Raw genomic sequence first — 57,671 nt, forward strand, 5'->3', positions numbered from 1 at the left:
CCTTGCGACCATCGCTAAAGTACCACAACTCGCCATCGGTAGCCTGACTCGACCCTGATACCGGCGTAGCCTTAATAACAAAATCCACAGCACTGGCACTATCTATAGTTAGGTTGTAACGCTTATTAGATGACGTTTCAGATGCCGGAGACCACGTTGAAAATATCGTAGGGCTACCCGTGTCACCGCCGCCACTGCCAGCCCCCTTGTAGGAAAACGTGCCGGCATGATGTCGTTCCATGGCTGCCGCAAAGGCCATTAGATCCGACTGGGCGGTTTTGCGGTAGCTCCCCTGAATGACGTTTTGGTATGTCGGATAGCCTATTGCAACTAAAATGCCCGCAATAGCAACCGCGATCATCAGCTCAATAAGTGTAAAACCCTTGGTTTTTCTAGACATGTTCTCAATCATTCCCTTTCAGTATCAGTGGTCCAGCTGTTTTGCTTAACCCTTTCAAACTTACCAAATATATTTTGTGCTAAACAGGAAAATATCGATGTACAAGCTTCTTCATTACCATCTTCATCCACAGTGATCACCGTAGAGGCACATTCTGTACCCACGCAGATTACCGGCTCCACCACCTCCTCGATAAGGATCTTAGCTTCCGGTGCAATGCCTGTTTGTTCTAAATCGGCATAGCGATCTGTTTTGTCTGTATCACCGTCGTTATTTAAGTCATCTACCGCGTTGCCGTTATACAGGCTGACCAAGTACGCGCGACTGCTACCCGTAGGCGGTGCACAATCACTTTCAGAACTTGAAGAAGGTATATAGGTAGTAAAAAATATTTTGTAATCAATAATCAACGGCGAAGAGAGTACTTTTTCCCCTGCTACTTCCAAACTAATATACCAACCGGATTTACCGGCAAATAAGGACGAAGCCACCTTTTGGGTACTGGCATCTGTGCTGGTTAGCAACGACTCTGTGGCATCGTATAATGAGGATTCGGTGGCCACAGTGGGCAACACATAATTCCCATCGGTATCATGCTGGAAAACCCCCGTATCTTTTAAGAAATAGAACCGATCTTCAACCACGTCATCTAAGGGTGCCGCACGCCAGCCTGAACCAATCGCTACGCCATAATATAATTCATCACCGAGGGCGACTTCGGTTACGTCAGCGCCATAGAAGAAACGTCGATTATCCGCTTCGGTAGACCCACCAAAGTCAGCAATACGGGCTCCCTTAATAAAATCGCTACCGGAATTGCCGTTATAAATATCAAACCTAAACAACTGCCCACCCATATCGGACACATACATATGGTCAGCATAGCCATCGTTATCCCGATCAATCACCGAGATGCGGCTAGGAATACTGTATACCATTTCAGAAACGTTGAGATCTGCATCCTCATTACTCACATGCCACAGTAAATCGCCGGTATCTGCATCGAACATATACACGGCATTTCCCATACCATCAGCATCGCGGGTTGTTTTCGTATCTTGGGCATCGTCATATCCACCGCCCACAATCATCACATTTTTTACCGTTGAGCCCATTTTCACTTTGGTGATGGTAGGCCTAGACCATGTCTGACCTAGTTTCTCTAAACCTGACTCACCGCCACGAATAGCAAATTTCAATTTGGGCGCTGTTTTATTCGTCACATCGAATACATAATAATTACGGCCACCTCTACGCATTCCCACGTACAAATACATGTCGTCGCCATCGTTGCGCAATACCATATCCCCATCTAACCCGTATACATGGGCGTATGAGGATGTGTCTAAATAAAAATCATATAGGTTTGCTAATAACTCTTTGGGAATAATAGCGAAGTTTTCACTGCCCGTGTCAGGATCAATGGAATGTAAAAAGCCCTGATTAGTCGCCACAAATATAGCGGAATCCGTGTCACTGTAGTTCACGATCACCGGCTGAGAATGTATGGGATCCCCGATTTGTTGGCGCGCATCTGTTGAGCTACCATCACCATCTGAATCTTTAACGTCTATGCCTCTGGCCCACTTTAATAATTCAGTACGTAACGATGCCGAACTGCTAATGGCTAAATCCGTGTAGGAAATGTTTGAGTTGCTTTCATTCACCTCATTCGCGCTATTAATAATTGCACCGTCATCTTCAAAGAAATAAATATTTCGTGATGTGGTTAACTCACTGGCAGCCCCACCGGTGGGCACATCATTTCCATCTACGCTGGCAGACCAGTAACTATGAGCAGTATCACTGAAATAGCCGGTAGAAGAATCTACTGCGTTCGCCCCTTTCTGATCCACAATGGTGTCGCCACTTAATCTGTATTTTTTCAAGTTGCCGGGCCAAATAGTACTTTCTGACGGCTTAAACAGGGCGAAGTACAGTTCATCGTTATGGGTCAGTCGGTTTAACTGATTGACTGCAACACCTGGAGAAACAAAGGTCGCATTCACGTCTTTAACCGAGCGAAGTATTGTCTGAAATGCCGTCAATAGTTCTTCGCTGTCGTCGGCTTCGTAGAAACCACCACCACTATTTAACGCAATCTGATTCAAGAAGTTGTTAGCCGAGGCATTCGCGGCAAAGCCAATGGTATGAGTGATCACCCGTCTATCTATCACCGATGTATCACTGTCACTGATATTGGCAACCAAATCTAAACCACATTTTTCACCACCGCTGCCAGAGCAGCTTTCGCCCAACAGAGACTGAATTTTTGTCACACTGTGGTTGTAATTGGCCTCACCATCCGACAACAAGACAATATGGTTATTGGTTTGGCATTGCAGATCTACCACCGGCGAAATATAGGTGGCACCGCTGGGAATGTATTCATTGATACAATCGCTGTCACTGAGGTTATCCTCGTCACAACCGTAAGGGCGTACGGGATCGTCCCCCAAATATGAACTGCGATGGCTAACTCGGGTATTTTTACGCACCGTACTTGAGGTACTGGTGATCCCCCGCGCCAAACCATAGTCAACCGCCAAACCACCGTAGTATTGTGTCGCTTCATACAAGGTGTCCACGATAGGGGTAAAACCACTTGCTGAGAGTTCATCCACTTTGCTAATTAAATGCTCACGCACAGTGGCGGTGACCCCCGGCGTGGCAGACCCACTAAAACGAATATACAACTGAGGAGCTAAAGACTGACTACCACTATAGGAATACGCCCCTCTATCGCCACTAAAATCACTTAAAATCAACATAATGTCGTTTCCAGCAGACCATCCGCTTCGGCTGAAAACCTCTTGAAGCACGCCGCTTAAATCTGGGGTTTTCTGTTCAACTTTGTGACTAAAATTAGGCATAGACCAGTTGATACTGGAAGTTTTAGGCATATTTTTGAGTAAATATCGGGGGTAGGAAGAAAAGCTATCGGCATCGTCGGTGGCCGCCGCCTGAATATTTAAAGAGGCACTACCACTGTTTGTTCCGTAAGGGGTAAGCACCATGTAAGCTTCGGCTATAACCGCATCTTGAGGTATATTTACGTCGGTGAAACGCAAACCAATATAAGAATTACTGCTGGCATTCATGGTTAATTCAGTCCCCGTGGACTGCTTACCGTTGGTCTTTTCTTCAGCATTATTCGACGTAGAGGAAATTTGATAATTCCCTTCTCCGCTGATGCAACCAGTAGCGCTGGACTCATCATAGGTTACCACCAATTGTGGCGAGCCCGTAGAGCCATAATCAGCCGCCCTTACCTTTCGAGAGCTAGCCGGGTCCAAACTGCTTCCTTCGATAATAAGCGACAAAGCCTGGCCTCCACACCAACCCGGCTGGTCTACAATTTCTTGAATAACTTCAGAGAAATCAGGTGTCGTCACTATCTCATCAGAAACGGGAAAATCATTATCTGTATCCCAGAGTACTTCGCTGGATGTTTTAGTACGTAAAGAGATATTCGCCGTTGTACTTTCAAAGGCTTCACTATTTTCGGATAGCTCACCGGCAATCTTTAATGTCGATGCAGAAGAGTTTAGCTGTGCAGAGGTCAGTCGTAAGATAGCGCCGGTAATAGTCGCACCTTGCGGAATATTCATTTCAGTGAAACGCAAGCCCGATGTTACGGTAGTGATCCCATAAGTAAGGGTTAACGAGTTAGAAGTAACATTAACTGAACCGGCCACTTCGTAGGCATCATCCCCGCTATCCGCGGTAGAGGTGATCAACTCAGGATCCACAGAGTCATCAATAGCCCGCACCGGATACAAAATTGGCCCACCGTAATCGGAAAATCGCATCAAACCGGCATTAATATTGGTGGCCGATTGCAGGGCATCTTTCAACGCATCTTGTACCCGCAGCATACGGCTCTCACCCGTGCCATCTTTGGATGTCATACTACCGGAAGTATCCATAATAAATAGCACATTGGGGTTGTAGGTGACAGAAGAATCCGCCGTGCCTAGGTAGATATCCAAATCATCGCCCCATGCGGCAAACCCAATACAACTCCACATCACAATCGAAATTAGATAGCGGTATATTTTTTTCATTTTTTTTCTCTCCTACTGCGATGCTGGTGCGAGCACCGCTGCGGTTACCGTATTTGCTACAACAGTCGAACGTTCATCGACTTTTCCACATCCTTTAACCACAAATACGTGACAGTTTATATTACTGCCACCAATAACATTGCTTGACCCGTTACACGCCTGTTCACGAATAAAAGCCGTCCGCGACCAACTTGTGGTTTTCATATCTGTTTGGTATTCGCCCGTGCTGGTGTGCTCTATACCCACCGATAAACCGGCCGATGTCACCTGTCGTTCGGTCCAACCGTCATCGAAGCAACTTAACGTATCGGTATCTGGATCAAACTGAACCCCTTGGCGAGCTTCCGTTAAGGGATCGGTCTTTGTGTCATCGGTGAGTAACACTTCATCTTCTGCTTCAAAGAAAACTCCAGCCAGCGCAGCTTCCGCCGCATCAAACGCTTGCCCTGATCGCTGCATAGATACAGCCATTTTATTTTGACTTAGGCTAGAAGACACCGCACTCACCCCGAGTATGGTTAATGACAGCAAGACTAATAAGGCCAAGATTAGCACCACGCCATCCTGGCGTACCATGGATTTCATTCCAAGCTCCTTACAAAATTCTTCATATTTCTCAGTGCCAATGTTTGGGTAAAGACTTGAAAATAATGGCTACTATCCGTGGTCACCTTGGATTCATTAAGCACCGCGATGCTTCGCACTTCCATATTACTCACTAGCGCATCATCACTTTTGATTAGAACGCCGATGCGTATGGCCACAACTTGATGATCACTACTACGCAGTGCCGGCAGATCTGATGCGGTGACATAACGCACTGCCTGCCCCTCTGAACTGGCGACATCATCGGTAATGCCATATTGCACCTGGAAGCTTTCCACGTTATCCATGATGACAACTGACTTTGAACTCCCCACCGGGGAACGCAAACCACGCAGCACACGGCCATCAAACCCCGTGCAGTAGAGCTGTCCATCAGACACATAGTATTTATTAACCACATGAAACTCAGTGTCAGCGGCATAGCCAAAACGGTTACCTGTACAATCTTCGCTACCAAGAAAATTAATCACCAGTTCATCGTTTCCGCCGCTTCCCGCCTGTGACGCCCCTAATGTGGTATTGCCGATATAATCACCTGCTAAGCCTACAGGTTTATTTTGAATAAAAGCCGATTCCACCGAGCTATCATAAGTACTATCTACGTGGGCAATAATTTCGTCATATCGGCCCGCCTCCACCAAGTCCCGATTAAGCCGTCTCATCACGAAACGTCCGGATTCTTGTACCTGGGCCACTACCTGATTTAAAGAGTTAGTTACCCTGGAGCTGACCATGGTTTGGATAATCGCACCGCTAATCACTAGCCCCAACACCAGCGCAATCATCAGTTCAACAAGAGAAAATCCACGCTGGTTCATAGTGTGATGTCCTTAACCACACACGCATTGCTATCTTTGGCATCTGCATTACAGCGGGCATTTAATGTGTATTTTTGTTTGGTGGAATTAGAAACAGGCCAACTGAGAATGATGTGGATCCGAGAGCCACTGGAACAGGTATCAGTATCGCTGGCGATACTGTCTGTACAGGTTACCTGTAAAGTCACGGCTTGATTCGTTTGTACCGCTGCGCAGGACAACGCCCAGCTATCGTATTGCGCCATTTGTGCTTCGCTACAATTTCCCCCTTCGCAATCAGGAATACTTGCAGGGCGACTAAGGCAATGGCATGCATAAACATCATCGTCGGCACAGGACAATGTTGCGAAATTATAATTTTCGGCGGTAAAGTAAGCGTTATTCACGACCATGCTGTCGCTGGCCGTGGCAGGACGGGCAGCCGTGCGCAGTCGCTCAGCAACTTGCTCTGCCACTAATTCAGACTGTGTACGACTAATGGCGTCACGATTCGCAAAAGAACCGACAAACTGTAAAGAAGCCACACCAAGTAAGCCGATTGCCAAGACAAACAAAGTGATTAAAACTTCAATAAAGCCGACACCGGATTGATGCTGTTCCAACGCATATTGGCGCATAACCCAACTACCTATTTCAATGTAAACTTATCCCGCGATTATGTTAGTTTATCGGAAAAGAAAAATAAGTATTAGGATTTAATGCAGCGTATTGAATATGATAAGGCGAGGAAATGGAGCTAGCCGATAGACTAGCTCACTTGTTTGATACGTAGCTCTTTGGGCACAGCGAATTCCACATTTTCTTCTCTGCCTTCCCGTTCAGACGCTGATACAGCGCCCCAGTTCTTTAACTGCGAAATGACTCGCTGTACCAGAACCTCTGGCGCGGAAGCCCCCGCAGTGACACCAATGTGCTCCACCCCTTCTAACCAGTTTTTTTGGATGCAATTTTCATCTGCAATAAGAAAGGCTTTGGCCCCTACCTTTTCCGCTAATTCCCTTAACCGATTAGAGTTAGAGCTATTTTGTGCCCCTACAACAAACAAGATGTCGCAATCTGATGCGAGTTCCCGCACCGCATCCTGCCGGTTTTGGGTGGCATAGCAAATATCGTCTTTTCTTGGCCCATTGATGGCCGGAAATTTTGCTCGCAAAGCATCGATGACATCAGCGGTATCATCCACCGATAACGTTGTTTGGCTGCAAAAGTATAAGTGGTCGGGATCTTTTACCTCAAGCAATGCGACATCAGCACTTGATTCCACCAGATAAATGCCACCCTGCGGATTATCATATTGTCCCATGGTACCCTCTACTTCAGGGTGTCCGGCATGGCCGATCAAAATACACTCAGTACCCGTTTTACTGGCTCGCGTTACTTCCATATGTACTTTGGTGACCAAAGGGCAAGTGGCATCAAACACTTTAAGACCGCGGGCTGTGGCTTCTTTACGAACAGTTTGAGACACGCCGTGGGCAGAAAAAATCACGATACTGTCATCCGGCACCTCGTCGAGTTCATCAACGAATTTCGCACCGCGCTCTTTTAAGCCATCTACCACAAATTTGTTATGCACCACTTCATGGCGAACATAAATAGGTGGATTAAACATTTCTAATGCGCGCTCGACTATCGTAATGGCGCGGTCTACACCGGCACAAAAACCCCGAGGATTAGCAAGATGTATTTGCATGATTAATGATCCTGTTAGTCTTTCGCTTCAGTGGATAATACATCAATGATTTCCACATCAAAAATGACCGTTTGACCTGCCAATGGATGGTTAAAGTCCACGGTGACCGAATCCCCCGCCACACTTCTAACAATGCCTGGCACTTCACTGCCATCGGGTTGAGAAAATGCCACAATAGTGCCCTCAACCAATTCTAAGTCATGACTAAATCGACTGCGTTCCATGTGATGAACATTATCAGGATTGGGCTGACCAAACGCATCGTCAGCACAAAGGGTAAAGGCTTTTTTCTCACCTTTTTTTAACCCTAGCAAACAGGCTTCAAAATTAGGCGTTAAGCTACCATCACCCATGACCAACTTTGCGGGTTTGTTATTAATTCGCGTACTGTCAGCGGCCGAGCCATCTTCCAGTTTGAGGTCAAAATGCATAATCACTTCAGATTGCGCATCAATTATATTTTCGCTCATGTACCTGCTCCTACTTCACGCCGCTGTTATCGTCCAGTGACGATTTTTTTCCATTTTTCGACGTTAGCATATCGATAATCAATAAAGCTGCACCGATAAAGATAGCACTGTCGGCGATATTAAACGCTGGCCAATGCCACTGCCCCACGTAAAAATCAAGAAAATCGATTACATAACCGTGTACTAAGCGATCGTAAACATTACCGATGGCACCGCCAAGAATAAAGCAAAACGCTACGGGTAATAGGCGTTGTTGCTTTCCAGCTTGCTTCAGCCACCATAAAATCACTGCGCTTATACTCACCGCAATGGCAGTAAAGAACCATCGTTGCCAGCCAGAAGCATCATGCAAAAAGCTAAATGCGGCGCCATAATTGCGTACGTATGTAAGATTAAAAAACGGCAGCACTTCTATTGATTCGGACAAAGTCATGTTGCCGATCACTTCGTATTTGGTCCAAAGATCGACAACAATGACAACCATACTTATCCAGAGAAACCTTAAGCCGGTATCTGTCAATAATTTAGGCATACTGACGGGTTTCCCCTTCACCATCTACGTTAGTAACACAGCGTCCACATAACTCTGGATGCGCCTCGTGCGTGCCTACATCATCGCGATGGTGCCAGCAGCGAACACATTTACTTGCCGTGCTTTTCACCACATCGATGAACAAGCCATTTACGGCAGTGGCGCTAGCACTGTCAGGCTTGTCCTCAAGGGGGGCAAGCACCACAGAAGAAGTAATTAATACAAAGCGTAATTCATCTTCCAATTTTGCCAACACTGCGGACAACTTCTGATCAGCGTACAGGGTAATATTGGCTTCTAAGGAACCGCCCAATAAACCGTCTTTACGCGCCTGTTCCATTGCCTGGTTGGCGGCATCTTTTACTGCCATCACCTGGTGCCAGAACTCATCGTCAAAATCACCGGTATTGGCGAATCCTGCGAGCCCTTCATACCAAGACTCGGTAAACACAAATTCACTGCGTTCACCCGGCAGCGCTTCCCAGATTTCCTGCGCGGTAAAACTGGTAATGGGGGCCATCCAGCGCACCAAGGCTTCAATAATATGATAAAGCGCGGTCTGACAAGAACGACGGGCATTGCTGTCGCCCTTCGCCGTATACTGTCTGTCTTTGATAATATCCAGATAGAAGCTACCCAGTTCTATGGAACAAAAATGGGTCAATTTTTGTGAAACAACCAACATGTCATACTGGCTGTAAGCCTCTGTAATCTCTTGTTGTAGCTGTTCGGTTCGGGCCACCATCCAACGGTCTAAGGCAACCATGTTTTCAGGTTCTACCGCATCAACCTTTGGATCAAACCCGTTGAGGTTAGCCAATAAGAAACGTGCGGTGTTACGTATACGACGGTACGCATCGGCGGCGCGTTTTAAGATCTCGTCACTCACGGCGATTTCGCCGCGATAGTCGGTAGACGCCACCCATAAGCGCAGAATGTCAGCACCTAATTTATTGGTAACCTGTTGCGGTGCTACCACATTACCCACCGATTTAGACATTTTTCTGCCTTTGGCATCTACGGTAAAACCATGGGTAAGTACTTCTTTATAAGGAGCATGGCCATGCATGGCCGTGGACGTCATCAACGAAGACATAAACCAGCCACGGTGTTGATCCGACCCTTCAAGGTATAAATCAGCACTGGCAGGAATATCATCCCGACGATCAACCACAAAATAATGGGTAACCCCAGAATCGAACCAGACGTCAAGGGTATCTAATACCTTGTCGTACTGCCCGGCGTCATCACCTAATAACTCGGCGTCATCAAAATCCCACCAGGCTTGAATGCCTTTTTCTTCCACCGCTTTCGCCACGGTTTCAATGATCTGAGAAGTATTAGGATGAAGTGCACCGCTGATACTGTGCACGAAAAGCGGAATGGGCACACCCCAGGTACGCTGACGGGAAATACACCAGTCCGGACGCCCCTCAACCATTTTTTCAATACGGTTTTGACCCCATTCAGGGATCCACTTGGTTTTTTCGATTTGCGCTAAAGAGGCTTGGCGTAACCCTTTTTTATCCATACTGATAAACCACTGAGGCGTGGCTCGGAAAATAATCGGGGTTTTGTGACGCCAGCAATGAGGATAACTGTGTTCATAGTTAATATTTAACAGCAGGTTGCCGTTTTCTTCCAACTTATCGACAATGGATTTGTTGGCTTTAAACACAAATTGACCGGCAAAAATTGGCGTATCTTCTTTATATACACCGTTATTTCCCACCGGGTTATACACTTCAATACCGTATTTTTTACCGACGTTAAAATCGTCAACACCATGGGCAGGCGCAGTATGCACTAAGCCCGTACCCGAGTCGGTGGTCACATGGTCGCCTAAGATAAAGGGCACGGTGATATCCAAAAAGGGATGCTGAACTGTCAGATTTTCCAGTGCCTGACCTAAACAGGTGGCCACAGTACGGAAACTATCAATACCGTACCGAGACATACAGCTTTCTACCAGCTCTTCAGCTAAAATGATCCAATTGCCACCCGTGATTTCAATCAGGCTATAGGTTAACTCGGGATGTAAACTGATCGCTCGGTTTGCTGGAAGTGTCCAAGGCGTGGTTGTCCAAATTACGGCACTGGTATGATGGTCCGATAGATCGCTGGTTTCTACACCAAAAGCCTGAGCAATTTCAGCCGTATCAGCCAAAGGAAATTTGACGTCTATGGCCGGCGATACTTTGTCTTTATATTCAACTTCGGCTTCGGCGAGGGCCGAGCCACAGTCTGTGCACCAGTGTACCGGTTTGAAACCTTTCTCTAGATGGCCAGACTCAACAATTTGCCCAAGAGCACGAATGATGTCAGCTTCAGAACTAAATTCCATGGTTTTATAGGGCTTATCCCACGCACCAAATACACCTAAGCGTTTGAAATCAGCCATTTGTCCATCAATTTGCTTTTGCGCATATTCTCGACATTTTTGACGAAACTCCGCCGCCGACACCTTAACGCCAGGTTTGCCCACTTTCTTTTCAACCATCAACTCAATGGGCAAACCGTGACAGTCCCATCCAGGCACGTAGGGTGCATCAAAATCAGACAGTGTTTTGCTTTTGACAATAATGTCTTTGAGGATTTTATTTACTGCGTGACCAATATGAATATCACCATTTGCATAAGGAGGGCCGTCATGCAATATAAAAGGTTTTTTGCCAGCTTTTGCTTCACGAATTTGCGTGTACAAATTCTTTTCTTGCCAGCTTTTAAGCATCGCCGGTTCTCTTTTTGCGAGGTTACCTCGCATAGGGAATGGCGTTTCCGGTAAATTCAATGTGGGTTTGTAATCACTCATAAACTCGTTATTTCCGTCCACCTGCCGTTGCGAAATGACGCAACAATTTGATTAAATTTGTGTCTGAGAATTGGCAAAAAGCGCCTTGGCGGTCTCTGCATCTCGTTGAATTTGCTGTTTTAACACCTCAAACGAGGCAAATTTTTTCTCATCTCTCAGTTTTTTCACCGGATAAACGTGAATTTGTTTTGAATATAACAAGCCACTAAATCCGAAAATATGCACCTCAAGCTGAGTACGCTTTCCTGCCACTGTTGGTCGCGACCCTACATTAGCGACGCCCGTGTAGCGTGTACCGTCAACCTCCACATAAACCGCAAACACACCATTAATGGGTGCCCGAGAACGTTTCAGAAGAACGTTAGCAGTGGGAAAACCAATAGTTCTTCCCTTTTTTTCACCGTGTACAACTCGGCCTTCAATAACAAAAGGTCGACCTAACATATAACTGGCGCGACTAAAATCGCCCTCAGCAAGGGCTTGCCGTACCGCAGTAGAACTGATTCTGCATTGGTCTACCATAAAACTTTGGGTGCTAGCGACATCGAAGCCCAAGGCTTTGCCTGCTTGTTGTAGCATGGCAAAGTCACCACGGCGCTCTCGCCCAAAGCGAAAATCATCGCCTACCACCAAAAATTTCACACCTAAGCGGGCGACCAACAGCTCTTCAATAAAGGCCTCAGCCGATTGCATGGCAAAGTGCTTATCAAACCGCACACACAACAATCGATCGACATTCTGTTCTTTTAGCAGCGTGTACTTTTCTCGCAATGTACTAAGTCGAGCAGGCGCGGTATCTGGGCTGAACACTTCTTCTGGCTGAGGTTCAAAAACCATCACCGTTGAGGGCAATCCCAATTCCCGCGTTTTTTCATGCACGTTAGCCAATACCGCTTTGTGCCCACAATGAACGCCGTCAAATTTTCCAATGGTCAGTACACACCCACTGTGAGTAGGGCGTAAATTGTGTAGACCGCGAATTAATTCCACTTGCTGTTAAATCCCTAATAACTGACGCTTCATTGGTAAAGCCCGCGATTATAAACGACCCGAACCGTAATACCAATCGTTGCGCATAGTTTATCCGCCAATTGCTTTAAAGTGTCGAAGCCTTACGCCGAACGCAAGCAAAAGAAACATAAACACACACACTGCCGCACCAATGGTCAAAGAGACATGCTCAATTTGCGCAATGAGCGATAGGTTAAAAAATCCATCGCCTTTGTCAAAATACTGTATCACCCCCGCCATGGCCGCACTGGCCAGAATAATCTTCAGTACAAATGCGATAGTTTCAGGCTTTGCCCGATACACCCCCATGCGATGCAATTTAAAATACAGCAAGCCGGCATTTAACGTGGCAGACAAGGATGTGGCGATGGCTAAGCCAATATAGCCGTAGGGAATAGCGAAAATAAGATTAAACACCATGTTCGCTGCCATACACCAAATACCGAATTTTACCGGCGTTTTGGTATCTTGGCGGGAGTAAAACCCTGGCGCCAGCACTTTCACCAACATAAAACTGATCAATCCAAAGGAATAGGCAATAAGTGAATAGGACGCCATCTTAGCGGTTTGGGGTGAAAAGGCCCCGCGCTGAAAAATTACCGTTAAAATTGGTTCCGCCATAAAAGCGAGCCCCACAGCGGCGGGAATACCCAACACGCACACCATCCGTATGGCCCAATCCATATTTCCGCTAAAAGCTTCGGGGTTTTTCGCCACATGATTTCGTGACAAGGTAGGCAATATTACGGTGGCAATGGCAATGCCAAACAAACCAAGGGGGAACTCTAGCAATCGGTCAGAATAATACAGCCAACTAATAGAACCGGTGGCAAGGAAGCTGGCGATCAAGGTGTCGAACAATAAGTTGATTTGCCCAACAGAAACGCCAAAAAGTGCGGGGATCATCAGGGTTCGTACTTTTACCACCCCAGGGTCTCGCCAACCCCATTTAGGTTTCACTAAAACCCCTGCTCGATATAAAAAAGGTAACTGAAATGCTAACTGTACGATGCCACCAATAAACACGCCCCACGCCAACGCAAAAGCCGGTTGCGCGAGATACGGCGTTAACCAATACGCACAACCAATAATACACAAGTTCAGCAAAACCGGAGTAAATGCGGCCACTGCGAATTTGTTTAGCGTATTGAGGATGGCTCCCGCTAAGCCGGTAAGAGAAATAAACGCAATATAGGGAAAGGTAATTTTAAGCATGCTGCTAGCGAGTTCAAATTTAGCCCCCGCTTCATCGCCTTCCAGCCAGGCAATGAACCAACCTGTACCGAACAGCGCGGTGACCACTGGCGAGCCGATAACACCAACAATGGCGACCACAAAGACGATGGCCCCCAGCGTGCCCGACACCTTGGCAATAAAGGCTTTAAGTTCGGCATTATCTTTTTCCTGGTTAACTTCGGTTAACACCGGAATAAATGCCTGAGCAAATGCCCCTTCGGCAAAAAGTCGACGTAAAAAATTAGGAATTTTATTGGCGAAGAAAAAAACATCGGCGGCAGCACCGTCACCCATCAAGCGCGCCACCACGACATCACGCACTAACCCTAATACCCGCGATATTAATGTCATTACACTGACAATTAAGCCGGATTTTAACAATTTCCCTGACACAACTCTTTCACTGCACAACTAATAATTGGACGCACACTATAGCGGATGGTGAAGATAGGGGGAAACACTCTTAAAAATTTATCTTTAGTAGGGTGAATTCCGGTTAACGCCTTGCTATACTTGCGCCCATCTCACGCAGGACGTGCGTTTATGCCTTTGCCACACTATATTCTCACTTTTTAAGGGAAAATAGTTTGACATTTACTCAATAGATAAGCATAATCCGCACCCTATTTTTTAGACATGAATTTATTTTGGGAGTTACACCTTGGCTAACATTAAGTCTGCTAAGAAACGTGCAATTCAGGCCGAAAAGCGTCGTCAGCATAATGCCAGCCGTCGCTCCATGACTCGTACAAGCATCAAAAAAGTCGTAGCTGCAATCGCTGCAGGTGATAAAGAAGGTGCACAAGCTGCACTGGCTACTGCTACACCGATCCTTGACAGAATGGCTACCAAGGGTTTGATTCACAAGAACAAAGCTGCTCGTCATAAGAGCCGTTTATCAGCGCAAATTAAAGCGTTGTAATACTGTTTTTTGTTAAAAAAGCGCCTTTTGGCGCTTTTTTTTATTCTCTATTCTCCGTTTTTGTCATGGGTTCGTCATCCAATCGTCACCCTGATGTCAATGAACAGACACAAAGCTGTCAAGTACTGCCCCTAACATTGCATTTCAAAGTCGCTACTTTGGAAAACACATGCAACCCACTCATTACCGTGCACTTTGGTTATCCGATATTCATTTAGGCAACAAAGACTGTAAAGCCGAGTATCTGCTCGCATTTCTTAATCAGGTCACCGTTGATACCCTCTATTTGGTGGGTGATATTGTAGATATGTGGGAAATGACCCGGCAATTTCGTTGGCCCGACACCCATAACCAAGTGTTACAAACGTTTATGCGCATGAGCCGAGAAGGAACCAAGGTGATCTACTTGCCTGGCAATCATGATGAGCCTCTCCAGTCTTATAGCGGCATGCAGTTTGGTAATATCGATATTTGCCGAGAATACATACACACCACCGCTACCGGAAAAACCTATTTAGTTTTACATGGTGACCAATTTGACGGCGATGTCACCTTGGGTAAATTTCACGGCTGGATTGGTGATAAAGGTTATGACCTACTGTTATTTCTAAATCGTTGGTTTAACCGGTTTAGGCAGTGGCAAAACAACCATTACTGGTCATTGGCTGGCTATATTAAGCAGCACATTAAAGGGGCCAACACCGCCATCGCTCGGTATCGTGTCGCTTGTTGCCAGCGAGCGGCAAAAATGAATCTAGATGGCGTGATATGTGGACACATTCATCATCCAGAAGAAACCATGGAGAATGGTATCCACTACATAAATGATGGTGACTGGATCGAAAACTGTTCCGCATTGGGGGAAGATGAGCAAGGAAACTTATCGTTAATTCGATGGACAACGTTGATGCAACCACCCGCATTGGTTACCCCTCTTAAGCCAAATGCCAGCCCGTCCAAAGCGGCATAATTGTCACCTAACTGACAAAAAAGTGCACAAAAAGCGTCATAGTAGATTGTTATCGTTCGTCCAAAACATCGAGATTGATTATGTTTACCGTTGATGATGTATTAACACGGCACTATCCCCAGGTTGTAGATAAACCCTGGTTATTTAAATCCCTTTCCTTTGTGCTGCGCCACCTCCTGCATGAGCGGGAAATGTCAGAATTTAGCGCCGCCTACCCCCATTATGAAGATATCGATTTTGTCGAGCAGGTACTGGAATATTTCAACATCAGCTATTCTACCCGTGATGTAGAAAAAGAACGTATCCCCTCTACCGGTCGGTTGGTGATCATTGCCAATCACCCCATCGGCACACTAGATGGATTAGCATTGATAAAGCTCGTCAGTGAAGTACGCCATGATTTAAAAGTGGTGGCTAATGAAATGCTGATGACCATTAAGCCTCTTCATAATATGCTGCTTCCTGTGAACAACATGCACGGCGGGACACCAAAGCAACACCTTCATGCTATCCATGATCATCTTAATAACGAAGGGGTTATCCTTATTTTTCCGGCAGGAGAAGTCTCTCGCTTGCGCCCACAAGGCGTAAGAGATACGCGCTGGCAGACCGGCTTTCTTCGTATTGCCAAACAAACCTCAGCCCCCGTGCTACCGGTGTACATCGATGGTAAAAACTCACCGTTATTCTACGGCGTGTCGATGATATACAAACCGTTAGCCACCGTATTGCTGGTCAAAGAGATGTTTAAGCAACGCAAAAAGCACTTGCCCATGCGCATAGGCGAAGTGATCCCTTATGAATCCTATGCCCAGCTTACCTTGCCGTTAAAAGAGCAAGTTAAACTGTTTAAGCGTCATCTATACCGAGTTGGCAATAATCGTAAAGGGGTATTGGCAACACAAGCCCCCATTGCCATGCCTGAAGACAGACAAGAATTAACTCGGGCCATTAAACAATGCGAATTATTAGGACAGACCGCCGACGGTAAGCACATTTTTTTGTATCAGCACACCGGTTGCTCCCCCATTATGCGAGAAATCGGCCGCCTGCGAGAAATCGCTTTTCGTGCAGTAGGAGAAGGCACCAACCGCCGTCGTGATATCGACCCATACGACCCTCATTACTATCATCTTGTGCTATGGGATGAAAATGATTTGGAGATCGCGGGAGCTTACCGGTTTGGCGATGCACAAAGACTCTCTCATGCAACCCACCCTACGGGGTTATACTCTGCAACACTATTTGATTACCAAAGTGACAACCAAGCATTATTTGCTCAAGGACTTGAATTAGGCCGAAGCTTTGTACAGCCTCGCTATTGGGGAAAGCGCAGTCTGGATTATCTCTGGTTCGGCATTGGTGCGTTTTTAGCCCGCTACCCTAAATATCGCTATTTATTTGGCGCAGTATCCATCAGTAATGCCTATCCCCAACCGGCTAAAGACTTGCTAGTGGAGTTTTATCGCACCCATTTTCCGCCTCAGTTCGGTGCCGCCACTTCACGTACACCCTATCTGGTATCGTCTGATATGACAGCCACGTTTGCTGGCACGGATTATAAAAAAGAATTCTCTGAGCTTAAGCATCTTTTAGCGAACATGGGCGTAAACGTCCCTACCCTTTATAAGCAATATACCGAAGTGGCTAAACGAGATGGCGTGGCATTTCTAGACTTTAATGTGGATCCGGACTTCAATGATTGTATAGACGGGCTCGTGGTGGTTGATATGGAAAAGCTGACAGACAAGAAGCGTAAACGTTACCTATCCCATAGTCCCATGGCCAACACAGCCTAACCGAGGGCTGGCTTTGTTTCTTTTTAATTTTGCCTTGTGGCTTCCACACAAAGCGGAAGGTTTAGCGGCGATTTGCCTGAGATGATTTAGGCTCCTGTGACCTATACGGTCCGGTAAAAGGCGTTTTGGGCGACGGTTTCACCAACGGTCTTATATCATCATAGGCTATCAATCGACTATCAATAAAAAGATGAAGTGGTTGGGTGAAGATATTATCTTGTAAAAAACGCACATAAGCCGGTTCTAATCGAGTGGGGTTGATGCTTAATACATCCATATTACGCCCTCTATCTGCGGCATTAGCCACACTCAGGCTCTGGGTTGCCATAATCATCAAACATAGCGCCCCTATCCATTGCTTCATACCTGTTCTCCCTAAGGTCTAAAAATCATCGTGACCGGAGTACAAGCAATTAACACACCAAAACAAATTTACCTTTAATAACAAGTAGTTAATATTTTAATTTAGATCCACTGGACGATGGAACATTTTTTCCGCATCATATTTGCAACACTTAAGGAAAAGATGACCCGTGATTAAATTTATTGTTCTTATACCATTGGTGCTTAGCCTAATTTGGTTTGCTTATCTAAAATTCAATAATTGGACTGTGGCTGAAGGTAAACAAGGCTTTATCTATATACTTGTAATATCCACCGCCATAGCGCTTTTTTACTCGCTAATGATGCTACTAACACACATGTAGTTAAGGCAAAAAAAAGCGCAAAAAAAAGTGCGCAATAAGCGCACTTTTTTATTACTTCTTCGTGTTAGCGGTTGGCGTTGATTTCCACATCCGCTTGACTACGCAATGCACTTACATAAGCGTCATAAAGAGACTGACTGTATGCAGCTCCGAGACGTTGTTGTATATCAGCTAAGGTAACGTCATCTGCGGCTGGCGCGGGATTAACAGCGGTTAATTCCACCAGCGCCACATCACCTGAGCCCAACAACGTAACTTCACGGGTGTTTTCTTCAGAAGAAGCCAAGGTAAATAACGTTTCCACAACATTATGGGGTAGCTCAGTATTGGCACGATTCACATTTTCCGCAGTTTGCCAGCTGATCCCTTTTGCTGCCAATGCATCCGCAATGGCCTTGCCCTCGTTTAAGGCTGTCATTTGCTCTTCTGCCCATGCCTGAGCCCCTTGTTGTGCTTTTTCCTCGCGCAACGACGCAACAATGCTATCTTTTACTTCGTCGAGTGACTGCGTACGTTGTGGCTCGTGATCGTTAACACGAACCACCATCACGTTGTTATCGTCAAGTTCAATCAAATCACTGTTAACACCGTCTTCGATAAGTTCAGGAGAAAACACATCATTAACCACTTGCGGAAAGTTAATTTCTTCAGGAACCTGACTACGAGCAAATAAACCAGTTTCTTGAATAGGCTGGTTGGCAATCGCCGCCACTTCTTCTAAAGAGTCTGGAACTTCAAATGCCACTTCAGCCATACGAGAGTGAATATCATAGAAAAGCTCGGCCGCTTTTTCGTTTAATAAATTGTCTCGAATTTCATCAGATACCTCGGCTAAGGATTTTACCTGCTCCGGTTTAATATCTGTCAGTGTGATAATGTGATAACCATATTCGGTTTCCACAACATCCGATACATCGCCAACATTTTCCAATGCAAAGACGGCATTATCGAACTCGTCATCCATTGAGCCGAGTGTAAGAAAGTCCAGGTCACCACCATTTTCTGCAGAAAAAGTATCGTCGGAATTCTCTTTCGCCAGCTCGGCAAAATCAGCACCATCGCGGATAGATTTCAGTAACGATTCGGCTTTCGCTTTTGCTGCTGTCTCATCGTCGCCACGATCAATCAATATATGAGAAACACGACGCTGTTCCTCTTCACGATATAGATCCAGATTTTCTTCGTAGTACTGGGCAATGTCTTCGTCGGTCACGTCCACGTCACCCTTGAGGTCGTCTACTGACAACGACACATAAGCAACATTCACTTTCTCTTCGGTATCAAAGGCGGTGATATGAGATTGGTAGTAACTTTCGATTTCTTCGTCTGAAACGCTCGCGCTTTGGGCGAATGAATCTGCACTCACTGTAAAGAATCGAGCATTACGGGTTTGTGCTTGCAGCGCATACAATTGCTTGGCCTCGCCAGGCAATGCAAAATCAGAGACCCCTAGTGCACGGGTAAGTTGTTCCCGCGTTAACTGGGTGCGCAAGTAATCACGAAAATCACTTGGTTGGAAACCATTTTGGCGCAACAAAGCAAGGTAGCGATCGTTGTTGAATTTGCCGCTTAATTGAAATTCAGGCATATTCACAATGGTATTACGTATTTGTTCATCACTAATACGCAAGCCGATTTCTTCTGCTTTTTGCTGTACCAATTTTTCGTTGATCAGATCATCAAGTACACTTTGGCGAAATTGCTTTAAATACCCTTCATCGGCAAACAACGCAGTAATGCTTTCACCGTATTGAGATTCCATTCGACTACGCTGGGCTTGATAAGCTCGCTCTAACTCACTTAAACTGATTTCTTCGCCATTGACACTGGCCGCCACTGTCTCGCCAGAACTATTCAGATAACTCCCGACACCGGCGAAGACAAAGCTCAGTACCACCAGACCAATGATAAGCATTGCCCATGGGCCTTGAGAACCTTCTCTAATTCTTTCTAACATGACTTAATTTCAACTCCGTTGCTAACTGCTCTTCCCGCTCGGTTTTATCTGGGGGCAGGGAAAAATAAGGCAAGATTATATCGACTCCGTTCCTTAAACGCGACTTTTCGACCGCCTTTTTCGTTAATTAGCAGAATTTAGTGGCGACGCCGGTACCTGACCTTGTACCTATCGTATTTATGGAGGGTAAAATAAAAAAGGCGATGGTCAAAACCATCGCCTTTTGTCGAATCTTGTGCTGCTTAGTTACAAGCGTCTTTCAATGCTTTACCAGCTTTGAAAGAAGGAACTTTTGCTGCTGCGATTTGAATAGTCTCACCAGTTTGAGGATTACGGCCACTACGCGCAGAGCGTTCACGAACCGCAAAAGTACCGAAACCTACTAGTGCAACTTGATCACCTTCTTTAAGCGCTTCAGTTACCGCGTCAGTAAATGCATCTAATGCACGGCCTGCAGCTGCTTTAGAAATGTCCGCACCAGCAGCGATTTGGTCGATGAGTTGAGACTTGTTCACAATTATAATCCCCTTCGATTGTTATTATACTCTTGTCCGAAAACAGTGATTGTCTTCAGAACGTTATAACAAGCTTGAATATGACACGCAAGCTATCTGTTACAATTAATTAACGTTTAATGAATCGCTGCAATCCCTTTATAGACAAGGCTTCAAGCGAGTACGTTGTAAAGGTAACACAACTTCTGAGACTTGAAAGCCCTAAATTCAAAAAAAATAGTGAAAATTAGCATTCAACGTCTACTTTTTGAGCGGTTACCAAGAAAAAAGGCTGAAACCCGCGAGTTTAGTGCGATTCAGCCTAGTTTACCCGTCACTTATTAGCGACAACCTGAAATGATTCTACCGGCTCTTGGAGCGCAATATCTAACACATCATCGATCCATTTTACTGGATGAATGGCTAAATCAGCTTTTACATTGTCCGGAATTTCCTCTAGATCACGTTCGTTCTCTTTTGGAATCACCACGGTTTTAATACCACCTCGGTGTGCTGCCAACAGCTTTTCTTTCAATCCACCGATAGCCAACACTTCACCACGAAGCGTAATTTCACCGGTCATGGCCACATCACACTTCACCGGGTTACCCGTTAAGGTGGAAACCAAGGCTGTGCACATGGCTATACCTGCACTAGGCCCATCTTTGGGCGTTGCGCCTTCAGGCACGTGAACGTGAATGTCCCGCTTCTCATAAAAGTTTTCGTTAATACGTAACTTCTCTGCTCGGCTTCGTACCACGGTCATGGCCGCTTGAATAGACTCTTGCATGACATCGCCAAGAGAGCCGGTGGAGGTCATTTTACCTTTACCGGGGACTGCGGTGGTTTCAATGGTTAGTAGGTCACCGCCCACTTGTGTCCATGCTAAGCCCGTGACCTGACCAATCTGATTATCTTTATCTGCCTTACCGTAATCGAAACGCTGAACACCTAAATAATCTTTTAGGTTTTCCTGGGTTACCACCACCTGTTCGTTACTCTTACTTAGCAGAATATCTTTCACAGCCTTACGACAGATTTTGGAAATTTCTCGCTCTAAGTTACGTACGCCCGCTTCCCGAGTGTAGTAACGAATAATACCAATAATGGCAGAGTCAGTGATATCGAGTTCTTTTGCTTTTAAGCCATTGCGTTCCATCTGTTTGGCAATCAAATGGTTTATAGCAATGTTAAGCTTTTCATCTTCGGTATACCCAGATAAGCGAATCACTTCCATTCGATCTAATAACGGACCAGGTATATTCATACTGTTAGACGTGGCAACGAACATCACATCAGATAAGTCATAGTCCACTTCAAGGTAGTGATCACTGAAACTGCTGTTTTGTTCTGGGTCGAGTACTTCAAGCAAGGCTGATGAAGGATCGCCACGCATATCTGACGACATCTTGTCGATTTCATCGAGTAAGAACAGCGGGTTTTTAACCCCAACTTTTGCCATTTTCTGAATCAGTTTACCGGGTAAGGAGCCAATATAAGTGCGGCGATGACCACGGATTTCCGCTTCATCACGGACGCCGCCTAAGGCCATACGTACGTACTTTCTACCCGTTGCTTTGGCGATGGACTGCCCCAACGACGTCTTCCCTACACCAGGAGGACCCACAAGACACAAAATTGGCCCTTTAAGCTTTTTCACCCGCTTTTGTACTGCCAGGTATTCCACTATTCGCTCTTTGACTTTCTCGAGCCCATAGTGGTCTTCATCGAGGACCTTCTCAGCTAAAGACAAATCTTTTTTCACGGCACTACGTTTTTGCCATGGCACATTGGTTAGCCACTCAATGTAGCTTCTCACCACTGTGGCTTCTGCCGACATGGGTGACATCATTTTCAATTTTTGCAGCTCAGCTCTGGCCTTTTCTTCGGCCTCTTTAGGCATTTTTGCTGTTTCGATTTTCTTGTTCAGCGCTTCAAATTCATCAGGCGCATCATCAAGTTCACCTAATTCTTTTTGAATCGCCTTCATTTGTTCGTTGAGATAATACTCCCGCTGGCTTTTTTCCATCTGTTTTTTCACGCGGGTACGAATTTTCTTCTCAACCTGAAGTAAATCAATTTCGCCTTCCATCAGTGCCATTAAGTATTCAAGGCGATCATTGATGCCTTTCATCTCTAGCACTTTTTGCTTTTCTGCCAATTTTAATGGCATGTGAGCCGCCATGGTGTCGGCTAAGCGGGCAGCGTCGTCAATGCCATTAAGCGAGGTCAGCACTTCCGGCGGGATCTTTTTATTCAGTTTTACATAGCCTTCAAACTGAGAAACGGCAGATCGAATCAAGACTTCTTGTTCGTTCTCAGCAACAGACTCATCGTTAACTCTTGATACCTCGGCAGTAAAATACGGCTCTGCCTGCTGGTAGGCATGGATTTCTCCACGAACATTTCCCTCTACCAACACTTTCACCGTGCCGTCAGGCAGTTTTAATAACTGCAGGATAGTGGCAAGGGTACCAATTTCGAAAATATCATCCGCTTCGGGCTCATCCACACTGGCGTCTTTTTGAGCAACGAGAAAAATTTGCTTGTCATTTTCCATCGCCGCTTCTAAACAGCGAATGGATTTTTCTCTGCCGACAAATAGCGGTATGACCATATGGGGATATACAACTACGTCCCGCAAGGCAAGTACGGGGATCTCTATGCGATCGTCACGCTCTACTGTCATACGTGTTCTCTGTTTAATTCAAAAGTATTTTTTATATGGGGATGTTACGGCAAAGTTCAAACAAAAAACCGCTCTCGTCCCTGTTTGTTTACCATTATCGATTTCTAAATAGGGTGCAACCTTTTTATTCAAATCGACTAAGAAAAATCAAAAATAAAAAAAAGGCCCTCACGGGCCTTCTTGAATTTGATTAGCAATGTCTATTCTGACGCTGCTTTTTTCTCTTCATTTTTGTACATCAAAATAGGTTTCGACTCACCTTTTATTACCGATTCGTCAATCACAATTTTGCTGACATTTTCCATGGATGGAAGATCATACATGGTATCAAGCAGTACCGCTTCTACGATAGAACGCAAACCCCGAGCACCGGTTTTACGCTGCATGGCCTTGCGAGCGATGGCTTGTAATGCGTCATCTCTAAATTCCAATTCAGCATCTTCCATGGCGAACAAGGCACCATATTGCTTAGTAATGGCATTTTTAGGTTCACGCAAAATCTGAATTAACGCATCTTCGCTAAGCTCTTCTAAGCTAGTGACCACCGGTAAACGACCGATAAATTCAGGAATTAACCCGTATTTTACCAAATCTTCCGGCTCAACCTTCTTGAATAAGTCGCTAACTTTCTGTTCATTCTCTTTTGACTTCACAGATGCGCCAAATCCAATACCGGTGTCTTTATTTGCACGTTGTTCAATGACTTTGTCCAACCCTGCAAACGCACCACCACAGATAAACAGAATTTTTGAGGTATCAACCTGTAAAAATTCTTGCTGAGGATGTTTTCTTCCTCCCTGAGGAGGCACCGATGCCACCGTACCTTCGATCAGTTTAAGCAGTGCTTGCTGCACCCCTTCACCGGACACATCACGGGTAATAGACGGGTTATCGGACTTACGTGAGATTTTGTCTATCTCGTCGATATACACAATACCCCGTTGTGCTTTTTCTACGTCGTAGTCACATTTTTGCAATAATTTCTGAATAATATTTTCAACGTCTTCGCCCACATACCCGGCTTCTGTAAGGGTAGTCGCATCCGCCATTGTAAAGGGTACATCCAGCAATCGGGCTAATGTTTCAGCTAGCAACGTTTTACCACTACCGGTAGGACCGATAAGCAAGATATTACTCTTACCAAGCTCCACACCTTCGTGAACATCGCCATTGCGTAAACGCTTGTAATGATTATATACAGCAACGGATAACACTTTCTTAGCGTGTTCCTGCCCGATAACATAATCATCCAAATGCCCATGGATTTCCTGGGGTTTAGGTAGCGCATCCTGTTTTTGCTTTGGTGCGATCTCTTTAATTTCTTCGCGAATAATGTCATTACATAACTCGACACACTCATCGCAAATGAAAACGGACGGACCCGCTATAAGCTTTCTGACTTCATGTTGGCTTTTGCCACAAAAGGAACAGTATAAAAGCTTGTTGTCTCCGTCACCGTTCTGTTTGTCACTCATTACTTTTTGCCTCTGCCTTTCCTGAATAAACAAAAAAACGCGTTACGACGCATATTCAGGATTACTTTAACTATACTATTTAGTGGCGGCTGCGTCAGATCGATTTGTTAAAATCTGATCAATCAGGCCATACTCCTTGGCTTCTGAGGCACTCAGGAAGTTATCTCTGTCAGTGTCCTTCGCGACAGTATCGTAATCTTGCCCTGTGTGCTGTGCCATCAAACGATTTAACTTCTCTTTGATACTCAGAATTTCTTTCGCATGAATTTCAAAATCCGAAGCCTGGCCCTGAAATCCACCTAAAGGTTGATGTATCATCACTCTTGAATTGGGTAAACAATAACGCTTGCCCTTCGTGCCACCGGACAACAAAAAAGCGCCCATACTAGCAGCCTGACCAATACATACTGTACTGATGTCAGGTTTGATGAAGTTCATCGTATCATAAATTGCCATGCCTGCCGTAACAGAACCACCCGGAGAGTTGATATACAAATAAATATCTTTCTCTGGATTTTCAGCTTCCAGGAAGAGCATCTGTGCGACGATCAAGTTCGCCATATGATCTTCTACCTGACCCACCAAGAAAATAACGTTTTCTTTCAGTAGACGGGAATAAATATCGTAGGAACGTTCACCTTTAGACGTCTGCTCGACGACCATGGGGACTAATGCATCTTGCGGTTCAAATGGGTTTATCATATCTACCTTGATTTCTTAGCGTTAAAAACAACAATGCTCGGAAGGTTCCGAGCATTTAAGCAGTTGCTGACAGGGTAAGTCAATCAGGGGGGTAAAAATTACGCCTGTTTGTTCATAACCTCGTCAAAAGCTTTGGTGACATCCTGAGTTTTGGCGTTTTCCAATACCCATTCAATCGCCTGCTCTTCCAATGCGACATTGCGCATTTGGTTCATCAGTTCTTCGTTACCTTTATAATAGTCGATAACTTCCTGAGGATCTTCATAAGCAGAGGCAGAAGTCTCAATTAATGCCATAACTTTATCGTCATCGGCTTTGAGTTCATTTTGCTTGATGATTTCACCCAGTAACAAGCCAATGCGTACACGACGCAATGCATTGTCTTTAAAAAGTTCCGCCGGTAATTCAGGCATATTTTGCGCGCCACCAGCCTGTTGGCTGAAACGTTGCTTAGCCTGTTCACGCAAAGCATTTACTTCTTGCTCGATAAGCGCTTCTGGAACGTCAAATTCGTTTTTCTCGATGAGCTTACTGATAACGTCTTCTTTTAACGTTGTTTTCAGTGTTTGGCTCAATTCACGTTCCATGTTTTTGCGTACTTCAGCTTTAAGCGCATCAACGCCGCCGTCTTCCACACCGAACAATTTCGCAAATTCTTCGTCAACGTCTGGTAATTGTTGACCTTCAACTTTCTTCACTGTCACACTAAATACAGCATCTTTACCTTTTAGCGCTTCTGCATGATAGTCTTCAGGGAAGGTCACTTCAACTGTAACATCATCACCCTTCTTAGCGCCAACCAAAGGTTCTTCGAACCCTGGGATCATACGGTCTTTACCTAATTCAAGGCTAAAGTCTTCCGCTTTGCCGCCTTCGAACTCTTCACCATCTACGGTACCGGTAAAGTCGATAACAACGCGATCATCTTTTTTCGCTTTGCGACGGACTTCTTTCCACGTTGCGTGTTGCTTTTGCAACGTTTCCATCATGTTATCGAGGTCAGCATCGGCAATTTCAACCACCGGCTTCTCAATTTCTATTTCTTCAACACCTTTTACTTCCACTTCTGGATAAACTTCAAAGGCTGCAACAAATTCTAAATCCTGGCCATCTTCATCTTTAACCAGTTCAAATTTGGGCATACCGGCAGGATTGATTTTTTCCTGTACGATTGCTTGATAGAAGTTCTGTTGCATTACGTCACCAGCAACTTCTTGGCGAACTGCCGCGCCAAAACGCTTTTTAATAACGCTTACAGGTACTTTACCCGGACGAAAACCGTTGATACGCTGCGTTTTTGCTAATTGTTGAAGACGCGATTTAACCGCTGAATCTACAGAATCTGCAGGTACGGTAATAGTAAGACGGCGTTCTAAACCCTGGGTCGTCTCGACTGAAACTTGCATTATGTTACCTCAACTGTGCGTCTTAAAATGACGCTTTGTTTGTATCCCCTTTCCCGTCCTTGCCAAATCTAGGCGATTTACGCCCGGGTTAGAGGTGATTATTCAACAGTGCTAAACCGTTGTTTAAACACATTGGTTAAAAAAAGACGCGGTAGTATACAAGTAGGTTTCAGCAGAGTCGAGAGGGAACTAAAACAAATCGAAGGAAAATTGAATAAAAATGCACTATTAACCTGTCAATAGCGGTTATTTCGTGAAAAATAAGGAATTTAGGGGGAAATGGTCGGTGAGACAGGATTTGAACCTGCGACCCCTTGGACCCAAACCAAGTGCGCTACCAAACTGCGCCACTCACCGAACAAAAAGAAATCTAAGACCACATGATATGCGTCATAGGCGGTTTATAAAACCGACTTAAGGGGAGTGCACTTTTTTCACCCTTTATACTAAGGGAGAAAGTGGGGTGGACGATGGGACTTGAACCCACGACAACCGGAATCACAATCCGGGGCTCTACCAACTGAGCTACGCCCACCACTGTAAAGTGCGTTGCAAACTTATTCTACTTCATTGCATAAGCAATGTCAGTAGTTCCTGCCAACTCGCCGATGGCGCATCCGGCAGGATTCGAACCTGCGACCCACGGCTTAGAAGGCCGTTGCTCTATCCAGCTGAGCTACGGACGCTCGACGAATCGAAGCTTGCAAAAATGGTCGGTGAGACAGGATTTGAACCTGCGACCCCTTGGACCCAAACCAAGTGCGCTACCAAACTGCGCCACTCACCGACTGTGTAGCGGTTGTGAACTTCACTACCGTTACGGGGTGCGCATAGTACCGACAAGACCCTACCTCGTCAAACACTTTTTTCAGCAAAAATGCTAACCGCTCACAATACATCCAATCTACTTCTTTTTTAGCCAATTATTCCCCTGTTCATGATGATTTTCACTTTGTCATCAACTAACAAGTTATGAAACAATATAGGCAACTGATATTTACGAGAAACCTTGAATGAGTGCCCACCTTATCGATGGCAAAGTAATTGCCAAACAAGTTCGCCAACATGTAGCTGCTTATGTAGACTCTTTAAAAGAGGCCAATAAACGTTGTCCTGGTCTTGCCGTTGTCCTTGTGGGCAGCGACGCGGCCTCGCAAGTATACGTCGCCAACAAACGTAAAGCCTGTGAAGAAGTCGGGTTTGTTTCTCGTTCGTTTGATCTGCCGGCCGATACTAGCCAAGATGAACTGCTGTCTTTAATAGATACACTGAATGAAGACGATGAAATCGATGGCATTTTGGTACAACTGCCCCTTCCTGCTGGTTTAAACGCTGAATTAATTCTCGAACGAATTTTACCGCAAAAAGACGTGGACGGATTTCATCCTTATAATATTGGCCGATTAGCACAACGTATTCCTGCGTTGCGCCCATGTACCCCAAAAGGGATCATGACCATGATAGAAGCCACTAAACGGCCGGTTAAAGGGTTAGATGCGGTGATTATCGGCGCTAGCAACATTGTTGGCCGTCCTATGTCACTTGAGTTATTGCTGGCGGGCTGCACCGTCACCACCTGTCATAAATTCACCCAAGATTTAAAAGCCCATGTGCTTCGTGCTGATCTTGTGGTGGTGGCTGTAGGTAAACCGAATTTCATTCCCGGCGACTGGATCAAACAAGGTGCTATTGTGATTGATGTGGGTATTAACCGCTTATCAGACGGCTCGTTGGTCGGTGATGTGGATTTCGAGAAAGCCAAAACCCGTGCCGGTTGGATCACACCGGTTCCCGGTGGTGTTGGCCCCATGACAGTGGCAAGTCTGATAGAAAATACCCTTGAAGCATACGTAAAATATCATTCATGAACAGCGCCATAATCAGTGCTACTCGGGCATGGTTAGAAAAAGTGGTAATAGGCTATAATTTCTGCCCTTTCGCCAAACCGGTCTTTGTGCCTGAAAAAATTGCCTATATCGTGCAACCTAGCGCTGATTTTGCTGACATGCTTGAAACCCTTTACGAGCAATGCAAACAGCTTCAGTGTGGCGAACATATCACCACCACTTTGATTATCTATCCCAATGGCGTAGAGGCATTCGATACTTATCTTGATTTACTCGGGATGGCGGAACAATTCATGGACAGAAGTGGCTTTACTGGCGAGTTTCAACTCGCCAGTTTTCACCCTGACTATGTGTTTGCAGAGCAAGATCCAGATTCAGCCGCCAACTACACGAATCGAAGCCCCTACCCCATGTTACATATTATCCGCGAAGTAGATATCGACATGGCAATGAAAGAAAAAGAAGACGCCAGCGCCATTTACCAACGTAATATCCGTAAAGCAAACACCTTGGGGGCAGCACACTTTGATGCCTTGCTCGCCGAGTTAAAACGCGACGGCAAAGCCTAGCGAGTCAATTAAGATTGCAGCAGAGTAGATAGGGACACCTCAAAGGGCTGCACTTGATATTCTGAAAGAACAAATACCCATTCCGATACCCAATGGGGCGAATCTGGGGTGTTGATCCACAATTGATAGTGTCCATTTTCATCTGGCGTGGACACGTACAACCAAACTTTGCTTTCGTCTTCTAGGGTAAACAACCATTGCTGTGCAATCGTCACCTCATTCCACTCGTGTTGAAGGAACGGCTTTACGGCTTCGTAGTCAATGTGCATTAACCCATTCACCGCTTCTGATACGGCGAGCGGATGATAAAGCGCGCCCTCATCAACGGACGGGATAGTCCATTCCCCATCCTCTTTTCTTTCAAAATCCAGAGGCGACGTACCCGTTACTTCTTTTACCACACTCAAGAGCATTTTCTCTTTAAATGGCATGACATCACGACTTAGCCAATCGCCTTGAGTGGCCGGCAACGGTATGCGTTCACTAACTAACATACTTGTCTGTTCTTCAGGCTGACGCACATAGGTACCCCGTTGCCCTTTTGCCATGCGCCCCACCAGCAAAGAAAAAACCTCCCGTGGGCCACCGATTTCTACCAATACCGATTGGGCGTCTTCGCTGCGCACACTTTCTACCCCAAGACGCGTATAGTTTTCCGCATTTGCGGTTTTCGACTCAACCACCGCGATATTGGTTAAGGCACCGGCAAATTGCGCTAATTTCCCTGTATCCGAGGGAAATGTCATGATGGTATCTAAATGGGTAGCCAACCATTGATCTTTTTCTTTCACCGCGGAAAAAAGCACGCCGTTGTGGTTTTCGATTTTTATTCTTTGAATGTCTTTGGCCGCGCGGGCAATATCCACCGCCAAAGATTGCTCAGCGGAATGCTGCTCGTCTTCTCTTTGTGTTTGTAACTCGACCCACCAGACAAAGCTTCCAGCGCCGAAGGTTAATAAAGCAAGAATAAGGATCCGCAAACTCATGACGACTCCGAGGTATAAAACTTTCTAGCCCGTCGCTTGAACACAAAGGCACAAACTAACAGCAGTAAAATAAGTAAAAGTGGGGCAACAATAATATTCGCAATTTTTAATCTGTTACCAAGCCGATCAATTTCTTGATCCAATTTATAGCGCACTTCTCGTAATGCCTGGCGGATAGCGACCCGCTTTGCGATTTGTTCATCAATGGCCATTTGTTGTTCATCAGAGAAAACAATATTGCCGCCCTGACCCGGCTGGTTTTGTAATTCGCTAAGTGCCGCTTCATTGTCTGCTAACTGTTGTTGCAACACTTCTTCTTGTTCACGGTATTTTTCTTCGGCCTGGGTTTCCAACTCTTCCACCCGGGTAAAAGGCCTAGCAAAGGTTCCTCTGGCGCGTATACCAATTAAGGCGCTGCTACCGGTCAGGTTCTCAATCACGTTAACAACAAAGTCACCATTGTTGGCAAATGGCGTAAATAGGGTTTCGCCATAAAAGGGCGATTGCTGTACCCAAAATCGATCTGACAGTAAATCAGCATCTGCAACAACAATTAGATTCAGATCTTGGGTGGCGGCCTTGTAGTCTTGGGCTAATACCGGTGACTCAGGGGCTTGAAAGTAAGATCGGGCTTTACCCGTATACCTTGCCGCCAGAATGTAATTTGTTGTATTCCCGCCAAAGCGCCGTTGCAACGATGCAGGCCTTAAGGTTTCCGCATAGTTATCGGCATTGGTCAGCCCAGCATTGGTGGAAGACTGCATCAAGGGTGTCATGGTAAGACCCGGTTTAGAAATTGGCTCTAACGCACCAAAAGACGCACCATTTAACGACTCTAAATTTGCGGTAGTCACATCGTTGCGATCAAGTTGCTGGGCGGTGAGACCTAAAATACCAAAGTGCTTAATGCGCTTGCCGTCTTCATCTCTAAAATCGAGTCCTAATTGGGCATCAAGCACCACGTTGGTTAAATCTGTCTTGATACCCCAGGCTTTTAACAACGGCAACGACGATGAGTTGGCCTGCTGGAATCGTAATGATGCCACCGCGTCGGCTTCGTAGTGGGGATCGATAAAGGCAAGAATACGCCCGTTGTGCATGGCGAACTGATCAATAGAATACAGCAAGCTGTCCGACAAACCTTGAGGATGCATCAGGATCACCACGTCGGTTCCATCTGCGATGGCCTCATCATCGGCTCGCACAATATGAATGTCATAAAGCTGGGAAAGCTGCTGATAAAACACCATGGGGCCGACGTATCGCCCTGTGACCGGATCTTGTCCACCGGCCACGGGTAAATCAGTCACAATGGACAGCGTCATGGTATCTGGCTCTGTGAGCTGATAAATCAGTTTACTGATATCGTACTCAAGAAACTGTTCATTTTTCGGATCAAAAAATGGAATAGTAAACTGATCATCAAGCAAATTGGTGCCGGCCAGACCAAAATAAATGGTCTCACCCAAATGGCCAATGGCCGCGCCGGTCAGCCCAAACTGGTTTGCTTTGTCTTCGCTGGCAGAAAAAGGGATAGGGTCAATCACCTGCAGCTTCAACTTGCCATTGGCGGCTTGAACATATTCTTCCAATAAACTTTTAACACGGCTGGCGTAGTTACGTAACGATGTCATACCCGCCGTATCTGTATCTGAATAAAAGAAATACAGCGTCACTGGTTCGTCGAGGGACTGAAGCACCTGCTGACTACCGGCAGACAAGGAAAAAATTTGGCTTTCTGTTAGATCCGCCCGATATCGCCCTAAGTAGGTGTTATTAATATAAACCAATAAAACGAAGAGTATGGCCAACAGGGTTAGGCTAATAATTGCATTGAGTTTTTTCATCTCTACGCCGCCCTATTTTCATCGACGATAATACTACATGCATACAGCCACACCGTAATAACCAGCAAAAAGTAAACAATATCATCGGCCGCAAGTACGCCACGAGACATGGTATCGAAGTGGGTAAGAAAACTTAACGATGCGACAGTATCGATGATTGTATTGCTGGCCCAACTTCTGAATATATCAAGCACCATTTCAAAGCCACTGACGACAAAAACAGCGCACATTATCACCGCAACTATAAAGGCGACGACCTGATTTCGAGTAAGGGCCGAGACGCAAATACTGATTGCCAAAAACGCCCCTCCCATTAGCCAGCTTCCAATATATGCCGCGACAATCACGCCGTTGTCAGGATTGCCTAGGTAATTTACCGTTAGCCACAATGGGGTCGTCATCATAAGCGCGAGCGCTAAGATCAGCCAACACGCCAGAAACTTCCCCACCACCGCTTCTCCCACAGAAACCGGCAACGACATAAGTAACTCGATGGTGCCAGCTTTTCGCTCTTCTGCCCAAGTTCGCATGGCGAACGCTGGCACCAGTAATAAATATAACCACGGATGAAAGCTAAAGTAGGGGAGTAAATCCGCTTGCCCGCGATGATAAAAATCACCAACAAAAAATGTCAGCACACTGCTTAACACCAAAAATATTGAAAGGTAGACATACGCCACAGGAGTAGCAAAAAAGCTACCAAATTCTCGGCGGGCTATGGCAAAACAACGTCTCATTCCGTGACCTCTCCTTGTGTACTCTCCTGGGTAGTTATTTCTCGGAACACGTCTTCTAAACGACCATCTTCAATGGTGAATTTATCCACCGGTAAACGAAAGTGACTAATATGCTCCACCACGGCAGTCATAATCAATTTCCCCGGCTCAGGGAATAACGTCACATCACCGGAATGACGGTCAACAACCATTTCATCTACCCCTTCTATTTCTGCCAAACCAGAAATATCTGCCGCATAGCTAAAATGTAACGTTACCGCTTGATGGTAGCGAGAACGCTGTTGCAACTCTGCCGGCGTACCATCAAAACGTAATTTGCCTTCTGCGATGATCATGGTGCGGTTACATACCGCAGTGACTTCCTCTAAAATATGGGTAGAGATAATCACGATTTTTTCTTTTGATAAGGCGCGGATTAACTCTCTAACTTGATGCTTTTGATTGGGATCTAGCCCATCTGTGGGCTCGTCTAAAATAAGAATATCAGGATCATGGACAAGAGCTTGGGCCAAACCGATACGATGACGAAAGCCTTTTGAGAGCTCTTCGATTCTGCGGTTTAACACATCCTGTAATGCCACTTTATCAATTACGTGCTTGAGGCGTTGTCGGCGGGTTGCCCCCTTTAGACCGCGCACAGTGGCAATAAAGTGTAAGAACTGGAAAACCGTCATATCATTGTATAGCGGTGCGCCTTCAGGTAAATAACCAATACGTTGTTGTATTTTTTTAGCCTGCGTGGACATACTAAGATCGTCGATACTCACCGAGCCCGATGACGGCGTAAGAAACCCCGTGAGCATTTTCATCGTGGTTGACTTCCCTGCTCCATTAGGGCCAAGAAAACCCACTATTTCACCGGGTTTGATGGTAAATGTTAAGTCATCTACGGCCGTCAAACCGTGGAAACGACGGCTTAGATTTTCTACAGCGATCATAGCGTTCCATTTGCTACTGGTGTTAATAATGCGATAACGGATGGCTTTATGTGGCGGCAATAAAGAAAGCACCATCCCCCCTTCAGTTAATAGTGCCACATTCAGGGACTTCAAGCACTTGTTCCCAACACAAAAGCATAAAAAAACCCTGCACAGAAGGCAGGGTTAAAAATAAGGATTCCAGGGATTAAGAAGTCGACCAGCGTGTTTATGCCAATGAACTAACTTAAGGTGCTTACGCTAACAAAAGAATATGTGATAATTGTGACATTCTTTTTTTAATATGCTGCCAGTGTGAATACGTCCATGCCGTCCATTGAACCTATAGGCACCATCACTACCCCTTTTAAACAGAAGTTTGCCATTCCACGGCAACCCAATTTGGCGAATGCCAAGGGCGTGATTCAATTTTATGACGCCTATGCAAACCCTCACGCTTTTACAGGCATAGAACAATATAGCCACCTTTGGGTGATGTTCCACTTTCATGCCACCGCCCATCGAGGTTGGAAACCTGCCGTTAAAGCCCCGCGACTGGGAGGCAATGCGAAACTGGGCGTATTTGCCAGTCGCAGTACACATCGACCAAATAATATTGGTCTGTCCGTGGTAAAAAATGGCGGCGTAACCGTACGTCAAGGAAAAGCCGTTCTTACTGTGTTTGGTGTTGATCTCCTTGATGGTACACCTATTGTCGATATTAAGCCCTATGTGGCCTATGCCGATAGTTTGCCCCACGCGACAGATAACCTTGATACCTACGGTAGCATCCCTCAGCGTCCCGTGATATTTAGTGACACGGCACAAGAACAATGCGCTAAGAGGCAGGCCCAATTACCGGATTTGGTCGACCTTATCCGCGCCGTGTTATCCCAAGACCCTCGCCCAGCCTATCGTCACGGACAAATAAATGACGATAAAATCTACAAAGTTGCCTTATACGACACTGATATTAGTTGGCAGGTCAAGTCAGATGCCATCTATGTGTTAGATATTGCCCGTATAGACCAAAATATCGGAAGTTAGCAGCGCAAATTCCCACCTTCATCAATAAACCGGAAAAACGGCTTTTGCGGCTATTTTTATACTGCTAGAATGACGCGGTTTATATTTGATGTTATAGGATGAGTCACCGTAATGCGCACTAGCCAATATCTGTTGTCAACGCAAAAAGAAACCCCTGCGGATGCTGAAATTGTCAGCCACCAGCTTATGTTACGAGCCGGTATGATCCGTAAACTCGCAGCAGGTTTATATTCGTGGCTGCCAAGTGGCCTACGAGTACTCAATAAAGTCGCCGGCATTGTCCGTGACGAAATGAATAAAGCAGGTGCCATTGAAGTATTGATGCCTGTGGTACAGCCAGCAGATCTGTGGGAAGAGTCTGGTCGCTGGGAGGAATACGGTCCAGAACTGCTTAGAATTAAAGACCGTCACCATCGTGATTTTGTATTAGGTCCGACCCACGAAGAAGTAATTACCTCATTGGTTCGCAATGAAATCAGCAGTTACAAACAGTTACCGGTTAACCTTTATCAAATTCAAACTAAATTCAGAGACGAAGTGCGCCCCCGTTTTGGTATTATGCGCGGTCGAGAATTTACCATGAAAGATGCGTATAGCTTTCACCTTGACGACACATCGTTACAGCAAACCTACGATAAAATGTATGCAGCGTACTGCAATATATTCAAACGCTTAGGTCTTGATTATCGACCCGTTATTGCGGATTCTGGCTCTATTGGTGGGTCGGTTTCACACGAATTCCATGTATTGGCAGAATCCGGTGAAGACGCCATCGCGTTTTCAACCGCCTCCGATTATGCTGCCAACGTAGAGTTAGCCGAAGCCGTTGCCCCTAAAACCAAAGCCACCTCTAGCGGCGCATCAGCAGAAACACTGGCAAAACCAAAAGACCAAGGGCTTGACGCCTTTTTCGAAGCAAACCAATTAGACGCTGGAAATGCACTGAAGGTCGTCGTGGTAAAAGGCAATGAGCTAGAAGACCAACCCGAGCGTTTCGTCGCTTTAGTACTACGCCAAGACCATGTCCTTAATGAAATAAAAGCCGAAAAGCTTGCTGATGTAGCCTCACCACTGAGCATTGCTTCAGAAGAAAAAGCCGCTTCCATACTGGGATGCGCCCCGATGTTTGCCAATCCGCTGGCGTTGCCGATACCGGTTGTTGTGGATCACGCTGCAGCAGCTTTAGCGGATTTTACCTGCGGTGGCGGTGAAACCGATACCTTTATAAAGAATGCAAACTGGGCCGACGAGGTGACCAGCGCAGACATTCGCAACGTGGTAGCTGGCGACCCCTCACCTTGTGGAAAAGGCGAGTTAGAAATTAAACGCGGCATTGAAGTGGGACATATCTTCCAGTTAGGCGATAAATATTCTAAAGCCATGAACTGTGGGGTGTTAAGTGAAACTGGCAAACACCAAACGCTCACCATGGGCTGCTATGGTATAGGCGTATCCCGTATTGTGGCTGCGGCCATAGAACAGAACCATGATAAATATGGCATTATCTGGCCACAGCCTATCGCCCCTTTCACCTTGGCCATTATTCCTATGAATATGCACAAGTCTCAACGTATTAAAGATGCCGCAGAAGCCTTATACGCCACGTTAAGCGAGCAAGGCGTTGAAGTTTTGTTTGATGATCGTAAAGAACGTCCCGGGGTCATGTTTAACGACATGGAACTTGTGGGCATACCGCACAGCATCGTTATTGGCGAAAGAAACCTCGATAACCAACAAGTCGAATATAAAAACCGTCGTACAGGCGAAAAAACGCTTTTAGACCTCGATAAAGTTGGCGACTTTGTCGCCACGCTATAAACTTAATATACGGATAGCAGCCGAGCTTTATGCTCGGCTCACGTTACTGTGCATCAGGAGCAAGCATGCAACTTACCTTTTACGGCGTAAGAGGGTCAATCCCAACTCCAGGTCCAAAATACGTTCGGTATGGAGGTAATACGGCCTGTGTTCATATACAACTATCTGATGGCACAGATATTATTTTGGATGCCGGCACTGGCATCAGGCTACTGGGCAATCAACTTATCGGCCAACAAACCCCCATTCATATTCTTCTTACCCATAATCACTGGGATCATATTCAAGGGTTTCCATTTTTCGCGCCAATTTATCAGCCAGGTAGAGAAATCAATATCACCCCGGGAATGACATCGTTACCCGAATATGACCAAATATTAAAGCAAATGGAAGGCTCCGTATTCCCGGTACCGTCCAGTGCCCTCACGTCCAAAATAACATTAACGCCCATTCCTGAAGACATTGAATCTTGGACCATTGGCGGTGCCACCATTAGTCGTCTTCCCATGAATCATCCCGGTAAAGGCAGCGCCTACAGTATTGAAGAAAATGGCGTGAAAATCGCCTATATCACAGACAATGAACTGTATCCTCCATACAAGAAAGAAACCGACTTTCTGACCTTTGTGGAATTTGCTCGGGATGCAGATATTATTATTCATGACGCGCAATATATGCTTTCGGATATGCCGGCCAAATCAGGATGGGGCCATTCTGTTGCCGAAGAAGCGGTAAAGTTAGCCATGGCATCCAATGCAAAACGGTTAGCATTATATAGCCATGATCCTGAGCGTACAGATGACGACATCGACAATGTGGTGACCCACTGTAACGAATACATCACCATTGCAGAGTCCGAGGTAGAACTATTTGCCGCATCGGAAGGCCAGACTTTACATTTCTAAAAGAAAAAGGACCGACAGTGAATCTATTAAAGTGTAATGGCTTGGCTTTAGTTCTCATAATGATAAGCCCCCTTGGGGTAGCGCAAGAAGATGAGCAAACGGTACAAGATAGAGTCCAAACCACACCGTCCCAAATCGCGTCACCGGGCATTTTAAATTCAAGGATGAAAGCGGATACAGAATCCTTAGGAAACCGTTTTTCTATTACCCAGCATTATCAAAATTATATTCTACCTATAACCTATGTAACTAATCCTAACTCAGCGGGTAATCAAGATTTAACACCAGAGAATGTGGACAACAAAGAAGCCAAATTTCAGTTAAGTGTAAAACTGCCTTTGTATTTACAAGACGACTCCGCCAATGGCATGTACCTAGGCTTTACCGTGACGTCATTTTGGCAACTCTACAACAGTGAAGTGTCTAAACCTTTTCGAGAAACTAATTATCAACCAGAAATTTTTTATCAGCGAAAAGCCGACATCTCCTTATTAGGTTACGACTTTAATGCATTGCAACTCGGTTTTAACCACATGTCTAACGGACAAAGTGGCGACCGTTCACGAAGTTGGAATCGTATTTTTGCCTCGGTGCTGTTTAGTGATTACGATAATGTGTATTACCTTAAGGCTTGGTATCGCATACCAGAAGACGAGAAGGTCGATGAGTTTGATACCGCCGGTGATGATAACCCTGATATTACCGACTATTACGGTAGGATGGAGTTGGGTTATGGCACCAGAATCGGTGACTTTAAGGTCTTAGCATTACTAAGAAACAACCTTAATTTCGGCAATAACCGAGGCAGTATTCAATTAGATCTTACCTATCCGCTAACGGATCGCTACGATATTTTATTGCAATATTTTAACGGTTATGGCGATTCCCTAATTGATTATAACCGTAGTCAAGAACGCATAGGGCTTGGTTTTCAATTAACCTTCTTGTAATGGTCACGCCTTACTGAGATAAGGCGTGCACCACCTCAACATTTAACAAACCCTTCGAAACCTTCTCGGTTACGCATATTCAAAAGGGGCTAGAACTAACTTTCCGATACACCTGTTGGATTCGAGTAATTGATGGGCGTTGATAATATTCTCTGCATTCACCACACCAAGGTGTTTTCCTAAGGTAGAAATCAATGTTCCTTCATCCAACATACGACTGATTTCGTTAAGGATCTGCTGCTGTTTGCCCATATCAGGCGTGTTGAATAACGAGCGGGTATACATAAATTCCCAATGTAGCGACACACTTTTACGCTTAAGCAAACCAATATCAATGCTACCGGGATCATCAATTAAGCCCACTTTGCCTTGGGGCTTAACAATATTTGCCAAGGCTTCAAAATGCATATTAGTGTGGGTTAGGCTTGCAATATAGTCGGCGCCGGATAATCCCAAGGCGTCAAATTGTTCGCTAAGTGACCCACCGTGGTCAATGACATGGTGTGCCCCCATACGTTTTACCCAAGCCTGACTTTCCGGCCTTGAGGCGGTGCCTACGATGGTTAACGACGTTAACTGTCGCGCCAATTGCACTAATACAGAGCCTACCCCACCTGCGGCACCGGTAATCAATAAAACCTTACCTTCGCTGGCTTTCCCCTTGGCAACCCCAAGTCGGTCAAACAGTAACTCATAGGCGGTCAATGAGGTTAAAGGCATGGCAGCGGCTTGTTCATCGGTTAATGAAGTAGGAGCATGCCCAACAATACGTTCATCCACTAATTGATATTCTGCATTGCTGCCGGGCCGGGAAATATCGCCGGCGTAAAATACCCGATCACCTTTTTTAAACATAGAGGTGGCGCTACCTACATCTGCAACCACACCCACCGCATCCCATCCTAATACTTTAAATTCATCGGCAGGGGGTGACACGGTTTTACGGATTTTTGTATCAACGGGATTGACCGACACGGCATGTACCTGTATCAACAAATCCCGGCCCGCAGGAACGGGTTTGGCTATATTAACTGCCTGAATGGTGGTTTCAGACAATGTCTTTGACGCTTGCTTATAACCATATGCTCGCATAAAACATCCTCTTTAAATAATTTTGCACACTGTTACGTTGCAACAACTAAAACGGACTGCTTCAACCGTTTAATGTGCCATCAGTACGCTGCAGTTTCGCTTTTGATTGCGCCTTTGAGCACGCATCCGCCCTCGCATTTCCTCTTACTCTTGCCCTATGCATACGCCGATATTTCAAAAAAATAATGTAGTCATACTAAAAACTGATTAACACAATCGATTAAAGCCATTATCGCTATCTCTACTTTTACATCATATTTTAGCGGCAAACAGCACGGTACGAAAAAATAAAAGAGAGGATACCAACCATGAAACTCAAACATATAACCATTGTTGTCGCCATTGCGATGGGCTTACCCGCCCTTTCATCGGCCGCAACAATGAATGATAGCACCGAAGTCATGAACCAAACCCCGAAAAGCAATAAATTTTGGTGGCCTGACGAACTGAATCTTTCTCCGTTGCGGGATCACGCCATAGAATCAAACCCTTACGGTGACGATTTCGATTACGCTGACGCTTTTGAAAAACTTGATTTAGATGCGGTAAAAGCAGATATCCGCGATACCTTAACCACCTCACAACCTTGGTGGCCTGCAGATTATGGCCACTATGGACCTTTCTTTATTCGTATGGCCTGGCATGCCGCAGGCACCTACAGAACCATCGACGGTAGAGGCGGCGCTGGCGGCGGACAACAACGTTTCAATCCTCTCAACAGTTGGCCGGATAATGCAAACTTAGATAAAGCACGTCGCCTACTGTGGCCGATCAAACAAAAATATGGTCGCGATATTTCTTGGGGCGATCTTATTGCACTAACCGGCAATGTGGCACTAGAAGACATGGGCTTTAAAACCTTCGGCTTTGGTGGCGGACGTGTAGACGATTGGGAACCAGACCACGTTTACTGGGGCCCAGAAGAGCAAATGCTCACCGATGAGCGTCGTGATGAAAACGGTAAGCTAAAAGGCCCACTAGCAGCGGTGGAAATGGGTTTGATTTACGTAAACCCAGAAGGCCCCCATGGTAACCCTGATCCGCTACTTGCCGCTCAAGATATTCGTATGTCCTTTGGCCGCATGGCAATGAATGACGAAGAAATTGTTGCGTTAATTGCTGGCGGACATACCTTCGGTAAAGCTCACGGTGCCAAACCTGCTGATTGTTTAGATGCAGAACCGGCAGCCGCAGCATTGGAAGAGCAAGGGCTAGGCTGGAAAAATAAATGCGGTAAAGGCAATGCCGAAGATACCATGACGAGTGGCTTAGAAGGGTCATGGACCGTCACGCCTACCCAGTGGACAACAAACTATTTAGATAACTTATTTGGCTTTGAATGGAAGCAAACGAAAAGCCCAGCGGGAGCCATTCAGTGGATCCCCACCACAGAAGCCGCAGCATTTATGGCCCCTGATGCGCATATTGAAGGCAAGCGTCACGCGCCTATTATGTTCACCACCGACTTGGCAATAAAAGAAGATCCTGAGTTTAGAAAAATTGCCGAGCGTTTCCACAAGGATCCGAGCGAATTTGAACTGGCTTTTGCCAAAGCTTGGTTTAAATTAAATCACCGTGATCTAGGTCCCAAAGCGCGCTACCTCGGAGACGAAGTGCCTGATGAAGATTTGATTTGGCAAGATCCTATTCCAGCGGTGGATCATCCCTTAGTGTCGGCGAGCCAAGCTGACATGCTTAAAGATCGTATTTTAGATAGTGGTTTGACCGTGCAAGAACTGGTTCGTGTTTCTTGGTCTGCAGCATCAAGCTACCGGGATACCGATATGCGCGGCGGCGTCAACGGCGCTCGTATCGCCTTAGCACCGCAAAAAGATTGGTCAATCAATAATCCTAAAGAAGTACAAAAAGTGCTTTCTGCGTTAAAAGCGATTCAAGCTGATTTCAACAAGCAGTCCAATAAAGCCCAAGTATCTTTGGCTGATATGATCGTGCTTGGCGGCGCAGCCGCTATAGAAAAAGCAGCTGCAGACGCAGGCATGGATATTGAGGTTCCCTTTATTCCAGGCAGAATGGATGCCACACAAGCAATGACTGATGTCGCGGCCTTTGCGGTACTTGAGCCAACATCTGATGCCTTTAGAAACTATTACACTGCGGATCAATATCGTTCACCGGCGGTGATGATGGTTGATAAAGCTGACAAACTTGCCCTTACCGTGCCGGAAATGACCGTATTACTAGGAGGCATGCGTGCATTGAACGCCAACGCGGATGGCTCAAACTACGGTATTTTAACCACTCGCCCAGGACAATTAACCAACGACTTTTTCGTGAATTTATTGGATATGGGTACCCAATGGCAAAAATCAGACAGTGATGTTAGCGTTTATGAAGGTGTCGATAGAGAAACCGGTGAATTAAAATGGTCAGCGACTCCAGTGGACTTAATTTACGGCTCTAACACTGAGTTGCGTGCCATTGCTGAAGTGTATGGTTCAGCGGATGCGAAAGAAAAATTTGTGAACGATTTCGTTGCCGCTTGGGTGAAAGTGATGCGTAACGATCGCTTTGATTTAAAACGCAGCTAAACATTTTCTCTCGCTAACAAGACGGTTGCTCTACGTAAAATCCGGCACCTATTCTAGGTAGCCGGATTTTTTATGGCTCCTTATCTATTCACAAAAAAGCCTCTTGTGATTACTTGGCGCTTTGCCTTGTTGTTTCTCCCATTAGCCGTAAACCCCCTCATAGTGCGTTGAATTTTCCCTTGTCAGTTATTATTTTTGCACTCGAGTTGGTATCAGTATCTTTACATACATCTGTTGTTAAACAAGAACTTGGATGACTGCCAACCCATTTTATTGAACTTTCATCATACGGACATGTTACTGGCTAGCTCGCTTACTTTGATGACTTATGAATAGAATACATCGCTCTTGTGTTAACGCTTTTTCTTTTCCTACATCGGCACCCTTACGTGCCTGCATCCTACACACGACTGTTTGTTCTTTGGTCGTCGAACAAGCCCTAGACCAACTTTTTCTCTATGTCACTCACCAGCCGTACTGGCTCGATAGACATTGACTGTCCAACAAAAAATGTAAAATGCTAACTTAGGAGAAACTCCATGATTCAGGCAAAACACCTGGAACGTCGTTACGGCAATTTTAGTGCGGTTAACGATGTTAGCTTTAAAATAGCGCGCGGCGAGATTGTCGGGCTACTAGGTCATAATGGTGCCGGTAAAACCAGCATTATGAAAATGCTAACCGGCTATCTCGAACCCACCTCAGGTGAGATTTTGGTTGATGGCTTAGCCATTGGACAACACACCAAAGAAATACAGGCCAAAATGGGCTACCTGCCGGAAAACTGCCCAGTATGGCCTGAAATGACGGTAATCGATTACCTCGATTATCAGGCCTCCCTGCACAATATCCCTTTAGCCCAACGTAAAGCCGCCATCGCCAATGCCATTGGTCGAACGGCACTGAAAGATAAAGCTACCGCGCCCATTCAAACGTTGTCTCGGGGATACCGACAACGTGTGGGGGTAGCCCAAGCCATTTTGCACGCCCCTGAAATCGTGATCCTTGACGAACCCACTAATGGGTTGGATCCGACCCAAATTCGACAAATGCGCACCCTGATCAAAGAACTCGCTAAAACAGCGACAGTAATCGTCTCCACGCACATTTTGCAAGAAGTGCAGGCGGTGTGTGAAAGGGTGCTAATACTGCGCGCCGGTCGTCTTGTGGTGAACGCAAAACTTGCCGAACTGCAAAAAGATGACGCCCTATTGCTAAGCGTTAACAATGATATAAAGCAGCTCTTGCGCGACTTACCCCAAGTCAACGAAGTGGAAGAACTGCCGTCTTTGCCACAACGCAAACGTTACCGCATCAAAACACAACCTGATAATGCACCCCACATTGCCCGCGCAGTAAACGGGGCTAATTGTGAACTGTATGAACTCACCACCGAACGTCATGACCTTGAAACCCTTTTTGCTCAGGTTAATGAAGAGGTACAACATGTCTAATTATTCATCTATTCTCATGCAAATTATCCGCAAGGAATTCCGTGGTTTCTTTTCAACTCCCGCGGCCTATCTTTTCTTAGGTGGTTTTCTGGCAGCAACCCTTTTTGTCTTTTTCTGGGTTGAGACCTTTTTTGCGCGCAATATTGCCGATGTAAGACCCCTCTTCCAATGGTTACCGCTATTGCTTATTTTTCTTATCGCCGCTCTCACTATGCGCGCTTGGTCCGAAGAACGCCGGGCGGGGACATTAGAGAGTCTCCTGACCTCACCGGTATCGCCTTTGCAATTGATCGTAGGGAAGTTTGCAGCCACATTGTCGTTAGTCGTGCTAGCACTTTTCCTTACTCTCCCCCTTCCCTTTACGGTTTCACTGTTAGGTCCACTAGACTGGGGACCTGTTATCGGAGGGTATGTGGCCACTTTATTTTTAGCCGCCGCCTATATTGCCATCGGTTTATACATGAGTGGACGAACCGATAATCCCGTCGTGGCCCTTATTCTCACCGTTATCGTTTGTGGTTTGTTTTACTTTATTGGTTCACCCACACTCACCGACCTTTTTGGCGGGCACATAAGCAAAGTGTTGGCCTTAATGGGCACCGGAAGCCGATTTGAATCTATCACCCGTGGGGTATTGGATATTCGAGATGTCTATTATTACCTCTCCATAATGGGCGTATTTTTAACCCTCAATCTGTTTTCATTAGAACGTTTGCGCTGGGCCGGTAACCCCATTTCTAAAAGCCACCGTTACTATCAATGGGCTGTGGCACTGACCATCGCTAATTTTGTAATCGCAAATTGTTGGCTTAATACTATCCCATGGGCGCGGGTTGATATCACTGAAAATCAGCAGTACTCCTTATCTGACGCCACTGACAGTCAGCTTGCGTCGTTACAAGAACCCCTTCAAATTAGGGGCTATTTTTCTGCTAAAACCCATCCTTTGCTTGCCCCATTAGTCCCCCAGCTTGAAGACTTACTTAAAGAATATGCCATTAAAAGCGATGGCCGCGTGAATGTTGAATTCATTGATCCGACCCAAGATCAAGACGCCGAAGAAGAAGCCGCCTCGCGCTTTGGGATCAAACCGGTTCCCTTTCAAACCGCCGACCGATATCAATCCGCTGTTGTTAGTTCATACTTTGATTTGGTTATTTCTTACGGTGATCAATTTGAAACCTTAGGGTTTCAAGATCTCATCGAGGTAAAATCTGAAACCGGGCAAGATTTAGATGTGTTATTGAAAAACCCTGAATATGCCATTACCCGGGCCATACGCAAAGTAGCAGGAAGTTTTCAAGCAGCAGGGGATCCCTTTGACACGATAGATCATAAAGTGGTGTTCAAGGGTTATATGTCTCCTAGCGAACAGTTGCCAGAATCCTTACAAAACCTACGTTCTGATCTGCAATCGTTACTTGATGATTGGAAAAAACAAGCCGGTGATAAATTTGCCGTGCAATTTGCTGATCCAGAGGCCAACAATGGCACCTTGGCAGAAGCACTAACACAGAAATTCGGTTTTAGTCCACAGGTGGCCAGCTTACTCGATCCCAAGCCTTTCTGGTTTTACATGGTGCTAGAAAGTGACGGGGAAACAGTGCAGGTGCCCCTTCCAGAAACCCTTGATAAAAATGCGCTTAAACGGGCCCTTGATAGTGCATTGCATCGCTTAACTCCGGGCGTACTAAAAACAGTTTCTGTGGTAAAACCTGCCGCCTACGGGCCTAACGCCCAAGGGTATACCGCGTTGGAAAAAGTACTTAAAGAAAATGTTCGGGTAAAAGATGAAGACCTTGCCGATGGCCAAGTTGCTGAGGATAGCGATCTCTTACTGGTACTTTCTCCCCAAGCGCTCACCGACACCCAACGTTTTGCTGTCGATCAGTTTTTAATGCAAGGGGGCAGTGTGGTGTTAATGACATCCCCCTATAATGTGCAAGTTAACCAAAGTCTCACGGCCAGCAAACAAACATCGGGATTAAGCGATTGGCTTGCCCACTATGGTGTAGAAATTGACGATTCCTTGGTTCTTGACCCCCAAAATACAGCCCTCCCTGTGCCTGTGCAGCGCTACATTGGTGGCCTACCTATTCAAGAAATTCGTATGCTTCCCTACCCCCACTTCCCAGATTTACGGGGCGACAGCCTTAACCAGGACAACCCCATTACTGCATCTTTGGGGCAGTTAACCCTCAATTGGGCTTCGCCAATTCATATTGATAAGGAGAAAAATAAAGATCGCCAAGTTGCACCACTACTGTACAGCTCAAAAAATAGCTGGACGTCGGACAATCTTGACCTCATCCCCAACTATGAACAATACCCTGATACTGGGTTCCCCCCAGCCGATGAACACCATGCTTATTTACTCGGAGTTGCCATAGAAGGGCAGTTTACGTCTTTTTATGAGGGTAAGCCCTCTCCCCTTCTTAACACGGCTAACACGGGTAACACGGGTAACACGGATGAAAATAGTGGCGATGAAGCACAAGCGTCAGCGGCTGATGATACCAATACATCCATCGGTAGTGTCATTACGCGCTCGCCTTCATCGGCCCGCCTTACCGTGGTATCTAGCAATACCTTTGCCTCCGATGCCACCATTAATTTGATCTCTCAGGGCTTAAATACGCTGTATACCAAACCCGTCGACTTTGTTCAAAATACCATCGACTGGTCCCTTGAAGATCGGGGGTTATTAGCCCTTAGAGGACAAACGCAACTAGCGCGAACCTTAATACCAATGACACCAGGGGAACAACGATGGTGGGAATGGACTAATTATGGACTTGCCGTCATTGCACTATTGGCTATCTGGATATGGCGTCGAGGTGTGGCTGCCAGCGACGCACGCAAATACAAAGCTATTTTAGCGGAGGTTAAATAAATGAAGAGCACCGTTAAGTTTCTCGTCATCTTGCTAGTTGCTCAGATTATTTTGTCGCTGGGTATCCCTTTGAGTAGCAAAGATATGACAGCCAAAAGCGTACCGGTAAATTTGCTTACATTCGATGAAGACAGTGTCGATAAGTTAATCATTTCGGGGCCCGATGACAGTCATGTTCAGCTAGCCAATATTGATGGACGCTGGGTCTTGCCGCAAAAGCAGAACTTCCCAGCCAACACCGCTAAGGTTGAACAATTGTTGGCGCAGTTATCAACAACACAGGTAACCCACCCTGTTGCCACAAGCAAAAGTGCCCAGAAACGTTTTCATGTTTCAGATAACACCTTTGAACGACGCATCACCCTGAAGGCCGCCGATAAAACCCTGACTCAGGTATACCTTGGATCTTCTGCAGCCATGCAGCAGGTACATGCAAGAACGGACAAAAGTGATGACATCTACGCTATAAAAATGGCTACCTACACGATCCCTGTAGACAGCAATGACTGGGTGGATAAATCCCTTGTACAGATCGATAAGTCGGCAATAACCGACCTAACGGTTAACGGTTTAGGTATTCAGCGATCAACTGTTAGCGCCCCTGAGGCGAGCGAGCCTAATGAGCACGCCGAGCCCGGGTTATCACCGGCTTGGGAAGCGCCTACATTAGCTGCAAATAAAAAGTTAGATAATGATGGGGTAAATACCCTTGTAGGCCTCATTGCTAATATTCAGTATGACGCGGTTTTAGGGAAAGACAACAAGGCTGAATATCACTTATCAACACCCTTACTGTCGCTAACGGTTACCACCGATAAACAGGATGATATTGACTATCAGATTGGTAAAGATGACAACGACAGATACATTCTTAAAGTGTCCACTCGCCCAGAGTATTTTGCATTGGCTGATTACCGTGCCACAGCGTTAATCGATGCCGCCGCAAATGACAAATTAACCCCAATGACCGAAAAGGAACAAGATAGCGCGGTAGAGCATTAACCCCTAATCATACATTTTATCAGGCTGGTAGAGGCTTTATACCAGCCTGATAATCTGTTTCACCTACCAATTGCGGTGGCGGTATAGGACACCGCAGCCTTACGTTTACGCCCATCAATCACAAGGGCTGAACTAGGTTTCATTAAAGCTTCCGTAGCCATCTGCCAGAAAGTCAATTAAGGCCCTCACTGCCGGTAGCAAACCCCGTCGAGATGGAAAGACCGCATGTATAATTTCCTTGGGCGCTTGCCAGCCATCAAGCAATCGAATAAGACTACCGTCAGTAATTTGTTCACTAACCATCAATGTGGGCAACTGTACCACGCCTACGCCGGCTACCGCCGCATTGCGTAAGGCCACCATGTCAGTAGTAATCAAGCGCGGTTTAAACGGCACGTCTATCAATTCCCCAGCTGGTGAGTACCAAGACCACACAAACTGATATTGTGGTTGCCCTAGTCCTAGCGATGGCCAGCTATTCAGTTGAGCCAACTCGGTTGGTACAAGTTGGTGATGAATAAGTTCGGGGCTGGCCACCATACTCATATTACGCTCAGATAACACCCGCATAACCAAGTCACTATTTTCAATGGGTGGCGGCCGTACCCGTATTGCGATATCCACACCTTCAGCAATAAGATCCGCTTCTCTATTGGTAGCGTCTAAATGAATCGTCACCTGGGGATAGGTCACCATAAACTCAGCCAGCATTTTTCCCACATGCGCATGCAACAGGGCAATGGGACAGGTTAGTCGTATGGTCCCTCTTGGCTCAGCGGTGATTGAATCAATGGCTTCTTGGGCCGCTTCCGCTTCAACCAACATGGCTTTACAGTGCTGAAAATAGGTCAACCCCACATCGGTCAAATGAAAACGACGGGTAGAACGATAAATCAACTTGGTGCCAAGCCGTTCTTCAAGCCCTGCAATGCGGCGGCTCAACGTAGATTTCGGAATACAAAGCGCCCGACTCGCTGCAGAAAAGCCGCCGTATTCCACCGCTTTGACAAAATAATAAAGATCATTCAAATCGTGCATAACCATCGTTCTATTTTTGGAACAGTGAAACCCATTTTAGCAGTCTACAGAATTATTGTACCAGCTATATGATATTAACTAAGCCAACGTAAGGAGAAACCTATGAAAACCCTCGTAACCACCATTAACCCCCCTTCTCCTCATTGGGTGGGCAACGGCTTTCCTGTTCGTACCCTGTTTTCGTACCACGATCAAGCGCAAGCCCTTAGTCCTTTCTTATTATTGGATTATGCCGGCCCCATGACATTTCCCGGTGACGGCCTCAAACGAGGCGTGGGAGAACACCCTCACCGTGGCTTTGAAACCGTCACAATTGTCTATGAAGGGGAAGTTGAGCACAAAGATTCCACCGGCAAAGGCGGCGTTATCGGCCAAGGCGATGTGCAATGGATGACAGCTGGCGCAGGAATATTGCACGAAGAATTCCACTCCAAGGCCTTTAGCCAAAACGGTGGTGATCTGCAGATGGTGCAGCTTTGGGTCAACTTGCCGAAACAGCACAAGATGACACCTCCTGATTATCAAAAAATCACTAAGGATGAGATACCCCACGTCCCCCTTGCTGATAACGCCGGTGTAGTGCGCCCCATAGCCGGTGCGTTTCTTGGCCACCAAGGACCCGCCAGTACGTTTAGTCCCATGCAGGTGTGGAATATAACACTAAACGCAGACGGTCAAACCCAGTTTGATGTGCCTGAAGGCTGGACCACAGCGGTTGTGATCCTCGAAGGGGCCGTTAGCGTCAATGATTCTGCGCCACTTAGTGTAGGTAGTATGGCCTTGCTGAGTCATGAAGGCAGCACAGTGAAACTGCATGGCCAGCAAGACAGTTTGGTGCTGCTACTCAGTGGCGAGCCGATCGATGAACCTGTGGTGGGGCATGGCCCCTTCGTTATGAACACCAAACAGGAGATTGCTCAGGCTTTTACCGACCTCAAGCAGGGTCAATTTGGGCGTATCTAAACTTTGTGTTTCACCAAACGGGCGCATATGGCGCCCTCCTCTCACACAAACCTGCCCAACATTTTGGATTGCAGAAAGCCAACCATTAAGATATTGTTGTTAATAACAACATAAAGTATGTGATATCTCAATGGACTCAAAACTCAAGCGTGCAGAAGCCCTTTATGAAGCCGTCAACCAGTTGATCCGGGTGCATCAGTTCCGTGATCGGGAAAGCATATGCTGCCATAACGTGTCGGTGGCTCAGTGCTACGCCCTTGAAACTCTGGTTAAACGCGGCCCATTAAGGCTAAAAGCCTTAGCAGAAGAAATGTGCCTTGATAAAAGCACAACAAGCCGTGTGGTTGATGCATTACTTCGCAAAGGCTACGCGCTCAAGTCTTTAGATCCCCTTGACCAGCGCGCTGTGCAATTGTCACTCACCGCTGAAGGCCAAGAACTCTATGCAACCATACGCAAAAGTCTGATTGCAGAAGAGGCATCCATGATCGCTGATATCTCTGATGAGGTGGTGGATGCCGCCCTTGTACTGTTAGGAAAGCTTACCATCGCAGCGCGTACCCGACTTGGCGATTAAGCCCTTTTTTTAACTATTTTGTTGTTACTAACAACACATTTCTAGGAGGTTTATCTATGTCTTATACTATCGAAAACTTACCCGTTGCTGTTATTGGTGCCGGTCCTATCGGCTTAAGCGCAGCGGTAAATTTACTCGACGCAGGGCTTACCCCCATTGTGTTTGAATCTGGTGATTGTGCTGGTGCTAACTTGGCACGCTGGGGACATGTGCGCATGTTTTCACCTTGGTCATACAATATGGATCCTAAAGCGGTATCTTTACTTAAGGAAACAGACTGGGCCGAGCCGGCGCCCAGCGAATTTCCAACCGGTAATGAACTTCTTAAGCGCTATGTGCTGCCTTTAGCATCTCATCAAAACATTGCGCCACATCTGCATTTAAATACCCGGGTTGAGAATATCAGCCGCCAATATCACGATGTACTACGCAATAAAGGGCGCGCCCACGCCCCCTTCGTGGTGCGGGTTTCCAACCCACAAGGAGAGCGCGACATCCTGGTTCGGGCCGTCATTGATGCATCCGGTACCTATCAAACCCCTAACTGGCTTGGTGCACATGGCATTCCGGCTGTTGGTGAGCTTGCCGCTTCCCAATCCATTAGTTACGGCGTGCCTACGATTCTAGGCCCTAACAGCAAGGGATACGCCGGCAAATCCGTACTGGTCATTGGTGGTGGTCATTCGGCTTTTAACGCCTTGCAAGATCTCGTCACGCTTTCTGAACAATCTAATGGTATGCGTGTTTTATGGGGGATCCGCGGCGCCTCGGTAGACAACCTAGTCCGTTCACCCAAAAATGATGAGTTGCAAGAACGTAGGCGGCTAGAAGTGCATATTCAAACACTCTTGGAAGAAGGAAAAATCGACGTATTTACCGATATTGCCATAGAAAAAATCAACACTGAAAATGGCAAACTCATGGTACAAAGCCATTCTCATGAACTACCGCCGGTAGATGAGATCATTGCGGCAACCGGATTTCGTCCCAACCTCCAGCTGTTGTCTGAGTTACGTATAGCCATTGATCCTGCCACACAAAGTCCGGTTCATTTAGGGCCACTGATTGATCCCAACTTCCACACTTGTGGTTCAGTGCCAGAGCATGGGGCCGAGGAACTGTCCCATCCAGAAACCGGTTTTTATATTGTTGGCATTAAAAGCTACGGTCGGGCTCCAACCTTTTTGCTGAGAACCGGCTATAAGCAGGTTGCGTCAGTCACATCGACATTGGCCAATCAGGTAATTGATGAAGAGCCGGTTGAAGATAACACCTTGTCTTGTGATGAACTTGCGGCGAATCGGTGTTGTGCAAAATAAGCCTCTACCCCTCTAATCATTCCTTGGTGAATAGGCTTGGGATTATTTAGAGGGCACTTTTCATTTGTCATTAGGGGGGAAGGCATGACAAATTTTATGCGACGTCATCCGTTATTGGTTGTCGTGGTTGCCCAGTTGTGTGGTACGTCACTTTGGTTTTCGGTCAATGGCGTAGGCTTGGCACTCATTGCAGATGTCGGACTAAGAGAAAAAGATCTGGGCTGGTTAACCCTCTCCATTCAGGCGGGTTTCATTGCCGGTACCCTCTTAATTGCCACCACAGGGTTGGCTGACCGCATACGTGCCAGCCGTATTTTCGCCGTTTCCAGCCTAGCCGGTGCGCTGGCTAATGCCGGCTTTGTATTGGTGGCAGCCCATCAGCCCTTTGATCTGCTGCTGCGTTTTGTTACCGGGCTATGCTTAGCTGGGATCTACCCACTAGGCATGAAATTAGTCATTGGCTGGACCCCTAAATATGTAGGCGCCGCACTGGCATGGCTAGTGGGCATGTTAACCCTGGGCACGGCCCTCCCCCACCTGCTGCGTGGCGCAATGGTCGCGTTATCTTGGCAGTGGACACTACTGGGCGCGTCGCTGTTAGCCATACTCGGTGGCGCGGCTATTTTCGTGCTCGGAGACGGCCCCCATTTACCGCCCTCAAGTGGTAAAGCACGATTACGAGACGGGCTTGCCGCCTTACGTGAACCCCGTTTTCGCGCCGTGGCAATGGGCTACTTCGGTCACAGCTGGGAGCTGTATGCATTGTGGACCCTGGTGCCCTTTATGGTGGCCCGAGAAGTGGCGCGTTTAGGTGCTCAGGGTTTCTCTACTCCCTTGATATCATTTACCATCATCGCCCTTGGTTTGTTCGGTTGTATAGGGGGCGGGGCCTTGAGCCGACGATTAGGAAGCCTATTTGTGGCGCGCTTGGCCCTTGGTGCCTCTGGGCTTATTTGTATGGTGTATCCATTGGTTGCCTTTTTATCCCCCCCCGTGATGCTACTTCTCCTCGCTTTATGGGGCTTGACCGTCATTGCCGATTCCCCTCAATTTTCGGCCTTAGCCGCACAAACTGCCCCCCGTGAACGCATCGGTTCAACCTTGGCCATGTTAAATGCTATCGGCTTTGCCCTGACCATTCCATCCATCGCATTAACCACAGCTTTGTGGCAATGGCAGGGATTATGGGTAGTGTGGTGGTTGCTGCCAGGACCAGTAATAGGGCTTTGGGCAATGCACAAACTTGGCCGGCAATAAAAAATGCCAGTCAGAAAACTGACTGGCATTGTATTTATTTACTAAAGGCTTATTCACTATTTATACCTAGCCTTATTCCCACTCGAATATCAACGGAAAAAAATACACCGAAATAACAGCTAGTTAGAAACACCAACTTTCTCGATACCATCATCGATACCACGCGCAGAATTTTTTTGATTTTTTGCGTCTCGTCGACGTGACAATAAAAAACGGTAGGAAGCACTTCAGACCTAAAGCCAAGAAAATCCTTGACTAACTCTACCTCAATATCAAGTCAGAGTTAGTGGTACTGACTTTTGTTATTAAAACCCAAACACATTTTTGCCCCTATTTTTGCTAAGAGTAATGACTCATTCGGGGCTAATTCAGCAATAATGCGGACTGGCCTGTGTCCATTGACTGGTGGTAATTTGATCTTTTTATTTGAGATGAATGGTAAGTTGCTGTTTTAATTCATTATATAACTGAGCCTGTACTTTTTCTAACTTATATTGATTACGATCGAGGCACAACCTAAGCTTTCCAAGAGTCGGCAAACCATCCAACTTACTAATATTATCCGGGTGACTGAAAGAAGAGCGAACCGTAATTCCTAATCCAGCATCAACAGCACTCCATAAGTTACTTAGACTACGGCCAACAAAGGTAATTTTCCACGGAATTCCACCTCGATCTAATGCTGCTGTAGCTTGTTGTCTGATAATGCAAGAACCATCAAGCATAACTAATGGTACAGGTTTAGTGGTATCAATGGATTCTTTAAAATATTTGTTTGCTGGCCCATACCAGTACAGTGGTAATTCTGCCAAAAGCTCACTATATGGTGCCGATCTCTCACCTCTCCAACCTAATGAAAATTCTAATTCACCAGATTGAATACCATCCATCAGTTCCTGATGACGCCCAACAATGGATTGCAACTGTAAATTTGGATGTGAGCGAGAGAATATACCTAACAATTGTGGCAATAGCACATCGCTAAAATCTTCTTGTAAGCCAAAAACTACTTTCCCTGACAGTGAATTTCCCACTAACTGGTTTAGAGCTTCGTCATTTAACTGAATCATGCGCCGGGCATAAGCCAGAATGATTTCACCCGCTTCGGTCGGTTCTAGATGTCGGCCGATTTTTGTCACCAACGGAGTGTGACACTGCTGTTCTAGCTTTTTTAACTGGGCACTGGCTGCTGAAGGCGAACGATTTAGTCGTTCTGCCGCAGTTGCAAAGCTACCCAATTCAATTCCTAAAACAAAACATCGTAAGGCATCCAAATTCAGACTTCTCATGGCTGTTCATCCTGAAAATCAAAATTATCAATCAAAATAGTTTTGATTTTTTATATTAAAAAATCAACTTATTATTTTCCTGTCAACTCAATCAACTAGGAAAAGATATGGATACAAAAGAACAACATTTAATGGAACTGTTTGCCAAACTTGCTCCACAATTTTATCAACTTACGGAAGAGGTATTGTTTGGACAAGTTTGGCGTGACGAGAATCTAAGCCTTCGGGATAGAAGCTTGATAACAGTAACTGCATTAGTGGTCTTAAACCGTGTGGAACAACTTCCAGGTCATTTAGCACGGGCATGCAGCAATGGACTTACAGTTAAAGAATTGAGTGCAACAATGACGCATTTGGCATTTTATGCTGGCTGGCCTGTCACGGCTTCAGCACTTGAACGTTTAGATGAAATGAACCATAAGAGGAGTGACTCATGCCAATGACGCGAATTTCACTAGGTAATGAATTATTTGAAAAATATCAGCATCAAATTTCGCATATTCTCCAGCAATGTTTAGAGGCTTATTTTGATGTCTCTAATGGAGACTGTTTTCAAATCTTCGACATTCATACCTCACAGCAAAAGGTCTTTAGCTCTCATTACCCAAACCTGACCAAAAGTCGAAGTGAATCTGGGATTTTATTTCATATCTTCGCCGGGAAATCGCGTGACCATGAACAAAAACGAGCCTTGTATAAAGCGCTGTGTGAGCAACTTCAGGTCCAAACTCCGATTGGTAAAGAAGATATTATGATCATTATTCAATTCAATAGCACGGAAGACTGGTCTTTTTCTTCTGGTCAGTCATGGAAAGATGAAATGGAGACAATACAATGATAGCAATGCAATATAAAATTATTCTCCCGTCGGATTATCCGATGGAAAAAATAGAAACTCGTATCAGGGGAAAAAGGAAATTTATTAGATGGATACCCTGGATTAGTCTTTAAGGCCTACCTTTATTCACGAAAAAATGCAGAATATTATACAAGCAGCAACAGTTATGCTCCCTTTTATGTTTGGAGGGATCATCACTCTATGATGACTTTTCTTAGAAGTGAAGGATTTAAAGGATTATGTGAGCAATTTGGTCGACCGGAAGTCAAGATTTGGTTTATAGAGGATGAACCAACAATACCAAATTCAGAATGTTCGTTTGCATGTATAGACAATCAGGTCAGTCAGAATGCGGATATTCAAGGTCTCAATGTTACCTCTTGGGAGACAGTGAGTGTCTCGTGGCTCGCTCAACCAGAGTTAGCCGATAAAATGAGTGGCAACATCTATTCTATCGGTTATATAGCCCACGGTTAGATTTAATGAACAATTAAAAATGTACTCGTTTCCCATACTAACTACTAACAGAATACCCATAATATTCACTGCCCAAAAAAAATAGAAGGCCAGTATCACAATGAACATCACTGCGAAGAAACCAAATACCTCCGCAAGGTTTTGAGGATGAAGTGAGAAGCCATAAAAAAAGCCAGTCAGAAACTGACTGGCTTTTCATTTATTTTCTAAGACCTGATTAACTATTTATAATCAGCCCTACTCCCACTCAATGGTGGCCGGTGGCTTACCGGAAATATCATAAACAACCCGAGAAATACCGTCGATTTCATTGATAATACGGTTAGAAACTTTGCCTAAGAAGTCATAAGGCAAGTGGGCCCAATGAGCGGTCATAAAGTCGATGGTTTCCACGGCACGTAAAGATACCACCCAATCGTATTTACGGGCATCGCCCATCACACCTACAGAGCGCACGGGTAAAAAGACGGTGAATGCTTGGCTCACTTTGTGGTACAGCTCGGCATTGTGCAACTCTTCAATGAAGATGGCATCAGCGCGACGCAGTAAATCACAATATTCTTTTTTAATTTCACCTAACACCCGCACACCTAAACCCGGCCCTGGGAAAGGATGGCGATACAACATATCGTAAGGTAACCCTAACTCTAAACCAATTTTGCGAACTTCATCTTTAAACAGTTCACGCAATGGCTCTACAAGTCCCATCTTCATGTCTTCTGGCAAGCCACCCACATTGTGGTGAGATTTAATCACATGGGCTTTACCGGTAGCAGAACCGGCAGACTCAATCACATCAGGATAAATAGTCCCTTGAGCCAACCATTTAGCATTCGCTAATTTAGACGCCTGTTCATCGAATACGGCCACAAATTCGTTGCCAATGATTTTACGTTTCTTCTCAGGATCGGCTTCGCCTTCTAAGCGGGCTAAGAACCGCTCCTCAGCATCCACTTTGATAATGTTCAAACCGAAATGATCGCCGAACATATCCATTACCTGCTGCCCTTCGTCTAAACGCAGTAAGCCGTTATCCACAAATACACACGTTAATTTGGAGCCAATGGCGCGGTGAATAAGCATGGCAACCACAGAAGAATCCACACCACCGGAAAGACCAAGAATGACTTCATCGTCGCCGACTTTTTCTTTAATTCTGGCAATGGCATCTTCGATGATGGCATCGGCGGTCCACAGTTTTTCACAGCCACAAATTTCCATTACGAAATGGCTTAATAAACGCATTCCTTGACGGGTATGTGTGACTTCGGGGTGAAACTGCACGCCGTAAAAGCGTTTTTCTGGATTATGCATAGCCGCATGAGGGCAAGAAGGGGTTTGCGCAATGGTTTCAAAGCCTTCAGGTATTTCTGACACTTTATCGCCGTGGCTCATCCATACATCAAGCAACGCATTGCCATTGGCACCGATGTGATCTTCAATATTTTCCAGCAACGGACTAGACTTAATCACTTCAACCTGTGCATAGCCAAATTCACGCTTGTTTGACCCCAACACACTACCGCCGAGTTGTTCAGCCATGGTTTGCATACCGTAGCAAACCCCAAGCACGGGCACCCCTGCGTCAAAAACATATTGCGGTGCACGAGGAGAGTTAAGTTCAGTAACAGACTCCGGGCCACCGGACAAAATAATGCCATCCGGATTGAATGATTTTATTTGTTCCTCGGTAACATCCCAGGCCCACAGTTCACAGTACACACCGATTTCACGTACGCGACGTGCGATAAGCTGGGTGTATTGGGAACCAAAATCCAAAATGAGTATGCGTTGGCTGTGAATATTCGTGGTCATTTTTTTACCTGTGTAGTAAAAACCAAAAAAGGCTGGCAATGACACCAGCCTCATTCATTAACGTTGTTGGTGCTTAGCCCAGACGATAGTTTGGTGCTTCTTTTGTAATACTAACATCATGGACGTGAGATTCCCCCATACCCGCCGATGTCACTCGCACAAACTGTGCTTTGGTATTAAGCAATTCAATGTCGCCACAACCGGTTAATCCCATGGCTGAACGTAATCCCCCCATTTGCTGATGAATAATAGTGGCGATGGGCCCTTTATAAGCTACCCGCCCTTCAATACCTTCAGGCACCAGTTTTTCAGCGTTATCCGATTCTTGGAAATAACGATCCGAAGAACCATGGCGTTGATTCATGGCACCCAACGAGCCCATACCACGATAAGATTTGTAGTAGCGCCCTTGATAAAGCTCAACTTCGCCAGGGGCTTCTTCTGTGCCTGCCAGCATGCTGCCAACCATGACACAACTTGCCCCAGCAGCTAACGCTTTGGCGATGTCACCAGAGAAACGAATACCACCATCGGCAATAACAGGAATACCGGTACCCGCCAGCGCATCCACTGCATCGGCAATGGCTGTAATTTGCGGTACACCGCAGCCGGTAACAATGCGGGTGGTACAAATAGAACCTGGACCAATACCCACTTTAACCCCATCTACACCTGCATCGGCAAGGGCTTTGGCGCCATCAGCGGTGGCTACGTTGCCA

Annotated in this window: 47 protein-coding genes, 4 tRNA genes and 1 pseudogene (2 of these 52 cut by a window edge); 21 read left to right on the forward strand and 31 right to left on the reverse strand. The window is 45.9% G+C overall.

Annotated elements, in window-relative coordinates:
• The 11 genes from KO501_RS12770 to murJ form a co-directional block, all read right to left on the reverse strand.
• Positions 1–400: the 5' portion of a type IV pilin protein gene (locus KO501_RS12770; RefSeq protein WP_216030065.1), read on the reverse strand. The gene continues 59 nt to the left of window position 1, outside the view; 400 of the gene's 459 nt are visible here — the first part of the coding sequence; its start codon is at positions 398–400; its stop codon lies off the left edge, out of view.
• A gap of 8 nt (positions 401–408) precedes the next feature.
• Positions 409–4,467: a PilC/PilY family type IV pilus protein gene (locus KO501_RS12775; RefSeq protein ID WP_216030066.1), complete on the reverse strand. Its 4,059-nt coding sequence runs from the start codon at positions 4,465–4,467 to the stop codon at positions 409–411.
• A 12-nt stretch (positions 4,468–4,479) separates the two neighbouring features.
• Positions 4,480–5,043: a PilX N-terminal domain-containing pilus assembly protein gene (locus KO501_RS12780; protein ID WP_216030617.1), complete on the reverse strand. Its 564-nt coding sequence runs from the start codon at positions 5,041–5,043 to the stop codon at positions 4,480–4,482.
• A 5-nt stretch (positions 5,044–5,048) separates the two neighbouring features.
• Positions 5,049–5,891: a PilW family protein gene (locus tag KO501_RS12785; RefSeq protein WP_216030067.1), complete on the reverse strand. Its 843-nt coding sequence runs from the start codon at positions 5,889–5,891 to the stop codon at positions 5,049–5,051.
• Positions 5,888–6,508, reverse strand: coding sequence for a pilus assembly protein PilV (locus tag KO501_RS12790; protein ID WP_216030068.1), 621 nt, complete (start codon positions 6,506–6,508; stop codon positions 5,888–5,890). The genes KO501_RS12785 and KO501_RS12790 overlap by 4 nt, the downstream gene beginning before the upstream one ends.
• Before the next feature lie 131 nt (positions 6,509–6,639).
• Positions 6,640–7,584, reverse strand: coding sequence for a 4-hydroxy-3-methylbut-2-enyl diphosphate reductase (gene ispH / locus KO501_RS12795; RefSeq protein WP_216030069.1), 945 nt, complete (start codon positions 7,582–7,584; stop codon positions 6,640–6,642).
• Positions 7,585–7,598: 14 nt separating this feature from the next.
• Positions 7,599–8,054 carry an FKBP-type peptidyl-prolyl cis-trans isomerase gene (gene fkpB / locus KO501_RS12800; protein WP_216030070.1) on the reverse strand — a complete coding sequence of 152 codons (456 nt, stop codon included), beginning with the start codon at positions 8,052–8,054 and terminating at the stop codon, positions 7,599–7,601.
• A gap of 10 nt (positions 8,055–8,064) precedes the next feature.
• Entirely contained in the window at positions 8,065–8,586 is a 522-nt protein-coding gene (gene lspA / locus KO501_RS12805; RefSeq protein WP_216030071.1) for a signal peptidase II, read from the reverse strand.
• A complete protein-coding gene (gene ileS, locus KO501_RS12810; protein ID WP_216030072.1) occupies positions 8,579–11,398 on the reverse strand; it encodes an isoleucine--tRNA ligase in 2,820 nt (939 codons plus the stop codon). Before ileS ends, lspA begins: the two co-directional genes overlap by 8 nt.
• A gap of 51 nt (positions 11,399–11,449) precedes the next feature.
• Positions 11,450–12,388 carry a bifunctional riboflavin kinase/FAD synthetase gene (ribF, locus tag KO501_RS12815; RefSeq protein ID WP_216030073.1) on the reverse strand — a complete coding sequence of 313 codons (939 nt, stop codon included), beginning with the start codon at positions 12,386–12,388 and terminating at the stop codon, positions 11,450–11,452.
• Between the two features lie 90 nt (positions 12,389–12,478).
• Positions 12,479–14,038, reverse strand: a complete 1,560-nt coding sequence (gene murJ, locus KO501_RS12820; RefSeq protein ID WP_216030074.1) for a murein biosynthesis integral membrane protein MurJ — start codon at positions 14,036–14,038, stop codon at positions 12,479–12,481.
• 268 nt (positions 14,039–14,306) lie between these two features.
• Between murJ and rpsT the strand changes: the two genes are divergently transcribed.
• The 3 genes from rpsT (at position 14,307) to KO501_RS12835 (ending at position 17,336) form a co-directional block, all read left to right on the forward strand.
• Positions 14,307–14,567, forward strand: coding sequence for a 30S ribosomal protein S20 (gene rpsT / locus KO501_RS12825; protein WP_216030075.1), 261 nt, complete (start codon positions 14,307–14,309; stop codon positions 14,565–14,567).
• A gap of 169 nt (positions 14,568–14,736) precedes the next feature.
• Complete coding sequence (locus KO501_RS12830; RefSeq protein ID WP_216030076.1) at positions 14,737–15,537, forward strand: UDP-2,3-diacylglucosamine diphosphatase; 801 nt, start codon at positions 14,737–14,739, stop codon at positions 15,535–15,537.
• An 80-nt stretch (positions 15,538–15,617) separates the two neighbouring features.
• Positions 15,618–17,336: a lysophospholipid acyltransferase family protein gene (locus tag KO501_RS12835; protein WP_216030077.1), complete on the forward strand. Its 1,719-nt coding sequence runs from the start codon at positions 15,618–15,620 to the stop codon at positions 17,334–17,336.
• Positions 17,337–17,397: 61 nt separating this feature from the next.
• On the opposite strand, the gene KO501_RS12840 is transcribed toward KO501_RS12835, so the two are convergent.
• The 11 genes from KO501_RS12840 to KO501_RS12890 form a co-directional block, all read right to left on the reverse strand.
• Entirely contained in the window at positions 17,398–17,700 is a 303-nt protein-coding gene (locus KO501_RS12840; RefSeq protein ID WP_216030078.1) for a hypothetical protein, read from the reverse strand.
• A 407-nt stretch (positions 17,701–18,107) separates the two neighbouring features.
• A complete protein-coding gene (gene ppiD, locus KO501_RS12845) occupies positions 18,108–20,000 on the reverse strand; it encodes a peptidylprolyl isomerase (RefSeq protein ID WP_216030079.1) in 1,893 nt (630 codons plus the stop codon).
• A 242-nt stretch (positions 20,001–20,242) separates the two neighbouring features.
• A complete protein-coding gene (gene hupB / locus KO501_RS12850; RefSeq protein ID WP_216030080.1) occupies positions 20,243–20,515 on the reverse strand; it encodes a nucleoid-associated protein HU-beta in 273 nt (90 codons plus the stop codon).
• Between the two features lie 313 nt (positions 20,516–20,828).
• Positions 20,829–23,183: an endopeptidase La gene (lon, locus tag KO501_RS12855; RefSeq protein WP_216030081.1), complete on the reverse strand. Its 2,355-nt coding sequence runs from the start codon at positions 23,181–23,183 to the stop codon at positions 20,829–20,831.
• Between the two features lie 200 nt (positions 23,184–23,383).
• Positions 23,384–24,658: an ATP-dependent protease ATP-binding subunit ClpX gene (gene clpX, locus KO501_RS12860; protein WP_216030082.1), complete on the reverse strand. Its 1,275-nt coding sequence runs from the start codon at positions 24,656–24,658 to the stop codon at positions 23,384–23,386.
• Between the two features lie 75 nt (positions 24,659–24,733).
• Positions 24,734–25,360 (reverse strand): ATP-dependent Clp endopeptidase proteolytic subunit ClpP, encoded by a 627-nt coding sequence (clpP, locus tag KO501_RS12865; RefSeq protein ID WP_216030083.1) that lies wholly within the window; start codon positions 25,358–25,360, stop codon positions 24,734–24,736.
• Positions 25,361–25,458: 98 nt separating this feature from the next.
• Entirely contained in the window at positions 25,459–26,766 is a 1,308-nt protein-coding gene (gene tig / locus KO501_RS12870) for a trigger factor (protein ID WP_216030084.1), read from the reverse strand.
• Between the two features lie 280 nt (positions 26,767–27,046).
• Positions 27,047–27,123, reverse strand: a tRNA-Pro gene (locus KO501_RS12875).
• A gap of 102 nt (positions 27,124–27,225) precedes the next feature.
• A tRNA-His gene (locus tag KO501_RS12880) sits at positions 27,226–27,301 on the reverse strand.
• 74 nt (positions 27,302–27,375) lie between these two features.
• Positions 27,376–27,452, reverse strand: a tRNA-Arg gene (locus KO501_RS12885).
• A 24-nt stretch (positions 27,453–27,476) separates the two neighbouring features.
• Positions 27,477–27,553, reverse strand: a tRNA-Pro gene (locus KO501_RS12890).
• A gap of 226 nt (positions 27,554–27,779) precedes the next feature.
• Between KO501_RS12890 and folD the strand changes: the two genes are divergently transcribed.
• Complete coding sequence (gene folD / locus KO501_RS12895) at positions 27,780–28,634, forward strand: bifunctional methylenetetrahydrofolate dehydrogenase/methenyltetrahydrofolate cyclohydrolase FolD (protein ID WP_216030085.1); 855 nt, start codon at positions 27,780–27,782, stop codon at positions 28,632–28,634.
• Positions 28,631–29,182: a DUF1415 domain-containing protein gene (locus KO501_RS12900; protein WP_216030086.1), complete on the forward strand. Its 552-nt coding sequence runs from the start codon at positions 28,631–28,633 to the stop codon at positions 29,180–29,182. Before folD ends, KO501_RS12900 begins: the two co-directional genes overlap by 4 nt.
• Positions 29,183–29,190: 8 nt before the next feature.
• Here the strand turns inward: KO501_RS12900 and KO501_RS12905 are convergent, their stop codons facing one another.
• From KO501_RS12905 to KO501_RS12920, 4 genes are read right to left on the reverse strand one after another with little or no spacing between them, the layout of a single operon-like run.
• A complete protein-coding gene (locus KO501_RS12905; protein WP_216030087.1) occupies positions 29,191–30,168 on the reverse strand; it encodes a DUF4340 domain-containing protein in 978 nt (325 codons plus the stop codon).
• Complete coding sequence (locus KO501_RS12910; RefSeq protein WP_216030088.1) at positions 30,165–32,015, reverse strand: Gldg family protein; 1,851 nt, start codon at positions 32,013–32,015, stop codon at positions 30,165–30,167. Before KO501_RS12910 ends, KO501_RS12905 begins: the two co-directional genes overlap by 4 nt.
• A gap of 2 nt (positions 32,016–32,017) precedes the next feature.
• A complete protein-coding gene (locus KO501_RS12915; protein ID WP_216030089.1) occupies positions 32,018–32,752 on the reverse strand; it encodes an ABC transporter permease in 735 nt (244 codons plus the stop codon).
• Positions 32,749–33,690, reverse strand: a complete 942-nt coding sequence (locus KO501_RS12920) for an ATP-binding cassette domain-containing protein (RefSeq protein WP_216030618.1) — start codon at positions 33,688–33,690, stop codon at positions 32,749–32,751. The genes KO501_RS12915 and KO501_RS12920 overlap by 4 nt, the downstream gene beginning before the upstream one ends.
• 294 nt (positions 33,691–33,984) lie before the next feature.
• Here KO501_RS12920 and tsaA point away from each other — a divergent pair, with 294 nt between their 5' ends.
• The 4 genes from tsaA to KO501_RS12940 all read left to right on the forward strand — a co-directional run bounded on the left by tsaA (position 33,985) and on the right by KO501_RS12940 (position 38,389).
• Positions 33,985–34,716, forward strand: coding sequence for a tRNA (N6-threonylcarbamoyladenosine(37)-N6)-methyltransferase TrmO (gene tsaA, locus KO501_RS12925; RefSeq protein ID WP_354667833.1), 732 nt, complete (start codon positions 33,985–33,987; stop codon positions 34,714–34,716).
• Between the two features lie 111 nt (positions 34,717–34,827).
• Complete coding sequence (locus KO501_RS12930; protein WP_216030090.1) at positions 34,828–36,534, forward strand: proline--tRNA ligase; 1,707 nt, start codon at positions 34,828–34,830, stop codon at positions 36,532–36,534.
• A gap of 65 nt (positions 36,535–36,599) precedes the next feature.
• The gene (locus KO501_RS12935) at positions 36,600–37,439 is read left to right on the forward strand and encodes an MBL fold metallo-hydrolase (RefSeq protein WP_216030091.1); all 840 of its coding nucleotides are present in this window, start codon (positions 36,600–36,602) and stop codon (positions 37,437–37,439) included.
• Positions 37,440–37,498: 59 nt separating this feature from the next.
• A complete protein-coding gene (locus tag KO501_RS12940) occupies positions 37,499–38,389 on the forward strand; it encodes a phospholipase A (protein WP_216030092.1) in 891 nt (296 codons plus the stop codon).
• A 69-nt stretch (positions 38,390–38,458) separates the two neighbouring features.
• Here the strand turns inward: KO501_RS12940 and KO501_RS12945 are convergent, their stop codons facing one another.
• Positions 38,459–39,481 (reverse strand): zinc-binding alcohol dehydrogenase family protein, encoded by a 1,023-nt coding sequence (locus KO501_RS12945; protein WP_216030093.1) that lies wholly within the window; start codon positions 39,479–39,481, stop codon positions 38,459–38,461.
• Between the two features lie 347 nt (positions 39,482–39,828).
• Here KO501_RS12945 and katG point away from each other — a divergent pair, with 347 nt between their 5' ends.
• The 4 genes from katG to KO501_RS12965 all read left to right on the forward strand — a co-directional run bounded on the left by katG (position 39,829) and on the right by KO501_RS12965 (position 47,379).
• The gene (katG, locus tag KO501_RS12950) at positions 39,829–42,030 is read left to right on the forward strand and encodes a catalase/peroxidase HPI (RefSeq protein WP_289847305.1); all 2,202 of its coding nucleotides are present in this window, start codon (positions 39,829–39,831) and stop codon (positions 42,028–42,030) included.
• Positions 42,031–42,569: 539 nt separating this feature from the next.
• Positions 42,570–43,484 carry an ABC transporter ATP-binding protein gene (locus KO501_RS12955; RefSeq protein WP_216030095.1) on the forward strand — a complete coding sequence of 305 codons (915 nt, stop codon included), beginning with the start codon at positions 42,570–42,572 and terminating at the stop codon, positions 43,482–43,484.
• Positions 43,477–46,377 (forward strand): Gldg family protein, encoded by a 2,901-nt coding sequence (locus KO501_RS12960; protein WP_216030096.1) that lies wholly within the window; start codon positions 43,477–43,479, stop codon positions 46,375–46,377. The genes KO501_RS12955 and KO501_RS12960 overlap by 8 nt, the downstream gene beginning before the upstream one ends.
• Positions 46,378–47,379 (forward strand): DUF4340 domain-containing protein, encoded by a 1,002-nt coding sequence (locus tag KO501_RS12965; RefSeq protein ID WP_216030097.1) that lies wholly within the window; start codon positions 46,378–46,380, stop codon positions 47,377–47,379.
• A 132-nt stretch (positions 47,380–47,511) separates the two neighbouring features.
• Here the strand turns inward: KO501_RS12965 and KO501_RS12970 are convergent, their stop codons facing one another.
• Positions 47,512–48,417 carry a LysR family transcriptional regulator gene (locus KO501_RS12970; protein WP_216030098.1) on the reverse strand — a complete coding sequence of 302 codons (906 nt, stop codon included), beginning with the start codon at positions 48,415–48,417 and terminating at the stop codon, positions 47,512–47,514.
• A 102-nt stretch (positions 48,418–48,519) separates the two neighbouring features.
• Here KO501_RS12970 and KO501_RS12975 point away from each other — a divergent pair, with 102 nt between their 5' ends.
• From KO501_RS12975 to KO501_RS12990, 4 genes are all read left to right on the forward strand, one after another.
• Complete coding sequence (locus KO501_RS12975; RefSeq protein WP_216030099.1) at positions 48,520–49,380, forward strand: pirin family protein; 861 nt, start codon at positions 48,520–48,522, stop codon at positions 49,378–49,380.
• Positions 49,381–49,510: 130 nt separating this feature from the next.
• Entirely contained in the window at positions 49,511–49,957 is a 447-nt protein-coding gene (locus tag KO501_RS12980) for a MarR family transcriptional regulator (protein ID WP_216030100.1), read from the forward strand.
• A gap of 56 nt (positions 49,958–50,013) precedes the next feature.
• Positions 50,014–51,276 carry an NAD(P)-binding domain-containing protein gene (locus tag KO501_RS12985; RefSeq protein ID WP_216030101.1) on the forward strand — a complete coding sequence of 421 codons (1,263 nt, stop codon included), beginning with the start codon at positions 50,014–50,016 and terminating at the stop codon, positions 51,274–51,276.
• Between the two features lie 84 nt (positions 51,277–51,360).
• Positions 51,361–52,533, forward strand: a complete 1,173-nt coding sequence (locus tag KO501_RS12990) for an MFS transporter (RefSeq protein WP_216030102.1) — start codon at positions 51,361–51,363, stop codon at positions 52,531–52,533.
• A 422-nt stretch (positions 52,534–52,955) separates the two neighbouring features.
• Here KO501_RS12990 and KO501_RS12995 read toward each other — a convergent pair whose 3' ends face one another.
• Positions 52,956–53,822: a LysR family transcriptional regulator gene (locus tag KO501_RS12995; protein WP_216030103.1), complete on the reverse strand. Its 867-nt coding sequence runs from the start codon at positions 53,820–53,822 to the stop codon at positions 52,956–52,958.
• 107 nt (positions 53,823–53,929) lie between these two features.
• Between KO501_RS12995 and KO501_RS13000 the strand changes: the two genes are divergently transcribed.
• The 4 genes and pseudogenes from KO501_RS13000 to KO501_RS18570 all read left to right on the forward strand — a co-directional run.
• The gene (locus tag KO501_RS13000; protein WP_074212079.1) at positions 53,930–54,265 is read left to right on the forward strand and encodes a carboxymuconolactone decarboxylase family protein; all 336 of its coding nucleotides are present in this window, start codon (positions 53,930–53,932) and stop codon (positions 54,263–54,265) included.
• The gene (locus KO501_RS13005; RefSeq protein WP_216030104.1) at positions 54,256–54,660 is read left to right on the forward strand and encodes a tautomerase family protein; all 405 of its coding nucleotides are present in this window, start codon (positions 54,256–54,258) and stop codon (positions 54,658–54,660) included. The genes KO501_RS13000 and KO501_RS13005 overlap by 10 nt, the downstream gene beginning before the upstream one ends.
• Before the next feature lie 5 nt (positions 54,661–54,665).
• Positions 54,666–54,773: a hypothetical protein gene (locus tag KO501_RS18565; protein WP_354667842.1), complete on the forward strand. Its 108-nt coding sequence runs from the start codon at positions 54,666–54,668 to the stop codon at positions 54,771–54,773.
• Positions 54,742–55,137, forward strand: a pseudogene (locus KO501_RS18570) (DUF4865 family protein); the annotation flags it as partial. The gene KO501_RS18565 and the pseudogene KO501_RS18570, both read left to right, overlap by 32 nt.
• Positions 55,138–55,374: 237 nt before the next feature.
• On the opposite strand, the gene guaA reads toward KO501_RS18570, so the two are convergent.
• Positions 55,375–56,952: a glutamine-hydrolyzing GMP synthase gene (gene guaA, locus KO501_RS13020; protein ID WP_216030106.1), complete on the reverse strand. Its 1,578-nt coding sequence runs from the start codon at positions 56,950–56,952 to the stop codon at positions 55,375–55,377.
• Positions 56,953–57,025: 73 nt separating this feature from the next.
• Positions 57,026–57,671, reverse strand: the 3' end of a protein-coding gene (gene guaB / locus KO501_RS13025; protein ID WP_216030107.1) for an IMP dehydrogenase. It continues 824 nt past the right edge of the window; only the last 646 of its 1,470 coding nucleotides appear in the window; its start codon lies beyond the right edge, outside the window; it ends in the stop codon at positions 57,026–57,028.

It is taken from the genome of Alteromonas sp. C1M14 (assembly GCF_018860965.1).
In the GTDB taxonomy this organism is placed as follows: domain Bacteria; phylum Pseudomonadota; class Gammaproteobacteria; order Enterobacterales; family Alteromonadaceae; genus Alteromonas.

Coding starts and splice junctions, on each gene's coding strand:
- guaA (WP_216030106.1), bottom strand. CDS start 56,952: ATGACCACGAATATTCACAGCCAACGCATACTCATTTTGGATTTTGGT.
- KO501_RS12775 (WP_216030066.1), bottom strand. CDS start 4,467: ATGAAAAAAATATACCGCTATCTAATTTCGATTGTGATGTGGAGTTGT.
- clpX (WP_216030082.1), bottom strand. CDS start 24,658: ATGAGTGACAAACAGAACGGTGACGGAGACAACAAGCTTTTATACTGT.
- KO501_RS12935 (WP_216030091.1), top strand. CDS start 36,600: ATGCAACTTACCTTTTACGGCGTAAGAGGGTCAATCCCAACTCCAGGT.
- KO501_RS13005 (WP_216030104.1), top strand. CDS start 54,256: ATGCCAATGACGCGAATTTCACTAGGTAATGAATTATTTGAAAAATAT.
- KO501_RS12830 (WP_216030076.1), top strand. CDS start 14,737: ATGCAACCCACTCATTACCGTGCACTTTGGTTATCCGATATTCATTTA.
- fkpB (WP_216030070.1), bottom strand. CDS start 8,054: ATGAGCGAAAATATAATTGATGCGCAATCTGAAGTGATTATGCATTTT.
- KO501_RS12975 (WP_216030099.1), top strand. CDS start 48,520: ATGAAAACCCTCGTAACCACCATTAACCCCCCTTCTCCTCATTGGGTG.
- KO501_RS12900 (WP_216030086.1), top strand. CDS start 28,631: ATGAACAGCGCCATAATCAGTGCTACTCGGGCATGGTTAGAAAAAGTG.
- KO501_RS12910 (WP_216030088.1), bottom strand. CDS start 32,015: ATGAAAAAACTCAATGCAATTATTAGCCTAACCCTGTTGGCCATACTC.
- katG (WP_289847305.1), top strand. CDS start 39,829: ATGGGCTTACCCGCCCTTTCATCGGCCGCAACAATGAATGATAGCACC.
- KO501_RS12835 (WP_216030077.1), top strand. CDS start 15,618: ATGTTTACCGTTGATGATGTATTAACACGGCACTATCCCCAGGTTGTA.
- KO501_RS13000 (WP_074212079.1), top strand. CDS start 53,930: ATGGATACAAAAGAACAACATTTAATGGAACTGTTTGCCAAACTTGCT.
- KO501_RS12790 (WP_216030068.1), bottom strand. CDS start 6,508: ATGCGCCAATATGCGTTGGAACAGCATCAATCCGGTGTCGGCTTTATT.
- lspA (WP_216030071.1), bottom strand. CDS start 8,586: ATGCCTAAATTATTGACAGATACCGGCTTAAGGTTTCTCTGGATAAGT.
- KO501_RS18565 (WP_354667842.1), top strand. CDS start 54,666: ATGCAATATAAAATTATTCTCCCGTCGGATTATCCGATGGAAAAAATA.
- tig (WP_216030084.1), bottom strand. CDS start 26,766: ATGCAAGTTTCAGTCGAGACGACCCAGGGTTTAGAACGCCGTCTTACT.
- KO501_RS12995 (WP_216030103.1), bottom strand. CDS start 53,822: ATGAGAAGTCTGAATTTGGATGCCTTACGATGTTTTGTTTTAGGAATT.
- KO501_RS12955 (WP_216030095.1), top strand. CDS start 42,570: ATGATTCAGGCAAAACACCTGGAACGTCGTTACGGCAATTTTAGTGCG.
- KO501_RS12840 (WP_216030078.1), bottom strand. CDS start 17,700: ATGAAGCAATGGATAGGGGCGCTATGTTTGATGATTATGGCAACCCAG.
- KO501_RS12980 (WP_216030100.1), top strand. CDS start 49,511: ATGGACTCAAAACTCAAGCGTGCAGAAGCCCTTTATGAAGCCGTCAAC.
- KO501_RS12915 (WP_216030089.1), bottom strand. CDS start 32,752: ATGAGACGTTGTTTTGCCATAGCCCGCCGAGAATTTGGTAGCTTTTTT.
- ppiD (WP_216030079.1), bottom strand. CDS start 20,000: ATGTTAGAAAGAATTAGAGAAGGTTCTCAAGGCCCATGGGCAATGCTT.
- lon (WP_216030081.1), bottom strand. CDS start 23,183: ATGACAGTAGAGCGTGACGATCGCATAGAGATCCCCGTACTTGCCTTG.
- KO501_RS12785 (WP_216030067.1), bottom strand. CDS start 5,891: ATGAACCAGCGTGGATTTTCTCTTGTTGAACTGATGATTGCGCTGGTG.
- KO501_RS12780 (WP_216030617.1), bottom strand. CDS start 5,043: ATGGTACGCCAGGATGGCGTGGTGCTAATCTTGGCCTTATTAGTCTTG.
- KO501_RS12965 (WP_216030097.1), top strand. CDS start 46,378: ATGAAGAGCACCGTTAAGTTTCTCGTCATCTTGCTAGTTGCTCAGATT.
- KO501_RS12960 (WP_216030096.1), top strand. CDS start 43,477: ATGTCTAATTATTCATCTATTCTCATGCAAATTATCCGCAAGGAATTC.
- KO501_RS12945 (WP_216030093.1), bottom strand. CDS start 39,481: ATGCGAGCATATGGTTATAAGCAAGCGTCAAAGACATTGTCTGAAACC.
- KO501_RS12920 (WP_216030618.1), bottom strand. CDS start 33,690: ATGATCGCTGTAGAAAATCTAAGCCGTCGTTTCCACGGTTTGACGGCC.
- ileS (WP_216030072.1), bottom strand. CDS start 11,398: ATGAGTGATTACAAACCCACATTGAATTTACCGGAAACGCCATTCCCT.
- KO501_RS12930 (WP_216030090.1), top strand. CDS start 34,828: ATGCGCACTAGCCAATATCTGTTGTCAACGCAAAAAGAAACCCCTGCG.
- KO501_RS12990 (WP_216030102.1), top strand. CDS start 51,361: ATGACAAATTTTATGCGACGTCATCCGTTATTGGTTGTCGTGGTTGCC.
- KO501_RS12970 (WP_216030098.1), bottom strand. CDS start 48,417: ATGCACGATTTGAATGATCTTTATTATTTTGTCAAAGCGGTGGAATAC.
- ispH (WP_216030069.1), bottom strand. CDS start 7,584: ATGCAAATACATCTTGCTAATCCTCGGGGTTTTTGTGCCGGTGTAGAC.
- KO501_RS12985 (WP_216030101.1), top strand. CDS start 50,014: ATGTCTTATACTATCGAAAACTTACCCGTTGCTGTTATTGGTGCCGGT.
- KO501_RS12905 (WP_216030087.1), bottom strand. CDS start 30,168: ATGAGTTTGCGGATCCTTATTCTTGCTTTATTAACCTTCGGCGCTGGA.
- clpP (WP_216030083.1), bottom strand. CDS start 25,360: ATGATAAACCCATTTGAACCGCAAGATGCATTAGTCCCCATGGTCGTC.
- KO501_RS12940 (WP_216030092.1), top strand. CDS start 37,499: ATGATAAGCCCCCTTGGGGTAGCGCAAGAAGATGAGCAAACGGTACAA.
- folD (WP_216030085.1), top strand. CDS start 27,780: ATGAGTGCCCACCTTATCGATGGCAAAGTAATTGCCAAACAAGTTCGC.